Source organism: Paraburkholderia agricolaris (assembly GCF_009455635.1).
Taxonomy (GTDB): domain Bacteria; phylum Pseudomonadota; class Gammaproteobacteria; order Burkholderiales; family Burkholderiaceae; genus Paraburkholderia; species Paraburkholderia agricolaris.
Genome location: NZ_QPER01000001.1, coordinates 1,718,221 through 1,775,891 on the forward strand (window position 1 = coordinate 1,718,221; position 57,671 = coordinate 1,775,891).

Genomic DNA, 57,671 nt, shown 5'->3' on the forward strand with positions numbered 1-57,671 from the left:
CGAGGTGGGACGTACAAGCGCGTCTCACCTCTGAATGCTCGACGGTATGGCCGGCCAATGTGAATAAATTGCGTCGGTGATGACAAAACTGGCACAAAAAATGTCCGGTAGACATTGACCTTCGCGGTGCGGCCCGCTATTATCTTGGCTTCGTTGCGCTGACTCCCTGCGCAACCGAAAGTTTGGGAGACGTGGCCGAGAGGTCGAAGGCACTCCCCTGCTAAGGGAGCATCTGGGCCAAAACCTGGATCGAGGGTTCGAATCCCTCCGTCTCCGCCAGCAATGGCGGCAAACCCCGCAGAGTCTAGGCTCTGCGGGGTTTTGTTTTTTCCGCTCCAGAGTTTCCCTCACTCTGAAGCGGCACTCAAGCTGCCGTCGACATCAAAACGCGTGCCGCAACCCCACCATGCCGACGAATTGCGACGGGCCTGACGACGGCGTCGTATTCTGCGAGTCGCCGACAACAGCCACGGCGTCAGTAATGCCCGTCCCGGTACCCGCCGAAACCAGCGTCTTGCCGCGTGCGTGCTGATACGCCTCCAGTGCATATATCGTGGTACGGGTGGAGAGGTTGTACGTCTGCTCGAGCGAAATCTGGTGATAGCGGGCGGCATCGTCGATGCCATTCGCCTTGCTCGCCTGCGTGTAGCTATAACCCGCACCGACAGTCACGGCAGACGTGATCCTGTACGTGGAAATCACGCCGTACGTATTGAACACACCCTCGTCGGTGAATAGCGAACCGGAGCCCGGCGTGTATTGCACGTTCGAATAGTTCACACCGACCATCAGGTCCTGGTGGGTGTAGCGAGCCGCCGCGGCGAAAAGCTGCGCGCTGCGGGCCGTCGCATAGCCGCTGTTTACCGGCGAGTTGACGGCATAGGTGCCGAGCGCCTGGCTCGTTGCGATGTCTTTCAGTTTCACATAGCCCACCGCGATCGCAAACGGCTGGTAGTCGTAGCGAGCCGCGGCGCTGAACTGGCTGCCGCTCGCCACGCTGCCCGGCACGCCGCCCAGACCGTACTGCGCGCTGAATTGCAAACCGGCGAGGTTCGGTGACAGGTAGGTTACCGAGTTGTTGAGGCGCAACGTGGTGTCGAGTGCGTCGAGGTCGCCGGGGTGAGCGCCTGTGGCACCCGTTAGTACACCTGTTGGTCCAAGTGCACCGACCATCTGGAAGTAAGGTGTGTACTGGCGGCCTAGCGTCACCGTCCCATACTTGTCATTGCTCAGTCCGACATACGCCTGTCGATTGAAAATGTAGCCTGAGCTGCTTTGTGCGCCAGTCAGCGAGTTGAAGCCGCTTTCGAGCCGGAAAATCGCCTTCGTGCCGCCGCCAAGATCTTCCGCGCCGAGCAGGCCGAACTTGCTTGCCTGCAAGTTGCCTTGACTCATGTAGAAGTTGGAGTGTCCCTTCTGGTTGCTTGCGTAGCTGAAGGCGTTATCGACGATGCCGTACAGCGTCACGCTACTTTGCGCTGACGCGCCGTTCGACAGCACGGCGCCCGCCAACGGCAGGCACGAGAGGACGAGTGCGCGTGTACGCGCGCGCTTCAATGAGTTCATGGCTAGCAGGTCTCCGGATTAGATATAGAGCGTTGCACTTCAGGTCGGTGATGCATGCGTGATTAGTGGGCGATGGAAATTGACAGACATCGCCAGCCGTCAGCCATGTGGTCGGATACCAGCTTGCCGTCGGTGCAAACGACCGCACGCACGTCGCTTGCCGGCACGAACAGTCGAACTTCTTGCTGCGGCTGCTGAATCCAGCCTTCTCGCGCGACTGAAATGTGCAAGGTGCTCGCGTCGCTTGTAATCGCTACATTCCAGCGGCCTTGCGCGCCCGTGCGCCAGGCTTCGCTTTCACCGTCGTCTTCGATGCAACCGCCGCGAGCGATGCCCGTGCCGGTGTGCGGCACGGCGATGAATGCACGTTCGTCGGCGGGGCGGCCAAAGTGTTGTTCAGCGATGTTCAACGGAATCACGCTGCCCTCGCGCAGCAATGTCGCCGGCTGTTCGAATGGAGCCGGCAGGTTCACCGTCTGACCGCCTTCGAACACCTCGCCGCTCCAGTACGACACCCAATGCGTGGCCGCCGGCAGATAAACGTCGCGCGTCGATTGACCTGGCTCGACCACCGGTGCAACCAGCATCGACGAACCCAGCATCATGTCGTCGCCGTCGACGAGACAGCGCGGATCGTGCGGGAACTCGGCGAACATCGGACGCAATACCGGCTCATAGGCGCTGTGCGATTGCCACAGCAACTCATACAGGTAGGGGATCAGCCGGTAGCGCAGTTTGATCAGATCCGCCACCTGCCGCGTGATTTCGGGATGCATCCAGGGTTCGTTGACCGTACCGTCGTCGTTCCAGGAATGAATGCTGAAACGCGGCAGGAAGACGCCGAAGGCGACCCAGCGGGCGAGCAACTCCGGGCCCGGCGCCGGACCCGAGAATCCGCCGATATCGTGGCCGCTGTTCGACACGCCGGACATGGCGAGTCCGAGGCCCATCTTCAGATTGAAGCGCAGCGTTTCCCACGAGGTGTAGTTGTCGCCGGACCATGTCTGCACATAGCGTTGCATGCCGACCCCGCCTGAGCGGGACACGAGGAGCGGACGACGCTCGGGCGCATGTTCGCGCTGCGCTTCGTGCGAGGCGCGCATCATCAACTGCGTTTGCAGCACCTTTGCCTCGCGTGCCGGATACGGTTGGCCGAAGCCCTGAGCGATCGCGTCGGGAGACCAGATTTCGAATTCGTTGTTGTCGTTCCAGGTTGCCGCGATGCCGTGCTTCAACAGGCTGTCTTTCACGCGGGCTTTCCACCAGTCGATGGTGGCGGGGTTCGTAAAATCCAGATACGCGCCCACTTCGTCCCAGAACTGCACCCATGCCGGATCGCCGTTGCGCGACGCGATCAGCAGGCCGGCGCGCGCCACTTCGTCGAACGCCGGATGATCCTGCAACAGACAGGGTTTGATGTTCGCGCACAGACGCACGCCATGCCCGAGATAGCTTTGCACGAAGCCGTCGATATCGGGAAACTTCTCGTGGTTCCAGTTGAACACATAACGCTTCGCGCCGATCGACGTATAGCCCGACGACAAATGGAATGAATCGCACAGCACGTCGTGCTCGCGGCAGCGCTCGATGAATTCACCCATTCGCTGCTGGGCGTCGGGCGCGTCGGTATAGCTCATCGTCGAGCCCGAGTAGCCCAGGCCCCATTTCGGCATCCAGGCCGGGCGCCCGGTCAGCCACGTAAAGCGGCGCACCGCCTGCAAGGGCGTACCCGCCGACGCGATGAAGTAATAGTCGAGGTCGCCATGTTCGGCGACAAAGTGCCGGTAGTGACCGTGATAGTTGTCGAGCTCGCGGCCCATGTCGAAGCGGCAATCGGCGAGCGTGTCGTAGAACAGGCCGAATCCTGTCGACGTGTGCGGCTGCCACGTGACGTAGAACGGGATGTGCTTGTAGAGCGGGTCCGTGGTGCGTGCGCTATAGCCCATCGCGTCGATGTTGCGCATTTCGTAGGTTTGGTCCGCACGGTTGAGCGAACCGGCGCGCTCTCCGAGACCCACATACATTTCGTCTTTGCGACGCTCGATGTAGTGATACGCGCGCGCATCCCACCAGCCGAAGTTGTACGCCTGGGTCTTCCGATCGCTCATCACGCGATGCCACGCCGCGTCGTGCAGGATGTCCCATGCGCAGAATCCGCCGTCCAGCGTGACGGTCAAACGCACGCGCGCCGTTTCAATGACAACCTGCTCGGCGTCGGCCGATACGTCGAAGCTGGGTGGGGTGAAATCGCTCACGTCCCGGCGTTCGCGGCCTTCGAGCGGAACGTCGTCCGCGCCCGGCGCGATGGACCACGTCCGCGGACCGTGCGTTTCGCCGTCCGGCAACACGAGTACCCGGATGATGTCGTCGGCGAGAACGAACAGTTCAATCCGGCAGTTTTCCTGCGCGGCGAGAACGATGTGATTGCCGGCATGGGCGGCCAGCGAAAAGCGCGGTGGATGTTTCAGATTCGTCAATGAACGCATGATGGGTCTTCGAGTGAGGTCACGCAGCGGGGCTGGCATGGTTGTCGACTTGATGCGGACGCGCGTCGCGAGTGACGCCGCGCATCAGAATGATCAGCAAGGTGGCGCCGATCAGGTCGAACGCGCCGAGGGCGCCGAATAGCGGCGTGTAGCCGATCGAATCGGCGAGCGCGCCGACCAGCAGCGAAAATCCCAGGCCGCCGATCCACGCGGACATCCCGGCAAATCCGGCGACCGTGCCGACTTCGCTGGGGTCGAACACGTCGGCTGCCAGGGTGTTGACGAGCGCCGAGATCATCTGATGCGCGAAGCCGCCCACGCAGAACAGCGCGATTGCCTGGTACGGCGAGGCGACGAGACCGATACATGCGGGTCCGAGCATCATGAAAGCGCCGAGCACGACGCCTGCGATTCGCGAGCCGATCAGCGGCATGCGGAAATGCTTCATCAGGAACGGCGACAGGTAGCCGCCGAACAGTCCGCCGAGGTCGGCGGCCAGAAACGGCAGCCACGCGAACAGCGCGATCTGCTTCAGATCCATGTGGCGCTGCGTTGCGAGGTAAAGGGGGATCCAGAAACTGAAGGTTTGCCACGCGGGTTCGGCGAAGAAACGCGCCTGTGCGATCGCCCAGAAGCGGCGCGTACGCAGTACTTCGCGGATGCTGCGTCGCTGCGGCGCGCCCGGCGTTTGCCCGCTGACAATCGTCTCGCGCTCGGCCTCGCCAATGCGCGGGTGATCGCTCGGCGAGCGGTATAGCACGTACCAGGCGGCGGCCCAGACGAAGCCGAGCGCGCCGGTCACCGCAAATGCGCTTTGCCAGCCGTATCTCAGCGACAGGAAGACGACGAGCGGGGGAGCGAGCAGCGAACCGAGCGACGTGCCCGCATTGAAATAACCCACCGCCACAGATTTCTCGCGATTGGGAAACCACTCCGCGACCACTTTCATGCCTGCCGGAATGGCGACGGCCTCGCTCAACCCCATGAGTCCGCGCAAGGCCGCGAGCGAAAGCCAGCCACTTGCGAAGCCATGCAGGACGCCCGTCAACGACCAAAGGCAGGCAAACAGCGCAAAGCCAAGGCGCAAGCCGATCAGATCGATGACGAGGCCGCATACCGGCTGCATGATCGTATAGCCGACCTGGAACGCACCGACCACGTATGAGTACTGCTTGGTGCTCATGTGCAACAACTGCGTCAACTGAGGCGCCATCACACCGAGGGCGTTGCGCGACAAATAGTTGACGATCGTCCCGGCACACACGAGCGCGATGATCCACCAGCGCAAACCAATGATTGTTTTCAAAATCTGTCTCCGTACCCAATGTGTCCGCTGACTGGCCGCTAACGGCAGGTATGCGCGAATTCGAACATTTAGCGGCGTTTAGTGTCAGTCATCGTATCACTGCCTGAGCGTCGGTGCACCAGGGAAAACCATGGATTAAGTGGTTGAGTTTCTTGAGATATCTATTGAATTAAGCCTTTTGTGGCATGTCATGGTGGCGTTGAGGTCGGACGACCGATGGCCTTGGGAAATTGTGAAAATGTTCTTTCGAACATCAAATGTTCGTTTTGGTGGCTGTGCGGAAGAGCGTGGCAGGGCGTTGTAGCAATCGCGGCTGGGAGCGATTGGACGACCAGGCGCTTTGCAATCCCATCTGGTCTTACAAGGCGAAGGCGGACGCCCATGAATCGGGTTTGTGCGAACGTGCAGGAGGGGAACGGCGATCGGGTAGGGGGCGGACGGGTTCCGGCGTTCATCCGGGCTTGTCACGTACCGCCAAAATACTTCGATATCCTACCGATTGAGGTGATTCGGCAGGCCACAGTTGCGAAAGTGATCCAGATGTCGGCGACCGGATGGCCTAGCGTAGGAGGGAGCAGCGGCGAGGGTAGTGAGGGCAGTGAAACAGGGGCAATTTACCAACAGATGGGTGCCTAAGAGTGAGGCGACAGTGAGGTGGCTCGATTACGCCGCCACGACTTTTTCACCAAACCTTTGTCCAATGTAACGAGACGTAACGAGGCGGCCAGCGGTGCGATGTTATGCATCAGTTATTACAAAGTTGAAATACGCGGACGGCTGCCTTGCGCTATATTTCGGCCAACAACACACATTCTTCAAAAGGGTGATCAATGAAGTCCGCACGTATTGTTCCGCTTCTGATCGGGGTTCTCGGGTTGGCTGCGTCGGGTGCTGCAATGGCCGGCGGTCTCAGCGTCGGCGTCAACATCGGTATCCCCGCGCCGGTCTACGTCGCTCCGGCTCCGGTCTATGCCCCGCCGCCGCCGCCTCCGCCGCCTGTTGTCTACCAACCGGCTCCCGTGTATTACGGCGGCCCCGCGATTGTGATCGGCTGGCACGGCGACCGCTACTGGGATGGCCGCCGCTACTGGGCGCGTGACGACTGGTACCGTCGTCATCCGCCGGGCCGCTACGACTACGGCCGTGATCATTACGACAATCGTCGCGGCTGGCATTGAGCCATTAAGAAGCTGGAGCCGACGCGATTGCCGCGTCAAAAAAACCGCCCGTTCCGGGCGGTTTTTTTATTGCACTCGCGAAACCCGCAAACCGAGCCGAAAGTGCCCGGTGAACATTGCAGGCGCGGTGCATCGTGCCCGGTTAGTCGGCTATGGTCGCGATGCCGCCGACCACCGTATTAAAGCCGCTATCTACGTCGTCGTCGACAACGTCGCACGGGAACACAGGTCGTTGCCGGATTCGGTGGCGAACCTGGTGATGCGCTTCTGAAAGCGTTCGCCGGTATATGTGGATGCCAGTTCGGCGCCTTCTCGCCGGCAGGCTTGCGCGATGCCATACGCAATCGAACGGTTCGACAGCAGGCCGGCGGCAGGATCGGCTTACCAGCGGGGAAGCCAATGAATTCTCCCAATGAGGTCTGCTTACCACGCACCTCAACGCCGCGGCGATGAGATGTGCGGATTGCGCAGCTTTATTGGGTAGAATCCTCTCACATTGCAATTGCCTACTGACCAACAAGGCCCTTATGACAACTGGCTCGCGATGGGTTCAAACGCCTCGTGCACTTTGGTGCCGTGTGATTCACAGGCTATCGCGTGTCGGTCTACCGGTTGTGCCGCAGGTTGTGTCGCGGGTTGTGCCTCACACCTGGCGCGAGGCATGCGCCGCCGCGCTGTGCGGCGGGTTCGTCCTGGCCGGTCTGCTCGCGGCACCCGCGGCCCACGCGGTCTATGCGATCGCCCAATACGGCGAACCGAAATATCCCGCGGGTTTCAAGCACTTCGACTACGTCAACCCGGATGCCCCCAAAGGCGGCACGCTGGTGATGGCCAATCCGAGCCGGCTCACCAGCTTCGATAAATTCAACCCGTTCACGCTGCGCGGCAATCCGGCCCCGGGCCTGGAGATGCTGTTCGAGAGCCTGACCATCGGCAGCAGCGACGAAGTGGCCAGCGCCTACGGCTTGCTTGCCGACGATATCAATATCGCGCCCGACGGCCTCTCGACCACCTTCCATATCAATCCGCGCGCACGTTTTTCGAACGGCGATCCGGTTACCGCCGACGACGTCAAGTTTTCGCTCGACACATTGAAGAGCCCGCAGGCCGCGCCGCAGTTCGCATCGATCTTCGGCGAGATCACGCGCGCGGTAGTCGTGGATCCGCATACGATCCGCTTCGAGTTTCATCAACGCAATCGCGAGTTGCCGCTGCTGGTGGGCAGCATGCCGGTGTTCTCACGCAAGTGGGGAATGAAGCCGGACGGCAGCCGGATTGCGTTCGATCAATTGGCCTTCGAAAAACCGATTGCCAGCGGACCTTATCTGATCGATCAGTACGACAACGGTCGCACGATTACGTATCGGCGCGATCCGAATTATTGGGGGGCGACGTTGCCGGTGCGGGTTGGCACCAATAATTTCGATCGGATCGTCTATAAGCTGTATTCGGATAATGTCGCGCGGCTGGAAGCGTTCAAGGCGGGCGAATACGATGCAATGGTCGAATACATCGCACGCAATTGGGTGCGGCGCGACGTCGGCAAGAAATTCGATAGTGGCGAGTTGATCAAGCGCGAATTTCCGCAGCATAACGGCACCGGCATGCAGGGCTTCATACTCAATCTGCGCCGGCCATTGTTCCAGGACGTGCGGGTACGTAAGGCGCTCGATCTCGCGTTCGATTTTCAGTGGCTGAACCGCCAGTTGTTCTTCAATCAGTACACGCGTATCGACAGTTTCTTCGCCAATACGGATTTGCAGGCGAAGGGTCTGCCTTCGCCAGGCGAACTCGCGCTCCTCGATCCATGGCGTGCAAAACTCGATCCGGCGGTATTCGGTCCACCGCCGAAGCAGCCGGACACCGATCCGCCGGGTTCGCTGCGCGCCAACCTGCTGCAGGCACGCGCGCTGTTGCAGCAGGCCGGCTGGACCTATCGCGACAACGCGTTGCGTAACGCCCAGGGCCAGCCATTCGAATTCGAAATTCTCGATGACTCCAGCTCCGAAGCGGCGATGTCGCCGATCGTCGCAACGTACATTCGTAACCTGCAAAAACTGGGCATCAAGGCGACGTTTCGCGTATCCGACTTCGCGGTCTATCAGAAGCGTCTGGATTCATTCGACTTCGACACGACCACGATCCGCATGCCGGACGTACAGGTGCCCGGCTCGGAGCAGATCGAACGATACGGCAGCAAGGCTGCGGACACGCCCGGCTCGGACAACATAATCGGACTCAAGTCGCCGGCCGTCGACGCGATCCTGAAAGCGCTCGTGCGTGCACAGACGCTCGAGCAACTGGTCGACGCGACGCATGCGCTCGACCGCGTGCTGATGCATGGCTACTATGTGATTCCGCAGTGGTACAGCGCCACGCACCGGATCGCCTTCAAGCGAGGTCTCGCGTGGCCCAAAACCTTGCCTCTGTACTATGGCGCGGAAGGCTGGATCACGACGATGTGGTGGTATGCACAGCCACAATCGCCGCAACTGCCGCAGCCGCAATCTGAGGCGCATTAAAGCGTCATTCATTCACTGCCTTCGCACCGGAACCGACGCCATGTGGAGCTACATCCTCAAACGCCTGCTGTTGATGATTCCGACCTTGCTCGGCGTGCTGACGCTGACCTTCGTCGTGATCCAGTTCGTCCCGGGCGGCCCGGTCGAGCAGATGCAGCACGAACTGCGCAAAGGCGCGGAGAACGGCGCGCCGTTCGGTTTGCGCTCGCATAGCGGCGTAGACGCGCAGCAGATCGCGCAACTGAAAGTGCTGTATGGCTTCGACAAGCCGCCGCTCGAGCGCTATGTCCTGATGCTAAAACGCTTCGCGACATTCGACCTCGGTCAGAGCTATTTCCGCCACCAAAGCGTGTGGTCGCTGATCATTTCGAAGTTACCGGTATCGATCAGCATTGGCTTATGGACCTTCTTTCTGACCTACCTGATATCGGTGCCGCTGGGGATAGCCAAGGCTGTGCGCAACGGTTCGCGCTTCGATTTCGCGACGAGCCTCGTCGTGCTGGTCGGTTACGCGATTCCGGGCTTTGTGCTGGGCGTGCTGTTGCTGGTGCTGTTCGGCGGCGGCAGCTTCCTGCAACTCTTCCCGCTGCGCAATCTCACCTCGGACAACTGGGCGCAGTTGAGTTGGGGCGGCAAGATTCTGGATTACCTGTGGCACATCACGTTGCCGATCACGGCCTCGGTGGTGGGCAGCTTCGCTGTCGTCACGATGCTGACGAAAAACGCCTTCCTCGATGAAATCCGCAAGCAGTACGTGCTGACCGCGCGTGCCAAAGGATTGTCGGAAAAGCGCGTGCTGTGGAAGCACGTGTTTCGCAATGCAATGCTGCCCTTGATCGTCGGTTTTCCATCGGCGTTCATCGCAGCGTTCTTCACCGGCAGCCTGCTGATTGAGACGCTGTTTTCGCTCGACGGACTCGGCCTGCTGTCGTACGAATCCGTGGTGCGGCGCGACTATCCGGTGGTGCTCGGCACCTTGTATCTGTTCACACTGATCGGTCTTGCGACCAATCTGATTTCCGATCTTTGCTATGTGTGGGTCGATCCCCGCATCCAATTCGAACAACTGGAGCGCAGATGAATCGAGCCCGCCTTTCAACCGATGCGGCGGCGCGCACCGAACCGGCTCGCGCATTCGTCTCGCCAACGCCTTGGCGACGCATCTGGCGGCGTTTTCGCCAGCAGCGCCTGGGCTACTGGAGCCTGATCATATTCGTCGTCGCGTTCGCGGCGAGCCTCGCCGGGCCGCTGTGGTCGAACGACAAGCCGCTCGTGGTGCGCTACGAAGGGCAAATGTATTTCCCGATGTTCAAGACATACGCGGAGACCACATTCGGCGGCGACTTTCCGACGCCGGCCGATTATCTCGATCCGTATATCAGGCATCGTTTCGACGCGCCGGGTAATTTCGCGGTGTATCCGCCGAACCCGTACTACTACGACACGCTGAATTATTTCTCGAAAGCGCCAAACCCGGCGCCGCCGTCGCGCGACAACTGGCTCGGTACCGACGACCGTGGCCGCGATCTGTTCGCGCGTCTTCTGTATGGTTTCCGCGTGTCGGTCGAATTCGGCCTGGTGCTGACCTTGATTGGTACGATACTTGGCGTTGCCGCGGGCGCGGTGCAGGGATATTTCGGAGGACGTATCGACATTGTCGGGCAGCGCCTGATCGAAATCTGGACCGCGATGCCGCAGCTGTATCTTTTGATCATTTTCGCTTCGATCTTCGAGCCGGGCTTCGTTCTGTTGATCGTGCTGCTGTCGCTGTTTGGCTGGGTCGGCCTCGCGGCCTACGTGCGCGCGGAGTTTCTGCGCAATCGCCAGCAGGACTATGTGCGCGCGGCGCGGGCGATCGGCCTGTCGAACTGGCAGATCATGTGGCGGCACATACTGCCGAACAGTCTGACACCGGTGATCACATTCCTGCCATTCACCATGAGCGGCTCGATTCTTGCGCTCACCAGCCTCGATTTTCTCGGCCTCGGCGTGCCGTCGCCGACGCCTAGCCTGGGTGAACTGCTTGCACAGGGCAAAGCGAATCTCGACGCGTGGTGGATCTCGTTATCCACCTTCGGCGTGCTGGTCGTGTTGCTCCTGCTTCTGACCTTCATGGGCGATGCGCTGCGCAATGCGCTGGATACCCGTATTGCTGACGCCATGCGCGCCGGAGGCAGCCAGTGAGCACCAAGGTTCAGAACGACGCAAAACACGGCATCACGCCGCCGCTGCTGGAACTCGATCGTCTGCATGTGGCCTTCGGCGAGACCGTCGCGGTGAACGACGTAACGCTCGCGATTCAACGCGGCGAGCGGGTCGCGCTGGTCGGTGAGTCGGGCTCGGGCAAGAGCGTGACCGCGCTGTCGATCCTGCGTCTGTTAAGCGATGCGCAGGTGAGCGGGGCGATCCGCTTCGACGGTCAGGATCTGCTTGCCAAAAGCGAGCGTGAGATGCGTGGCATGCGCGGCTCGGATATCGCGATGATCTTCCAGGAGCCGATGACCGCCCTCAATCCGCTCTATACGGTGGGGGACCAGATCGCGGAGACGATCGTCGTGCACGACGGCGTCGCGGCGAACGAAGCGCGCAAGCGCGCCGTGGCGCTGTTGGGGCGCACGGGTATCTCGGAGCCCGGCAAGCGCGTGAATAGCTATCCGCATCAGCTTTCGGGCGGTCAGCGGCAGCGCGCGATGATCGCGATGGCGCTCGCGTGCCGTCCGCGTCTGTTGCTTGCCGATGAACCGACTACGGCGCTCGACGTGACGATCCGCGCGCAGATCGTCGAGTTGCTGCTGGAGTTGCAACGCGACGAAGCTGAAAAGCGCGGCATGGCGGTGCTGTTGATCACGCACGACCTCAATCTGGTACGTCATTTCGCGCAACGTATCGCGGTGATGGAGAAGGGCGTGCTGGTGGAGAGCGGGTCCGTCGAGCAGGTGTTCGAAGCGCCGCAGCATCCGTACACACAACGCCTGCTGGCGAGCCGTCCGGAGCGCACGGTGGTCCCCGTGCTGCCGATTTCACCCGTGCTGCTCGAAGCACGCGACGTCTCGGTCGACTTCAAAACGAAACTTCCGGGCGTGAGCGGCTGGTTTCGCTCGGGGCATTTCCGCGCGGTCGCCGATGCGAGTGTGTCGGTGCGCCAGGGCGAGACGCTGGGCATCGTCGGCGAATCGGGTTCGGGCAAATCGACGCTGGCGATGGCCCTGCTCGGTCTGCAACACACTACGCACGGCGAGATCGAGTTTCAGGGCAGGGCGCTTGGCAGCTATCGCGGCACAGAACAGACCACCTTACGCTCGAATATGCAAGTTGTCTTTCAGGACCCGTTCAGTTCACTTTCACCGCGCCAGACCATTGAACGGATCGTCGGAGAAGGGCTCGCGTTGCATCGGCCGCAAATGAGCCAGGAGGCGCGGCGCGACAAGGTGGTGTCGGTCCTGCGCGAAGTCGGTTTGGATCGGACCGTGTTGTACCGCTATCCGCATGAGTTCTCCGGCGGCCAGCGTCAGCGGATTGCGATCGCGCGCGCGTTGGTGCTGGAGCCGCGCATCCTGATCCTCGACGAACCGACCAGCGCGCTCGACGTGTCGATCCAGCAGCAGGTGCTGAAACTGCTCGCCGGATTGCAGCAGAAGTACAACCTCGGCTTCGTTTTCATCAGCCACGATCTGGCCGTGATCGGGGCGATGGCACATCGTGTTGCGGTCATGCAAAACGGTTCGATCGTCGAAAGCGGCGACGTTGAGCAGATTTTTGCGACACCGGCGCACCCTTACACTCGAAAGCTGCTGAAAGCGGCGCTGGATCACTGATTTTGCACTCTTTCACCAATTGGGTGCGTGTCTCGATTGTATTTTTCTATTTGTTTTGACACACGAATACTTACTGGCTAGTATCGACCAAACTTTTTTTCGTAGCCCACTGATTTTTAGGCAAAAAATACCGACCAATGCAGCACAGAAACCTAACCCAGGCTTGCACGCGCGTCGTCGCCGGGATGTTCATTGGCGTCTTGATGGCAGCAGCTCCCGGCGCGTTCGCCGACGAAGTAAGCAGTTTGAATCAGAATGCCTCATATTCGACCCCCACCGGGTCGAATTCTTTGTCCCCTCTCAGTTCGCAACCGGCCGCTGCCGACAACGACGGCGGCGCCAAATCGTTCCTGTCCGGCATGGCCGGCAAAGCGGGCGACGTGGTGGTCGGTGCGCTGAACATGATCGGCGTTCGCTACCGTTGGGGTGGTAATACGCCCGATTCGGGGCTCGATTGCAGCGGGTTCGTTCGCTACGTGTTCCAGGACACGCTCGGTATGGCGCTGCCGCGTCGCGCCGAGGAAATGAGCCGCGTGGGCGAAAAGGTTCGCGTGAGCGACCTGAAGCCGGGCGATCTGGTGTTCTTCAATACGATGCGCCGTACGTTCTCGCACGTGGGCATCTACATCGGCGACAACAAGTTCGTGCATTCGCCTTCCACGGGCAGCACGATCCGCGTCGACGATATGGATAGCGGTTACTGGGAAAAGCGCTTCACGGGCGCACGCCGGATCGAAACGTCCTATCAGGACGGTGAAGATCTGCGCAAGCGCGTGAATGCTTCGATCGGCGGTAATCAGTAACTGATTCGGCCCGCACGGGTAGTTCTGGTGTGAAAAAAGCCTGCTTCGTCTGAAGCAGGCTTTTTTCGTTTGGGTGCTTGCCGAGGTGCCGGCGAGTCTTTCGGGCTGTACTCCAGTCCGATTCGACGCGATGCGCGTGACGGGAGTTGGAGTACGCCGGTCGGTTTAACCGGCGTTACCTCCCCGGCGGGTCAGGCCGCGGCGCGGCTCGCGGCGAGCTTGCGCTGCAACTCCGGCATCATCTTCGCCACCGCTTCCTCTCCGGCCAGAATCGCGGCGTTGCGCTGCGAGAAATCGCTGCCGCTCATGGCGGCCAGATTCGGCCGGATCACGACGTCCGCGTACTTGTCGAGTTCGTAGGTCTTGATCGTCTGGCCCATGATCGTGAAGGTTTGCATCAGCACATCGAACGAACTGGCGGTGAGACCGCTTTCCGGGCGCTGCGAGATGTCGACGGCGATCACGAAATCCGCCCCCATCTTGCGTGCGAACGAGGCCGGCACCGGGCTCACCAGGCCACCGTCCACGTATTCATGCCCGCCTATTTTCACAGGCTCGAAAATCGACGGCACGCTGCACGATGCGCGCACGGCAATGCCGGTGTTGCCGCGTTGGAACAGGATCGGCTGACCGGTTCTCAGGTCCGTGGCGACCACGCCGAGGGGCTTGGCCATCTTCTCGATCGGACGATTGTTGAGGGTCGTATTGAGGTAGTTTTGCAGCGCGATGCCTTGCAGAAAACCGCGTGTGCGAAACGGCATGGCCCAGTCGCTGATCGACGCTTCGTCCATGGAAAGCGCGAGCTTGTTCAGCGCAAAGCCGTTCATCCCCGAGGCGTACAGCGCGCCGACTACCGAACCCGCGCTGGTGCCCGCCACCAGGTCGACCTGGATATTGCGGGCCTCCAGCGCCTTGATCACGCCGATGTGCGCGAAGCCGCGCGCGGCGCCGCCGCCTAGCGCGAGCCCGACGCGGATTGGCCGCTGCGGTTTGTCGAGCGGCGGCGTGTTGGCCGTGGGCGTGATGGCGACCGGTGTGCTATCGGTCTTGCTGCCGCCGGTCGTGGTGCAGGCGGCCAGCACCGCGGAGGCGGCCGCCAATGAGAAGTTGCGACGGGCGAGGCGAGGGGATGACGGTTTCAACGGGTTCTCCAGCAACGGCATGGGCGGCGCGCGATCGGAACAACCGGCGCACGCTGTGCCGCAATCAGACGGATAGTCAAACGGACGGGAGCGCCGGCGGCGATCTCATGCGCTGTGGTTCTATCCCGACCCGCAGCGCGCGCACATCATAAATCAAAGCTCCCGGCACGCGTCGGCCTGGTAATGAAACGTTGCAGAGGAAGCGCCCGGACGCGCCGGAGCATGCGCCCCGTGCGTCTCGTGTGCTGCCGCTGGCCGTTCGGACGAGGGCAGGCAAGCCGGGTTCGGAAGGTATAATTCCGCTCTCACATTTATTTCCTGCGTGCCCATGCATGGCGTTTTCTGTTGCATGGGCGCGGTCCGCTGCCGCGCTTTACGGGCAATGTCTGTCACGGCGCCGGCGCCTGTCTTCCGAGTAACCGCTAATGACCACCTCTGTTCGCACCCGTTTCGCACCGAGTCCCACCGGCTTCATCCACCTCGGCAACATTCGCTCCGCGCTTTATCCGTGGGCGTTCGCGCGCAAGATGAAAGGGACCTTCGTGCTGCGGATCGAGGACACCGACGTTGAGCGCTCGAGTACCGAAGCCGTCGACGCCATTCTCGAAGGTATGGAGTGGCTGGGCCTCGATTTCGACGAAGGCCCGTTCTACCAGATGCAGAACATGGACCGTTATCGCGAAGTGCTCAAGCAGATGCTGGATGCCGGTCTTGTGTACCCGTGCTACATGTCGACCGAAGAACTCGACGCATTGCGTGAGCGTCAGCGTGAAGCGGGCGAAAAGCCGCGTTACGACGGTACGTGGCGTCCGGAGCCCGGCAAGGTCTTGCCGGAGCCGCCGGCAGGCGTGCAACCGGTGCTGCGCTTCCGTAATCCGCTGACGGGTGTCGTGGCATGGGACGACGCAGTGAAAGGCCGCATCGAGATCTCGAATGAAGAACTCGACGACCTCGTGGTCGCGCGCCCGGACGGCACGCCGATGTACAACTTCTGTGTGGTGGTAGACGACCTGGACATGCGCATCACGCACGTGATTCGCGGCGACGATCACGTCAACAACACGCCGCGCCAGATCAACATTCTGCGTGCGCTTGGTGCCGAGCCGCCGGTGTATGCGCACTTGCCGACCGTGCTGAACGAGCAGGGCGAGAAGATGAGCAAGCGTCATGGCGCGATGAGCGTAATGGGTTACCGCGATGCCGGTTTTCTGCCGGAAGCGGTGGTCAACTATCTGGCGCGTCTGGGCTGGTCGCATGGTGACGCGGAAATCTTCACGCGCGAGCAGTTCGTCGAATGGTTCGATCTGGAACATCTGGGCAAGTCACCGGCTCAGTACGACCACGACAAGCTGAACTGGCTCAACGCGCACTACATCAAGGAGGCGGACAATGCGCGCCTCGCGGAGCTCGCCAAGCCTTTCTTCGCCGAGTTGGGTATCGACGGAACCGCGATTGCGCAAGGCGCCGATCTGACTTCGGTAGTGGGTTTGCTGAAGGACCGCGCTTCCACGGTAAAGGAAATCGCCGAGAACGCCGCGATGTTCTATCGCGCGCCGGCGCCGGATGCCGAGGCGCTTGCGCAGCACGTCACGGATGTCGTGCGTCCGGCACTCGCCGAGCTGGCTGCATCGCTCAAGACGGTGGAGTGGACCAAGGAGGCGATCGCCGCAGCGTTGAAGGCAACGCTTGGCGCGCACAAGCTGAAGATGCCGCAACTGGCTATGCCGGTTCGTCTGCTGGTGGCGGGCACCACGCATACGCCGTCGATCGACAGTGTACTGATGCTGTTTGGTCGCGATGTTGTCGTGAGCCGTATCGAAAAAGCGTTGGCTTGAGCGCATTCGCGCCTGCCTTGAGAGGGTTTGCATGCGACTTGCGAAAAAAGTCGCATGCAATTGCTCAAAGGGTATTTACAAAGCGCAAATTGGCCTCTAAAATCTCGTTTCTGTTCTGCAAGGGGGGTATAGCTCAGCTGGGAGAGCGCTTGCATGGCATGCAAGAGGTCAGCGGTTCGATCCCGCTTACCTCCACCATCAGAGCAGAGCAGAGTGAAGTCGTTCCGAAGTCTGGAACTTGTAGCAAAAAAGACTTCACAAGCAGCTGTAACGTAGTTAGAATATCGGTCTTTGCTGCATACGAAACGAAATTAGCGTCAGTTAGCAGCAAGATAAAGACAGATCTGAAAAGATTATGTCCCCTTCGTCTAGAGGCCTAGGACATCACCCTTTCACGGTGAGTACAGGGGTTCGAATCCCCTAGGGGACGCCAAACATCAGCGTCGCTTGGTAGCAGTAAAGCAGCGCAGCTTGCAGAGAAAAAACCAACGCTCGCAAGTCATGATAGGCAAACTGGAGTGGTAGTTCAGTTGGTTAGAATACCGGCCTGTCACGCCGGGGGTCGCGGGTTCGAGTCCCGTCCACTCCGCCAGACAAAGCCCGTTCATACGAATCTGAACGGGCTTTTTCATTAAAGGTGTAAGCAGTACGTTGTCCCCTTCGTCTAGAGGCCTAGGACATCACCCTTTCACGGTGAGTACAGGGGTTCGAATCCCCTAGGGGACGCCAGAACATCGGCGTCGTTCGGTTGGCAGTATGAACGGTGCAGTGGTTGAATGAGCACGGCTTACAAACCACGTTGTAAAAATCTGGAGCGGTAGTTCAGTTGGTTAGAATACCGGCCTGTCACGCCGGGGGTCGCGGGTTCGAGTCCCGTCCGCTCCGCCAGATTTTAGAAAGCCCACTTCGAAAGAAGTGGGCTTTTTTTATTTCCGCAGCCGGTCCGCCTGGGTATCGTCCGGGTATGCTCGGGACAAACAGCCATTGCCAGCGCGCGCGGGCTGTTTTACCGTTGAACTGACCCATCTTCGTCGTCCCGCCATGTTCGACCCAACCGAAGCTCCGTCACCGTTTTATCTGCGCCAGGCCAGCATGGACGATTTCGAGTTCGCTGAGGCGCTGACCCGCAACAACATGGGTGGCTACTATCGCCGGCACCATCTGGTCTGGCGTGGCGATCTCTTTCTCGGCAGTTGGCGCGAGTCGGAAAATTTCATTCTCGAAGTGGATGGCGAGCCGATCGGCGTGCTGCGCATCACGCAAGAAGGAGATTCGCTGCACATCCGCGACGTGCAGATTGCCGAAGGGCATCGGCGGCTTGGCGCCGGCACGTATCTGCTCGACATGTCGCATCAGTGGGCGCGCGAGCGCGGGCTACGCGAGTTGCAGTTGCGCGTGTTCGTCGACAATCCTGCCGCGCGGCTGTATCAGCGCAAGGGGTATAAGCTAACCGGGCCGCGTCTCGCGCAACTCGGCGCGATCCGTCATCTGGCGCGGCGCGTCTGACGCATTGCCGCGAGCGGTTATTCCGTACACCGTCACTTCTGCGCGGTCTCTTCGTCCGCTTCCGAAGCAGCACTGCTAGCTGCGCTTTCCACGCGGTGCTCGGCGCCACGCTCGATGAACGCGCGTGGACTTGCGCCGAATGCTCGCCGGAACATTGCCGAGAACGCGCTCTGACTCTGGTAGCCCAGTTCTTGCGCGACGTGTGAAAGCGGCCGCCCTTGACTCAATAGCGGAATCGCACGCGCGAGAATGGCCTGCTGCCGCCATTGCGAAAAACTCACGCCTAACTCCTGACGAAACAACCGGGCGATCGTGCGCGTACTCGCACCGACGCTCGATGCCCATTGTTCGAGCGAGTCGCCGTTCGTCGGGTCGGCGATCACGGCCTCGCACAGTGCGCGCAAGCGCTTCTCGTTGGGCATCGGCACCGATAGCGGCAGCGGCTCGGAGCGCGTCAGCTCGTCGAGCGCGAGCGCGCCTAGCAGCTGCTCGCGTGTCGCTGAAATGCCGGGTGTGTCGAGCGCGGCGATGACTTCGCGCAGCAGATTCGATACTTCAACCACGCGCGGGCTATCCAGTCCGGCCGGGACCGTGCTTTCGGTAATGTAGAGCGTGCGCAGAAACGCGTCTTCGATCGCGACCACTTCGTGCGTCACATGCGGTGGCACCCAGATTGCCCGGGATGGCGGCACCATCCATGTTGTGCCGGTTGTCGCAACCCGCAGCACCCCACGCGACGCATAGGCCACCTGCGCCCACGCATGCGTGTGTCGCGCGATACGCCAGCCCGACGGCATCAGCCGTGAGCGTACGCGAATCGGATGCGATTGCGTCGGCTGGAATTCGGGCGGAATGTCGGCGAAGGGGGTGTTGCTCAACGGGTCCGGGTCAGTGGACGAATTCATATTGAAGATCGATCCAAGGGATGGAACTCAAATAAAGCAGCGCCTGCGAACACGTGGAACCCATGAGCATGGGGCGCCCAGGCACCGCACCTTCGTGCGCGGACCCTGGCGTGCGGCCCCGGCGGTACGGGCTCAAAATTACCGCGGGCTTCTCATTGTAGGTGTTGCGTCGGAATTGACGTTGCATAATGTCCCGATTGCACGGATTCCGAGGAGAACCCCATGAGCTTCGCTACCGCCGACTTGTGCGACGCGCACGAGGACCTACTGGCGCTGGGCACGTTGCGTGTGCTCGAGCCGGTCTTTCATCTCTTCAGCCGTGCCGAGAGTTTCAGCGGCGAGGCGGTGACGCTCAAGGTGTTCGAAGACAACGCGCTCGTGCGCGCCACGCTCGAGGAGAAGGGCGCCGGCCGGGTGCTGGTGGTCGACGGCGGCGGCAGTCTGCGTTGCGCGCTGGTAGGCGGCAACCTCGCGCAAATTGCCGAGCAGAACGGCTGGGCGGGCATCGTGCTGAACGGCTGCGTGCGCGATACGCTGGAGCTCAACGAAATCAACGTCGGGGTGGCGGCGCTGGCGACCTGCCCGCGGCGTGGTCAGAAACTCGGCACCGGTGAACGCGACGTGCCGGTGCAATTGCCGGGCGCGTTGGTGCGTCCGGGCGAGTGGATCTATGCGGATATCGACGGCGTGCTGGTGGCGAGCGCGCCGCTGAACTGAAGCGCCGGCGTCAGCCGGGGCGAGCCGAATTCATCATCAAGGAGAGCAAACGACGATGCAGACCGTTTTTGTATATGGCACGTTGCGTGCCGGCGAAGTGAATGACCTCAGAGAGGCTGCCGCGCGCAACGAAATCGCCGAGCCGAATCTGCTCGGCACGGCCACGGTGCGCGGCCATCTGTTCGACTTCGGCCTGTATCCAGGTCTGGTGGTCGACGAAGCGGGCGTAGACGTCACGGGCGATGTCTACGAAATCGACGATGAACTGGTCGCGGTGCTCGATGAGATCGAAGCGGTGTATCCTGGCGTCGAAGATCGTTTCCTCGCCCGGGAAGTGATGGTGAAAGTAGACGGCAACGTCGTGAACTGCCGTTTCTATCCGGTCTCGCCCAATGCGGTGAAGGGCCTGCCGGAAATCAGATCGGGCGATTGGGTCGAGTATCGCAGCACGCGCTGAGAGACGGCATCGCCGGCCTTCGGCGAGTGCACCACGAGTACGTAGCCAACGCATGGCGAGCACTTCGCGTGCGCATAAAAAAACGGCCCGGCAGGCATGCGCCTGTCGGGCCGTCCGGTCGGTCAGCCTTGCGACCCGGGCCGCTCTTTCATCTTGCGTGGCTGGTGAAAGCGGGCCTGGTACGACGTCGTTATTGCTGATGCCTGAGGCGGCCTGGATGCCTCAGATTTCTTCGTACAGCGGCAGCGTCAGAAAGTCGGTGAATTGTTCCGACGTCGACATTTCGTCGAAGATTTGCGCTGCGCGATCGTACGGCTTCGTATCGCCGCCGACGGCCTGCTTCACCTTGTCGAGCTCTTCTGCCGACAAGGCACGCACCAGTTCCGCCGTGACCTTGCGGCCGTCTTCGAGCTTGCCCTTCGGCGAGCGAATCCATTGCCACACTTGCGAGCGCGAGATTTCCGCGGTGGCGGCGTCTTCCATCAGGTTGTGAATCGGCACGCAGCCATTGCCCGCGAGCCACGAACCCAGGTAGTGAATGCCGACGTTGATGTTGTTGCGCAGACCACCTTCGGTGATCGGCGTTTCCGGGCGGAAGTCCGTCAGGTCGGACGCTGTGACGAGCACGTCGTCGCGTTGCTTGCCGATCTGGTTCGGCTTGTCGCCGAGCACCTTGACGAATTCTTCCATCGCGATCGGCACGAGACCCGGGTGCGCCACCCAGCCGCCGTCGTAACCGTCGCCGGCATCGCGTGCCTTGTCCGAGCGCACACCGCCCATGGCCTTGTCGTTTGCTGCCGGATCGTTCTTGATCGGAATCAGCGCGCTCATACCGCCGATTGCCGGGGCGTTGCGACGATGGCAGGTCTTCAGCAGCAGCAGCGCGTAGGCACGCATGAACGGTGAAGTCATGGTGATCTGCGAGCGGTCGGCGAGGCAGAAATCGCGGTCGCTCTTGAACTTCTTGATTGCCGAGAAGATGTAGTCCCAACGGCCGGCGTTCAGACCCGAGCTATGCTCGCGCAACTCGTACAGGATTTCGTCCATTTCGAACGCGGCAACAATCGTTTCGATCAGCACGGTCGCGCGAATCGTGCCGCGCGGCACGCCCACGGCTTCCTGTGCGGCGAGGAAGATGTCGTTCCACAGGCGCGCTTCGAGGTGGCTTTCCATCTTCGGCAGATAGAAGTAGGGCGCCGTGCCGCGCGCGACCTGTTCCTTCGCGTTGTGAACCATGAAGAGCGCGAAATCGAAGATGCCGCCGCAGACGCGCTTGCCGTCCACCGTCACATGCTTTTCGTCCAGGTGCCAGCCGCGCGGACGCACGATCAGCGTGGCGATCTTGTCGTTCAGCGTGTACGACTTGCCATTCTGTTCAAGCGAAATCGTGCGGCGCACCGCGTCCTTCAGATTGATATGGCCGGTAATCTGGTTATCCCAGCTCGGCGCATTCGAATCTTCGAAGTCGGTCATGTACGAATCCGCGCCCGAATTCAGCGCGTTGATGATCATCTTGCGTTCGACCGGACCGGTAATTTCCACGCGGCGGCATTGCAGATCTTGCGGCAGCGGTGCGATCTTCCAGTCGCCTTCACGCACGTTCTTCGTTTCGGCGAGGAAGTCCGGACGCTCACCGGCGTCGAGCCGTTTGGTGCGCTCGACGCGCGCCTGCAGGAGTTGCTGCCGGCGTGGTTCAAACGTGCGATGCAGCGCGGCGACAAGCTCAAGCGCTTCGCGGGTGAGGATTGCTTCATAGCCCGGCTTGATCTCAGCCGTGATTTCCATGCCCTGCGGCAACTGCAGTGAGGACTGCGATGACAGCGGATTCGCCATGGTTTCTCCTTGGTCGGTCAGATTGCAAAGGTGCAAATGTTGAGATGCGCTTGAATTGCGTCGTGGAATCCAGGCAGTAGCCGTCATGCGCCAGGGCTGTGGCGCGTACGGCTGCCGCCGGGATTGCCGGTGCCGCTATTGCGGTTGGGCGACGCGAGAGACTGCAAAAAAGCGAGCAGATCGTTCATGCCTCCGCCCGCGCCGTGCGGCGTAACGCCCAGTTCTTCGGCTGGTGCGTTTTGCCGGTTAAGCCAGAAAGTGGTGAAGCCGAACCAGCTCGCGCCAGCCACGTCCCAGCCGTTCGACGACACAAAGACGATCTCGCGCGGCTCGGCGCCGAAGGCTTGTGTGCCGAGCGAGTAGGCCGCGGGCGAGGGTTTGTACGCGCGTACGGTATCGACGGACAGAACATGGTCGAACAGGCGTGTCATGCCGGCGCTCTTCACGGCAATGTCGAGCATTTGCGGATTGCCGTTCGAGAGGATCGCGAGACCGGGCGTTGCCGTTGCCCCCAGCCCGGTTTTGCCGCCCGCAGGCGCAGGCGTGGAGGCGGACAATGACGACGGTGCGTCGCGCAACTGGCGCAGCGCGGGGACGGCATCGGGAAAAGCGGACAGGCACGCGTATTCGTCCATCAGACGCTTTTCCGCCGCGCGGCCCAGCGTGAGGTGCAGTTTCTTGGCGGCGAAGCGCAAGGCGTCGAGCGTGATGTCCCAGAACGGCCGGTAGTGCAGGCCCGGTGCACCGGCCGGATCGGCGAGCGTGCGCAACTGCGTGTATTCGATCTGTTTCTGGCGCCACAACTGCGAAAGCGCGTCGCCCTGGCCCGGGAACATCTGCTCCGCGGCAGCGATCACCGAGTGCACGTCGAAAAGCGTGCCGTAGGCGTCGAAAATCACTGCTTTGGGGAAAGGTGTCGTTGTGGCCGACATTGCCGTGCACTCCATTAGAGGTCAGGACGGATTGTATTAGTGATGCTATGCGCTAAAAAAGAGGCTAAATATCACTTGATCTTTTACTTTCATGCACCTAATCTGACGCGCACCGACCACTTTCCCGCGCAGCTCCAGACGACTTCCTTTGGGGCGTTGCGGCTTCGCTGCCCATGGACCGTTTCAAGCAGATCGAAACTTTCGTTACCGTCGCGGCCAAGGGCAGCCTGTCTGCTGCGGCGCTCGCCGAAGGCGTCGCGCCCGCCATCATTGGCCGCCGTATCGATGCGCTGGAAGAACGCCTCGGCGTCAAACTGCTGGTACGCACTACCCGAAAGATCACGCTGACCTTCGAAGGCTCGGCGTTTCTCGAGGATTGCCAGCGCGTCATTCACGACATGCAGAACGCCGAAGCCAGCGTGTCGGCGGGGGGCGTGAAGGCGAGCGGCCATTTGCGGTTGTCGGCGCCAGCCGGGTTTGGACGCAGACATGTTGCGCCGTTGGTCCCTGCCTTCACCGTCGCCCATCCGGATGTGTCGATTACGCTCGACCTGTCCGACCGGCTGGTTGATCTCGTCAACGAGGGGTTCGACTGCGCCGTGCGTTTGGGGGAGTTGCCGGATTCGTCTCTGGTGTCGCTCAAGCTTGGCGAGAACCGCCGCGTGTGTGTGGCTTCGCCGTCGTATCTGAGCCGGCGCGGCTCGCCGCACACATTGGCCGATCTCGCGCACCACAACTGCCTGGCGCTTGGTGCGAGTGCCAATCAGCAACGTGGCTGGATGTTTCAGCAGGGCGACAAGGTCGTGTCGATCAAGGTGTCCGGCACGATGGAATGCTCGGATGGCGCCGTGCTGCACGAGTGGTGCCTTGAGGGTTACGGGCTCGCATGGCGTTCCTGGTGGGAGGTCGGCACGGATATCGCGGCCGGGCGCCTCGTCAGCGTGCTCGACGAGTTCGCCGCGCCGCCGATCGGTATCCATGCGGTGTTTCCGCAACGCCGGCATTTGCCGCTGCGGGTGCGTCTGTTTCTGGACTTTCTCAAGCATACGTACGGCCATCCTGATTACTGGAACTGACGCCGACCGGGATGCCGCATAGGTGCAACGTTGCGCTATTGCCCCCGCACTATCCGTGCAGCGGGTTTCCGATATGCGGACAGACCCGCACGACGGCCTTGAGCTCATTTCTGCGACCTACAATCGATTGGAGCGGCTTCTATACCGAGCCTCGTGGGACGCTGACGCCGCGCTGCGCGAAGCCGGCGACGGAGGGCATCATGTTCAGGCACATCCTGGTTCCGACCGATGGTTCAGACCTGTCGCGCAAAGCGATAGACGGCGCCATCGATCTCGCGCAGGCGGTGGGCGCTCGCGTTACCGCCTACGCCTGTCTGCCGCAATATCCGTACTCGCCGTTCTCCGACGTGGTGATCGAGCCGCCGGTCGAGTTTTTGCAGCGCAGCGAACGTGAAGCACGGGTGCATCTGCGGGAAGTGGAACTGGCCGCGTGCCGTGTCGGTGTCGCGTTCGACAGCCACACCAGCGTGCATCCGGCGCCGTATCTCGGCATCATCGAAGCCGCGGAGCAGGGTGGCTGCGATGTGATTTTCATGGCTTCGCATGGGCGGCGCGGTCTCGGCAGTCTGCTGATTGGCAGCGAGACGCAACGGGTCCTGACGCATACGAAGATTCCAGTGATCGTGTACCGCTAAGCGGCCTGCGCACGATTCGCATCGCTGACAGGCACGGCGTAAAAAAACGCGCCGGCGATGAGGCCGGCGCGTCCTGTGTTCGCCGCACAATGCATTGCGCTGGCTTTGTCTCCACTGCCGCCATCACTTCCAGATTTCAACCATCAGGACAGACGGCGTACTCCAGCCCTGATGGCGCCTTCAGTCCTCCCTGAGGGCGGCCCTCTAGCGGGGCCGCTTTGTCGTCTGCCTTGCCGTTTCCGCGATCAGACCGCTGGATGCCTTAAGCAACCTTCTTGTCGAAGAACTGTTCGTCTTCCGTCGAACCGTGCAGCGCGGTCGTCGATGCATCGCGCTCGACCGTTTGCGTCACGGCGTCGAAGTAGCCGGTACCGACTTCGCGCTGATGCTTGACCGCGGTGAAACCCTTTTCAGCCGCAGCGAATTCAGCCTGCTGCATTTCGACGAAGGCGGTCATCTGGTTGCGGGCATAGCCGTGCGCCAGGTTGAACATCGAGTAGTTCAGCGCGTGGAAGCCGGCCAGCGTGATGAACTGGAACTTGTAGCCCATCGCGCCGAGTTCGCGCTGGAACTTGGCGATGGTTGCGTCGTCCAGGTTCTTCTTCCAGTTGAACGACGGCGAGCAGTTGTACGACAGCAGTTGATCCGGGAATTCCTTGTGGATCGCGTCGGCGAATTTCTTCGCGAACTCGAGGTCCGGCTTGCCGGTTTCGCACCAGATCATGTCGGCGTACGGCGCGTAGGCGAGGCCACGTGAGATTGCCTGTTCCAGACCCGGCTTCGTGCGATAGAAACCTTCTACCGTGCGTTCGCCCGTCAGGAACGGCTTGTCGTTGTCATCCACGTCCGACGTGATCAGGTCGGCGGCTTCCGCGTCGGTGCGAGCCAGCAGCACGGTCGGCGTGCCGGAGACGTCGGCGGCCAGACGCGCGGCGGTCAGCTTGGCGATGTTTTCGCGGGTCGGCACCAGCACCTTGCCGCCCATGTGGCCGCACTTCTTCACCGAAGCCAACTGGTCTTCGAAGTGCACGCCTGCAGCGCCTGCTTCGATCATCGCCTTCATCAGTTCGAACGCGTTCAGCACGCCGCCGAAGCCGGCTTCCGCGTCGGCCACGATCGGGGCGAAGTAGTCGATATAGCCTTCGTCGCCCGGATTCTTGCCTTCCGACCACTGGATCTGGTCAGCGCGCGTCAGCGTGTTGTTGATGCGCTTCACGACGAGCGGCACCGAGTTCGCCGGATACAGCGACTGGTCCGGGTACATTTCACCGGCCACGTTCGCATCGCCCGCCACTTGCCAGCCCGACAGGTAGATGGCCTTGAGGCCGGCCTTGACCTGTTGCATCGCCTGGTTGCCGGTCAGCGCGCCGAGCGAGTTCACGAACGGCTCGTTATTGACGCTTTCCCACAGCTTTTCCGCGCCGCGCTTGGCGAGCGTGTGTTCCACTTGCACCGAGCCGCGCAGACGGATCACGTCTTCGGCCGTGTACGTACGCTTCACGCCTTTCCAGCGCGGATCGGTTTCCCATTGCTGTTGAAGTTGTTTGGCTTGTTGTTCGCGCGACATGGTGTGCTCCTTGGTTGCCTGTAATGGATGGGGTGACTCTCTGTCTTCGTCGAAGCGCTTGGCCGCTTGAGGCGTTTCGTTTCGTGAAGTCTTATATAAGAGTCTAGGCAAATCGATTGTCGCGCAATAGCAGGCAGGGAGCGTTTTTTGAATATTTATTTTTATTTAAAATCAATCGCTTGAGAACGACATTCCGCATTAAGAAACGTCTTTTTCCATCTTGCAATAGGGCGTCTTGTGCCGTGCAGCACGATTTTTTACGACGCAAAAAAATTTTCCACATCGTGAAATATTGGCGGTCGCCGAAGTACGGACGAAAAAAAACCGGTGCCTGAGCACCGGTTTCTTCTGACCGACGGACGGCATGGAGGCCATCCGGGTCATTTCAGGCCGCCTTACGCACTGAATGAGCTGCGTGAATGCGCTTGCCTGATGATTACTGGGTCGCTTGTTTAGCTACCGCGACGCGCCGTACGCGGACCGTCGCTGCGGCGTGCGCCGTAGCCGCCGTCACGCGAACCGCCGCCGAAGCCGCCTTCACGTGAACCGCCGCCAGCCGACTTGCCGGCCCAGCCACCACCATTGCCGCTACCGCTGCGCGAACCGCCGCCGTTACCAGCCGGCTTGCCGGCGCCGCTGCCGCTACCGAAGCGACGGCCACCGCCATTGCCACCGCCCGGACGGCCACGGCCGCCAAAGCCAGGACGGCCACCGCCCGACGGAGCCGACTTGCGCGGCTCGAAGCCTGCGACGACGTTGACCGGCAGCGGGGTGCGCACGAAACGCTCGATGCGCTTGAGCGCGCCTTGTTCCGCGTGGTGCACGAGGCTCACTGCGATACCCGAGCGGCCAGCACGGCCGGTACGGCCGATACGGTGCACGTAGTCTTCAGCGAACTTCGGCAGGTCGTAGTTGAACACGTGCGTGATGCCCGGGATGTCGATACCACGAGCCGCGACGTCCGTTGCCACCAGCACGCGCACACGACGCTCGCGCAATGCCTTGATGGTGCGGTTACGCGCGCCTTGCGGCAGATCGCCGTGCAAAGCAGCCGATTCGAAACCGGCGTCGGCCAGACGGCCAGCCAGTTGGTCAGCGTCCATCTTGGTTGCCGTGAAGACGATAGCCTGGTCGAGGCCTTCGTCACGCAGCAGATGGTCGAGCAGACGATCCTTGTGATCGCGGTCGTCAACATAGTGGACGGTTTGCGCGATGTTGGTGCGTTGTTCGAGGCGTTGAACGATCTCGATACGTTCCGGATCCTTCAGCAGGCGGCCGGTCAGCGAACCGATCTTGCCGTCGAGCGTGGCCGAGAACAACATGGTTTGACGCGAAGCCGGCGTAGCCGCCACGATCGTTTCGATGTCTTCGATGAAGCCCATGTCGAGCATGCGGTCAGCTTCGTCGAGCACGAGGATCTGCAGTTGCGACAGATCGATGCGGCCGCGTTCCAGGTGGTCGATCAGACGGCCCGGCGTGGCAACCAGAATTTCCGGGTTCTTTGCCAGCAGCATCAGCTGTTGGCCGTAAGCGACGCCGCCCAGAATGCTGACGGTGCGCAGACGCTTGAGGTGCTTGCCGTACGTGGCAGCGGCGGTGGTGACCTGCATCGCGAGTTCGCGGGTCGGCGTCAGAACCAGCATGGTCGGACGGGCAACCGGTTGCGGGCGGCGCGTGCGGGCGCCGTCAGCCGGACGCGGTTCACGCGGTTGGCTGGCTTGCGCCTTTTGCAGTTGCGAGAAACGTTCGATCGCGGGCAGCATGAATGCGGCGGTCTTGCCCGAACCGGTCGGGCTCGAGACCAGCAGATCGCGGCCGGCGATGCCAGCGGGGATCGCGCGTTGCTGAACCGGAGTCGGGGTTTGATAGCCAGCGGCGGTCAGCGCGGAGACGACGTCCGGGGACAGACCGAGCGACGCGAACGACGGGCCGGCGGGCGCGGCGGCTTCTGCGGCGACAGCTTCCGGAGCGGCAGCGACGGCTGCGGCTTCTGCGGGTGCAACATTGCTGTCAACGAGACCGAGGGCTTGATCGGCGATGGCGTTCAACGGGCTGCTGGGGGTATTGCTCGAAGTCATGAGAATCCTTGGTAAATCCTTGGTACACACGGAATTAAAACGTCGGCGCCAATCGGCATACCCAAGTCGTCGGATTCAGCGAGCAAAGAAGCAGCGAGCAAATCGAAAAACGGGGGCAGCTCGCGACAATAAAGGCGAGCTTTTCGTTAGAAGCTGTATCGGATGCGACATGCCAACACGGCGAGCCGCCAGCCTGGGACATGATCGCCCGTAGGGGGCTAGGCAGGAGGGGACAGGTTCTAAACTGGATTGGAGCTAAACGCTACGAGGCGCTGCGCCGCAAGGGCCGCTAGAGGAAAGCCGGGCAAAGCAGTGAAGCGCAGGCAGTATTGTATAGAGTTTTGTTGCACTGCGCCACCGTTAAGATATTTCCTGGCGGAAAACTTTGCCTTCGCGGTTTAGCCGGCTGCGCTGGGACAGGCTTTGGGCTTTCCTCACCGCCGAGCCTGCCGGCCGCTGTTTTCCGCCGCAGGGCCGGCTCAGGCCGACGCGCCGCTTTTCAGCGATTCGACGAGGTCGACGTATTGCTGCTTCGCGGCGTCTTGAGCGGTGCCTTTGAGCGCGGCCCACGCATCGTACTTGTATTTGCCGACGATATCGGTGAAACCAGGTTTGTCGCCGTGGACGTCGCCGTCGGTAGCCTGTTTGAAGAGGGCGTAGAGGCGCAAAAGGGTGAGGTTGCCGGGACGCTCGGGCAGCTGCTTTGCGTCTTCCTGGGCCTGGACGAATTGCGCGTTGATGTCTGTCATGGTGATTTTGCCCGGCTGGCGGGGTTGGTTTTGGCTGGGCCGATGATCATAACAACTGCATGCTGCCGCGGGGCCGAGGGCTTATTCCAAACATTCGGCGCCGCCTCGCGCGGCAAATCCAAAACCGCATCCGCATGCGCCGTGCCGATTACAATACGGTCCATGACTCAAACTGTGCTTCTTGCCCTCGATACCTCGACCGAATTCTGCTCGGTAGCGCTCCTGTCCGCCGTTGGCGACGCCGCAAGCCAGGCGGCCGACCCAGGCCGCGCCGAACCGCGAATCTGGGTGCGCCACGAGCAAACCGGCGCAGTTTCCAGCACGCGCCTGCTGCCCGCTATCCGCGAACTTTTCGACGAAGCCGGTCTGAAACTGGCAGAGTGCAACGCCATTGCCTTCGGCTCCGGCCCGGGATCGTTCACCGGTCTTCGTACCGCGACGGGCGTCGCTCAAGGCCTCGCATTCGGCCTGAATCTGCCGGTCGTGCCGATCAGCACGCTGCTGGCCTGCGCGGAGAGCGCCCGGCGGCGCGACCCGTCGGCGACCCGCGTGCTCTCTGCGCTCGATGCCCGGATGGACGAGATCTACTGGGCCGACTACGCATGGGATACCGAGCTCGGCGAATGGCGCACTTTGCAGCCGGCATCGCTGGACGCGCCGGAACGGCTCGTTTTGCCCGACGTCCCCTTCACACTGGCAGGCAATGCGGCGGCTTTCGGTGCGCGGCTGCCCGCGGTTGCCGCGGCGCGAACTGTCGATAGCGAAGCGCTGCCGCACGCGGTGCCGCTTGCGCACGCGGCATTGCGCGCACTTCGCGCCGGCCGCACCGTGCCCGCCGATCAGGCCGCACCGGAATACATTCGCGACAAGGTTGCCCAGACCACGGCGGAGCGCGTGGCCGAGAAAGCCGCCAAGGCTGAGCAGGCCGCCAGCCTGGCGCACGACGCGCATCAAGGCGAGGGCCGGCAATGAGTGGCGTGTTGCTGGCGGACCGTTATATGTCGCCGATGACCGAAGCCGATCTGGACGAGGTCGCGGCCATCGAAAAGATTGCCTACGAATTCCCCTGGAGCCGCGGTAATTTCGGCGATTCGCTGCGCAACGGTTATTTCGGCATCTGTCTGCGTCACGTAACTGGCACGCTGATCGGTTATTGCGTGCTGATGCCGGTGGTCGACGAAATGCACCTGCTCAATTTGTGTGTGGCGCCTGCCGCGCAAGGCGCCGGTGCCGGGCTTGCGCTGCTGCGCGAAGCGGTGCGCATCACCCGCGCGGAAAAACTGGAAGGCCTGCTGCTCGAAGTTCGGCCGTCGAATCATCGGGCGATCCGGCTTTACGAGCGCTTCGGCTTTGCGTCGATTGGCCGGCGCAAAAATTATTATCCGGCGCGGCATCGCAGCCGGGAGGACGCCATCGTGATGCGTTTCTCGTTTGCCACGGAGGGCGCAGATGGCGCTGCATGAATCGGTACTGGAAGAGTTCGGACTCGCGCCGCTGTGGGTGCGTCGCGGTATGTCGGCGGCGCACGAGCCCGTGGCTGAAGTCAGCCTCGAGCAGGGCGCCGGCGCGTTAGCGAATCAGGCGGCACGGCTCGACGAGCCGCGTGTGGCGGCGCGTGAAGCGTCGCCGGCTGCACCTGAGCCGGAGCGCCGGCAAGCAGTGCCCGTGGCTGGCGCATCGCGGCCTGCGACGCTTGTGAGCGAAGCGCCCCAAAGCGATGCCGGGCCGGCGCAGGAACAGATTCAGGAACAGGTGCAACGGCGGATGCAGGCGCCCGCCGAAGCACGTCAGCCGACAAAACAACCGCCGCAACCATCGCAGCCGTCGCGAGCACCGGAGCCGCCGGCGTTCGACGCTCCACCCGACGACGATTTCGCATGGTTCGACGATCAGCCGGCCCACGCGTCCGTTAAAGCGCGTCACGAGACCCCGGAGCCCGCCGCGGTTCAGACGCTCGACTGGGACGCGCTGAGCGAGCGGGTCGCCAACTGCGAGCTCTGCCGGTTGTGCGAGAAACGCACGAATACGGTATTCGGCGTCGGCGATCGCAATGCCGACTGGATGCTGATCGGCGAAGCGCCCGGCGAGAACGAAGACCGTCTGGGCGAGCCGTTCGTCGGCCAGGCCGGCAAGCTGCTCGACAATATGTTGCGTTCGCTGCTGCTCGCGCGCGACAGCAATGTCTACATCGCCAACGTGATCAAGTGCCGCCCGCCGGGCAACCGCAATCCCGAACAGGATGAAGTCGCGCGTTGCGAGCCTTATCTGCAACGCCAGGTCGCGCTGGTCAAGCCGAAGCTGATCGTCGCGCTTGGCCGCTTCGCCGCGCAAAGTCTGCTCAGGACCGAGGCGAGCATTTCGTCGCTACGCGGCCGCGTGCACGAATATGAAGGGGTGCCGGTAATTGTCACCTACCACCCGGCATATCTTCTGCGCAGCCTGCCCGACAAGGCGAAGGCCTGGGCGGACCTGTGCCTCGCGCGCGACACGTGGCTCGCGGCGGGCGGCGTGCCGTCCAGCGCGGCAAAGTGACGGACGCGAGCGGGCCGGCTGCGCGTGTTGCTAACGCGCCGAGCCCATCCGCGGCGATTCTCGGGACCTTGCTCGACACCTTGCGCGAACCGGCCGTGCGCGATCTCGCCTGGCTGCTGCTAAGCGCCGATTTGTTGCGCGCGCAACCACCGGTCGGCGCACTCGCCAATCCTTTCGGCTCGTCGCAGGAAGCGGCGGCGACCGTCGACTGGTTACGCGCGCTGGATGCCGAGCCGTCCGATTTGCAGCATGAGCTCGCCGCCACGCGTATCACCCGTCTTGGCCGCTACGCCGAGCGACTACTTGGATGGTTTCTGCAACATGGGCCGGCGGCGCGTCTGGTCGCTGCCGGCGTGCCGTTGCGGCGCTTGGGCGTGACGCTGGGTGAATGCGATTTTCTTGTGCAGACGCGGCACGGTGCGCGCCTGCATTGGGAGTTGGCGGTGAAGTGCTATCTGCATGCCGGCGAGCGTGGCTCGCAGTCGCCAGCGCGATTAGCCGATTACGTCGGTCCAAATCTGAAGGACCGCTTCGATCTAAAGCTCGCGCATGTGCTGAATCATCAACTGCCGTTGAGCGCGCGTGAAGAGTTTGCCTCGGTCGGCTATGCAGGGCCGTGGACGCCGCAGATGTTTATCAAGGGCTGGCTGTTCTATCGGGCGGGCGAAACACCAGCCGATCCTGCCGAACTCGATCCGTCGCACGGACGAGGCTGGTGGGTCACACGCAGCGACTGGCTGGACTTTGCCGCGGCGCATGCGCAGGTATGGCGCGTGTTGCCCAGGTTGGAATGGCTTGCGCCGCGGCGTCATGAGCAGGGTGAGGCGCAGGCCCTCACATTCGCCTTCGTCGATCGGCAGACGCTTACAGAGCAAACTTCATCTCAGCATGGGCCGACGATGGTCGCGGCGTTCGCTGCCGATAGCACCGGCAAGCTGACCGAACTTTCGCGTGGTTTTATCGTGCCGGACACGTGGCCCGAGTTGGCGCAGGCCTATGCGCGGCAGCCGCAAGAGTTACGAGGGTCTCAAGAGTCACCAGCGCCGCGGGAGCAATAGGGCGGATACAAGCGGACAGCCACAAGCAATAGCGGCATGGAGCCGGCTATACATCGCAACGGCCAGTACCGCCGCGAGGCCGAAGCGCTTTCGCCTCTCACCACCACCGATAAAAATGATGCACCGGCCCGACGCCGCTGCCCACGTCGAGCTGATCGCTCGCTTGCAATGCGCCGGTCAGGTACAGCTTGGCATCGGCGACCGCGCTCGCCAGATCGGCGCGCTGCGGGATCAGCGCCGCAATCGCCGACGATAGCGTGCAGCCGGTCCCGTGCGTATTCTTCACCGGCACGCGCGGGCCACCCAGGCGTAGCGCGCCGCTATCCTGAACGAGCCAGTCGGGACTGTCCGCCGCGCTCAGATGGCCGCCTTTCATCAGCACCGCCCGCGCGCCAAGCGCGCGCAGCGCTTCACCCTGTTCGACCATGCCGGCTTCATCGGTGGCCGCCGGCACACCTAGCAAGGCTGCGGCTTCCGGCAGATTGGGCGTCAGCAGGTCGGCCAGCGGCAACAACTCGTCGCGCACGGCCGCGACCGCATCCGGCAGCAGCAGCGCGTGATTGCTCTTCGAAATCATCACCGTGTCGAGTACGACGTGCTTCGGCTTGTGCCGCCGCAGCGCGTCGGCGACCGCGCGCGCGATCTGCGCATTCGCCAGCATGCCGATTTTCACGGCGTCGATACGGATGTCGTCGAACACCGCGTCGAGTTGCGCGGTCACGAAGGCGGCGTCCGGCGCATGAATTGCCGTGACGCCACGCGTGTTCTGTGCGGTGAGCGCGGTGATCACGCTCGCGCCGTACGCGCCGAGCGCCGAGAAAGCCTTCAGATCGGCCTGAATGCCGGCGCCGCCGCCGGAATCGGAGCCGGCGATCGTCAGCACATTGGGAATAGATTGAGTCATGGTAAAGCGCGGAAAGGAGAGAGGCGCGGGCAGTCAGCGGGCTGCCCGGCGCGGGTCAATGCTTGGCTTCGCCGATCAGCGCGACCGAGTCGAACGCGCGCTGATTCGCCTGGTGGCGCCGCATTACCAGCCACATCATCAGGCAGACGAAGGTGCCGAATAGCACGATGACCGCCGTGACCGGCACGTCGAGCCAGACCAGTACGGCGTACAGGCACAGCATCACGAGCACCGAGAGATTTTCGTTGAAGTTTTGCACGGCGATCGAGTGACCCGCCGACAGCAGCACGTGGCCGCGATGCTGCAGCAGCGCATTCATCGGTACGACGAAAAAGCCCGACAGGCCGCCGACGATCATCAGGAAAATATACGCCACGATCAGATAGCCCGGCACGTGCACGCGGCCAAAATACAGACCCCAATGTGCGGGGAACAGATGGCGCGTGTAGAAGGCCATCAGCATCACGGCGATGCCCATCATGATGCCGACCGGCAAGACCGTTAGCGATTTCTTCAGCGGGACGCGCGAGGCCGCGAAAATTGCGCCGGCCGCCACGCCCACCGCCACGACCGCCTGCAGAATCGCGGCTTCTGAAAGCGACATGTTCAACTGCACCTCGGCCCACTTCAGCACGATGAATTGCAGCGTCGCGCCGGCGCCCCAGAAAAGCGTGGTGACGGCAAGCGAGATCTGGCCGAGCTTGTCGCGCCACAGCACCAGAAAGCAGTCGGCGAAATCGGTGACCAGCTTGATCGGCCCGCGTTCCTGTTTCGGATAGCGCGCGCCGGTGTCGGGAATGCGCAGATTGAACAGCGCCGCGATCACGTAGATTGCCATGATCACCAGCATCGCCGCTTCGGCGGGCGTGTTCACGGTGGGAATGTGGTGCCGGAGGATCGGCGCGGCAATGTGCGGACTGATGAGCGCGCCGCCGAGCACGGTGCCGAGAATAATCGAGCCGACCGTGGTGCCTTCGATCCAGCCGTTCGCCGCGACCAGCCGATCAGGCGGCAGCAGCTCGGTAAGAATGCCGTATTTGGCGGGCGAGTAGGCCGCCGCGCCGAAACCCACGATGCCATAGGCGAGCAACGGGTGTGCGCCGACCAGCATCGTGATGCAACCGACTACTTTGATGGTATTGGTAATGAACATCACGTGCCCTTTCGGGCGGGAGTCCGCAAAGGCGCCCACGAAGGCGGCCAGAACGACGTACGACAGCACAAAGAACAACTTGAGCAGCGGCGTCATCCAGTTTGGGGCGTGAAGATCTTTCAGCAGTGCGATAGCGGCGATCAGAAGCGCATTGTCGGCCAGCGACGAAAAAAATTGCGCGGCCATGATGGTGTAAAAACCTTTTTTCATCTGATGCGATGCTGTCCTCGCTGCGGTCTGTCCGCCCCGGCCGCATGCTAGGCGTCCGGGCTTATACCGTTCGAAATGGGTTGTGCGCACGGCTTTATATCACGAAAATAGCTGGATTCGGACTAGCAAAATCCTTGATCGCACCGCCCAGCGGGCTGCCGAGCGTTGAAAACGCCCTGTAAGCTCCTGATTCGCAAGCGTCTTTACGAAAATTACCTATGCCGCGCCCGCTCTCAGCCACGATTCATACCTCCGCACTAGCCAATAATCTCGCCGTCGCCCGGCGCTATGCGCCGAAATCCAAAATCTGGGCCGTGGTCAAGGCGAATGCCTATGGACATGGCCTTGCGCGCGCTTTTCCGGGTCTGCGTGCAACCGACGGCTTTGGATTGCTGGACCTCGAAGAAGCCGTGAAGTTGCGTGAATTGGGGTGGGCCGGGCCAATTCTGCTGCTCGAAGGTTTCTTTCGTCCGACCGATATCGATGTAATCGACCGCTACAGCCTCACCACGGCGCTGCATTCGGACGAACAGCTGCGCATGCTCGAAATGGCGCGCCTGTCCAAGCCCGTCAATATCCAGTTGAAGATGAACACCGGCATGAACCGGCTCGGTTACACGGTGGAAAAATTCCGCTCGGCGTGGGAGCGGGCGCGGGCCTGCCAGGGCGTCGGCCAGATCACGTTGATGACCCATTTCTCGGATGCCGACGGCGATCGCGGCATTGCCCATCAGATGGAAGCGTTCGAGCGCGGTGCGCAAGGCATTGCGGGTGCGCGCAGTCTGTCGAATTCGGCGGCGACGCTGTGGCATCCGGACGCGCACTTCGACTGGGTGCGACCGGGCATCATGCTGTACGGCGCATCGCCCTCGGGCGTCACGTCCGCGATCGCCGGCACCGGTTTGCAACCCGCCATGACGCTCGCCTCCGAACTGATCGCCGTGCAGACGCTCGCCGAAGGCAATACGGTCGGCTACGGGTCGGCGTTCAAGGCACGCGCGCCGATGCGCATTGGCGTGGTGGCCTGCGGCTACGCGGACGGTTATCCGCGGGTTGCGCCGGAAGGCACGCCGGTGATCGTCGACGGTGTGCGTACGCGGATCGTCGGACGGGTGTCGATGGACATGCTGACCGTCGACCTCACACCGATCCCGACGGCCAACATCGGCTCGCGTGTCGAGTTGTGGGGCAACGCACTGCCGATCGACGACGTCGCGCAGGTATGCGGCACGATCGGCTACGAGCTGATGTGCGCGGTCGCGCCGCGCGTCCCGGTGCGTGCGGAGTAAGGCACGGCAAGCGTATCAATCCAAAGAACAGCAACACAGGCAAGGGCGCGTGGCTAAACAGAAGACGTTGTACATATGCAGTGAATGTGGCGGTCAATCGCCGAAGTGGGCCGGGCAGTGCCCGTCATGCAATGCGTGGAACACGCTGGTGGAATCGGTCGCGGAAGCGCCGTCTACTCATCGTTTCCAGTCGCTCGCGAAGAGCGCGCCGGTGCGGCGTCTCGCCGATATCGAAGCGTCCGACGTGCCGCGCTTTTCGACCGGCGTCAGCGAGTTCGATCGTGTGCTCGGCGGCGGTCTCGTGCCGGGCGGCGTGGTGCTGATTGGCGGTGACCCGGGTATTGGCAAATCGACGCTGCTGCTGCAGTCGCTCGCGGAAATTGCCGCGGATAAACGCGCGCTTTATATCAGCGGCGAAGAATCGGCCGCGCAGATTGCGTTGCGCGCGCAACGGCTTTCGTTGCTCGAACCCGGCTCGAAGGCCAGCGAGCTGCAACTGCTGGCGGAAATCCAGCTCGAGAAAATCCAGGCGACCATCGCCGAGCAGCGGCCTGACGTCGCGGTGATCGACTCGATTCAAACCGTTTATTCCGACGCACTGACCTCCGCCCCCGGTTCGGTTGCGCAGGTGCGCGAGTGCGCGGCGCAATTGACGCGCATCGCCAAACAGTCGGGCACCACCATCATCATGGTCGGCCACGTCACCAAGGAAGGGGCGCTCGCCGGGCCGCGCGTGCTCGAGCACATCGTCGATACGGTGTTGTATTTCGAGGGCGACACGCATTCGTCGTACCGGCTGGTGCGGGCGATCAAGAACCGTTTCGGCGCGGTCAACGAACTCGGCGTGTTCGCGATGACCGAGCGTGGTTTGCGTGGCGTTGCCAATCCGTCGGCGTTGTTTCTCTCACAGCACGAGCAATCCGTGCCGGGGTCCTGCGTGCTGGTGACGCAGGAAGGCACGCGGCCGCTGCTGGTCGAAGTGCAGGCGCTGGTCGATGCGGCCAACGCGCCGAACCCGCGGCGCCTGGCGGTGGGGCTGGAACAGAATCGCCTCGCGATGCTGCTGGCGGTGCTGCATCGGCATGCCGGCATCGCCTGTTTCGACCAGGACGTGTTCCTGAACGCGGTGGGCGGCGTGAAGATCACCGAGCCCGCAGCGGACCTGGCCGTATTGCTCGCAATCCATTCTTCCATGCGCAACAAACCGCTGCCCAAGGGGCTGGTGGTGTTCGGCGAAGTGGGCCTCGCCGGCGAAATCCGCCCGTCGCCGCGCGGTCAGGATCGTCTTAAGGAAGCGGCCAAGCTGGGCTTTTCAGTCGCGGTCATTCCGAAGGCCAACGCGCCCAAGCAGCCCATTGAAGGCTTACAGGTTGTTGCTGTCGAACGGATCGAACAGGCTATCGACCGGGTCCGCACACTTGAATAGACGGGGGTTTCAGCGCCTGCGGGCGCTGTTGCAAACGTAATGGGCGGTAAATATCTCCATATTGTCTGTAACCTGCCCGACATTCCTTTTTTCTAAGCTGCGAAGGTGTTGCATCCGTTCTGATGCCGAAAAAAGGGATTGCGCCTTGAAACAGTCATATGAAACCGTGGCCGAGCGGCCGATGCAGGTGCGCGGCTGCCGCGTCTCCGAGCCCATTCGCCAGCCTTGGGGCGGCGCTTGCCGGATTGTCGAGTGGATCGACACGACCGGGCAGATTTCGCGCCGGGTCGTGGCCGAAGATGTCACCGCTGCCGAAGTGCGCGCCACGATCAACCGTCACGTGGAAGGCCGCAAGCATTTCCTGTACGACGACGAAAAATCGCCGCGCCAGGTTTTGCCACGGCAACCGGTGGTGCGGCGCTGAGGCGCTGAGATTTTGGGGGCGATTTGGCCTACGATCGTGCGCGGGTCGCCCCAGTGTCGTTGCCGTCTTTATCGTCGCTGTCTTTGCCATCGCTCATAGCCGCATACGCCTGAGGATTGAATAGCGGGTGCTGCGCAGCTTCCGCCGGCGTTAGCACTGGCGAGACGCAGCAGTCCAGCGACTCCAGCAGCAGTACCCATTCCTCCAGCGGGCGCTTGCCGATCAGGTCGGCCAACTCCTGCGTCAACGCGCTGGCGTCCGGGCCGCCGATTGCCTGGCCGAGGCTCCAGTGACGCGTTGCCCATTCGGGCCGGTCCAGCGCCATGCACAGCGTTTCCCAGAACTTCAATTCGAGCGCGCCGACCGCGAGCCAGCGATTGTCGAGCGTCCGATACAGGTTGTAGCAGGGCACGCCGCCGTTCAGCAGACTGGCGCCGGCAACCGGGGCGGCGCCCTCGTTGGCGAGCACTACCTGCGCGACGACGTTGTGGGCGTACGTGACGTGCGTCATCGATACATCGACGAAGCGGCCAGGCCCGCCGCGCGATACATGCCATAACGCGGCGAGAATCTGCGTTACCGCGCTTAATGCGCCGCCGAGCAGGTCGGCAATCTGGAAGTTCGGCAGAATCGGCACGCCGTCGCGGCTTGCCAGTTGATCGAGCACGCCCGCGTAGCCGATATAGTTCAGATCGTGACCGGGATGGTCGACAAACGGACCGCTCGCGCCATAACCGGTGATCGCGCAGTAGACCAGCCGTGGATTGAGCGCGCGCAGCGTTTCGTAGCCGATGCCGAGACGCTCCATTACGCCGGGCCGGAAGCTCTCGATCAGCACATCGGCTTCGGCTGCGAGCGCGCGCAGCACGTTGCGTCCGGCTTCCGATTTGAGGTCGAGGCGCGTTTCGCGCTTGCCGCGATTCACCAGCCGGTAAAACGCGCCAGGGCGGCCTGCCACCCGGTCGCTCGACGACTGCATCATCGTGCGGGTGGGGTCGCCTGCGCCGGGCGCTTCGATCTTCAGCACGTCGGCGCCGAGTTCCGCAAGCCGCAAGGCGGCGACAGGGCCGGGCAGCAGGCGCGTCAGGTCGAGCACGCGCAGGCCTTGCAGCGGCGCAGGTGCTGCCGCTGTTACTGAGGCCGCAGCCGACGGCCCGGCTGAAGATCCCGGCAAAGACCCAGATGAAGACGCAGACGGGCTCACGGGTGACAAGGGCTACCTCCGATCGATGCCGGCGCGGTCCAGCAACAGCCTGCCGCTAGCCGATTTGTTCGAGTTCCTCGTGAGTCTCGAGCCATTCGGCTTCGAGCGCTTCGAGGCGCGCGTTCACATCTGCCTGACGGCGGATCGCTTCCGTCAGTTTGTTCTTCTGCTCCGGCTCGTAACTGGCCGGATCGACGACGAACGCATCAAGCGTCGCCTTTTCCGCGTTGAGCGCGTCCATTTCCTTTTCGATCTTCGTGATGCGGCTTTGCAGCGGCTTTTTCAGGTGCGCGAGCTTCTGGCGCGTTTCCGCTTCGAGGCGGCGTTGTTCCTTGCGATTGACGCCGCTGTCCGCACCTTCCGCGGCGTTCGACGCCGTGCCTGCTTTCAGCGCCGCGCGTTGTTCCGCGGCGTGCTGGAGCAGCCAGTCGCGGTAGTCGTCGAGGTCGCCGTCGAATTCCTGCAGGCGGTGCCTGGCGACCAGCATGAACACGTCGGTGGTGGCGCGCAGCAGATGCCGGTCGTGCGACACCAGAATCAGCGTGCCCTCGAATTGCGCGAGCGCCATGGTCAGCGCGTGACGCGTTTCGAGATCCAGGTGGTTGGTCGGCTCGTCGAGCAACAGCAGATTCGGCTTCTGCCAGATGATCAGCGCAAGCGCCAGACGGGCCTTTTCGCCGCCCGAGAAGGGCGCGATTTTCGCGGTCGCCATCTCACCGGAAAAGTTGAAACTGCCGAGGAAATCGCGCAATTCCTGTTCGCGCGTATCCGGGGCGAGGCGCGCCAGATGCTGCAGCGGTGTGTCGTCCGGACGCAGGGTTTCGAGCTGATGCTGCGCGAAGTAGCCGATACGCAATCCCTTGCCTTCGCGCACATGGCCGCCGAGCGCTTCGAGCGTGCCGGCGAGCGTTTTGATCAGCGTGGATTTGCCCTGACCGTTTGCGCCCAGCAGGCCGATGCGCTGCCCGTTCTGGATCGACAGCATCACATGGTCGACGATCGGGATTTCACCGTCTTCACCCCGATAGCCGCAGCGCACGTCTTCCATCACCATCATCGGATTCGGTGCGGAATCGGGCGTGCGGAATTCGAACGTGAACGGCGAGGACGCATGCGCCGGCGCGATCAGTTCCATTTTTTCGAGCGCTTTCACGCGGCTCTGCGCCTGACGTGCCTTGGTGGCCTGCGCCTTGAAACGGTTGATGTAGCTCTGCAAATGCTCGACCGTGCGCTGCTGCTTCTCATACGCGCTTTGCTGCAACGCGATTTGTTGCGCGCGCAGGATTTCGAACTGCGAATAGTTGCCGCCGTAGCGCTTGATCTGCTGATGCTCCAGATGCAGCGTCACATTGCAGACCGAATCGAGAAATTCGCGGTCGTGCGAGATGACGATCAGCGTGCCCGGATAGCGGTGCAGCCAGTCCTCGAGCCAGACGATCGCGTCGAGATCCAGGTGGTTGGTCGGTTCGTCGAGCAGCAGCAGGTCGGAGCGGCACATCAACGCCTGCGCCAGATTCAGCCGCATGCGCCAGCCGCCCGAGAAACTGCTGACCGGCTCGCGCGTCTGTTCAAGCGTAAAGCCGAGCCCGAGCAGCAAGGCTTCGGCGCGGGCGGGCGCGGTATAGCCGTCGGCGTCGGCGAACGCGGCGTGTGCTTCGCCTTCGGCTGCGCCGTCATGCGCGGCCGAGGCTTCGGCGATGCGCGCTTCGATGGTGCGCAAAACGGCGTCGCCGTCGAGCGTGTAGGCGAGGGCGGTCTTGTCCGCGGCGGGTGTTTCCTGCGCGACGTGGGCGATCTGCCAGGTCGGCGGGATCGAAAAGTCGCCGCCGTCCGCATGCAGTTCACCAAGCAGCACGGCAAACAGCGTCGACTTGCCCGCGCCATTCGCACCCACCAGGCCGGCCTTCTCGCCGGGGTTGAGGGTGAACGTGGTGTTTTCAAAGAGCGGCTTGGTGCCGCGCGCGAGGTTGAACTGGTTAAAGCGGATCACGAAGAGGCCGGCTGAAGAAAACCGCTATTTTAGACTGCCGGGGCTGACACCGGGCGCCCGGCCGGGATCGGCCATTCGGCCGACTGTACCGGCGCGGCTTTTGGCATAGACTGACGGCTTTCACGGGGGAGCACATGACATCGATTTATTCGTTTTCTGCACAATCGCTCGGCGGCGAGGAAGTGAGTCTTGAACGCTTTCAAGGCAAGGTTCTGCTGATCGTCAACACGGCGAGCGAATGTGGCTTCACGCCGCAGTACGCGGGTCTGCAAAAGCTTTACGACACCTATGCGGCGCGCGGCCTTGCGGTGCTGGGTTTTCCGTGCAATCAGTTCGGCAAGCAGGAACCGGGTGACGCTACGCAGATCGGCAGTTTCTGCGAAAAGAATTATGGCGTGACCTTCCCGATGTTCGACAAGATCGACGTGAACGGCGCCAATGCACATCCGCTGTTCCGCTATCTGACGGGCGAGGCGCCGGGTCTGCTGGGGCTCGAAGCGATCAAATGGAATTTCACCAAGTTCCTGATCGGCCGCGACGGCAATGTGGTGAAGCGCTATGCGCCGCTGACCAAGCCTGAGGCGATTGTCGAGGACATCGAAAAGCTGCTGTAACGCGTGGTGGAGCAGGCATTTCGGCACGGGTTGAACACGGACTAAGCTGGAGCTGGAGACCGGGTACGAGCCGGCGCCTGGTGCCAGCGCCGGTCCCGCTGGCGCGGCAGCAGGGATGCTACAGAATCGGCGAGAACAACCGTGCCACGTGCATCAGCACGCGCCGCAGCGCGCTCGCATTGCGGTACTCGTTGCGGTCGATTTCGAGCGATTCTGCGAAGTCCTTGAGCAGCATCGCTTCGACTTCTTTGGCGAAGCCGCGGTCCACGGTCAGCACCATGATTTCGAAGTTCAGCCGGAACGAGCGGTTGTCGAGATTGGCGCTGCCGATTGCCGCCGCCACGCTGTCGATCAGCACGACCTTCTGATGCAGGAAGCCCGGCTGGTAGCGGAAGATGCGGATGCCCGCGCGCAGCGAATCGTAGGCATACAGTTTCGAAGCGGCGAACACCACGCGGTGATCGCGCCGGCACGGAATCAGAATGCGCACGTCCACACCGCGTAGCACGGCCAGTCGCAGCGCGGCGAATACGGCTTCGTCGGGCACGAGATAAGGGGTGGTAATCCAGATCCGCTCGCGCGCCGCATTGATCGCCTCGACGAAAAAGAGCGAACAGGTCTCCTGCTTGTCGGCCGGGCCGCTCGGCATGACGAGGCAGTGCATGCCCTCGTCGGCGGGCTGGGAGGCCGGCATGGCGAAATCGGGTAGCTGTTGGGTCGCCCAGTGCCAGTCTTCGGTGAACACAAACTGGATGCTGGCGACCGCCGGACCGCGCACTTCGATATGCGTATCGCGCCATGGCGACAATGGCGGCTTGCTGCCGAGATATTCGACGCCCACGTTGTGTCCGCCGACAAACGCGCGCTCGCCGTCCACCGAGACGATCTTGCGGTGATTGCGGAAGTTCAGCTGCAGGCGGTTGACGAAGCGGCGATTGGTGGCGAACGGGTGCGTTTCCACGCCGGCCGCGCGCAACGCCGCCACGTAGCGGTGGGGCAGATCGAAACTGCCGATGCTGTCGTACAGGAAGTAGACGCGCACGCCTTGCTGAGCTTTTGCGATCAGTGCGTCTTTGAGCATTTCGCCGAGCGCGTCGTCGCGCACGATGAAGAACTGCACGATCACGTAATGGCGAGCCCCTTCGATCGCTTCGAAGATGGCCTCGAAGGTTGCCGCGCCGTTCACGAGCGTGCGTACGGAATTGCCCGGCAGGAACGGCATGCCGCCCAGGCGCGTCAGCGAATGCACGAGCCGCGCGCCAAGTTCCTGGGTAGGCAACCCTGCGGAGGAAGCCTGCGTATCCCATACCTGAGGATGGGCGCGCGTGCGCAGCAATTCGTTTTCGATGCGACGAGCGTCCGCGTAGCCCTGAAACTTGCTGCGGCCGAGAAACAGATACGGCACCAGTGTCAGATACGGCATGGCGACCAGCGACACCGCCCATGCGATCGCGCCTTGCGAGGTCCGGGTGTACAGAATCGCGTGGCACGCGGCGACCAGCCCGAGAATGTGGGCGAGGGCGACCAGCGGGCCAATATGAAGCAGGTCGAATTGCATAGGCAGGTGAAGGGTTGGCAAAGCGCTGCCGCGGCTGCTCGATGGCGCCGCGCACAGCTGACCGGGCCCATCTTACCGAACGTGGGTGCGTTGGGGGGAGTGACTGACGTGCAACCCACGGGTAACCCACAAACGAAACGCGCGGCAGGCACCGATTGCCTGCCGCGCGTGTCGAGGATGCTGCAATAAAACGTCAGACTGGCAGATCCGCGGCCTGAATCAGGAATACGTTGTCGTCGCCGGCACTTGTCGACAGCCAGACCAGATCGAGGCCGCCGAATGCCGCTTCGACGTTCGCGCGCTCGTTACCGATCTCGACCACCAGCACGCCGTCGTCGGTCAGCCAGTTACGCGCTTCGGCGATGATCCGGCGCACGATATCCATGCCGTCCGCCCCGCCTGCCAAAGCCATGTCCGGCTCGTGCTTGTACTCGGCGGGCAGTTCCTGCATGGAAGCGGCGTTCACATACGGCGGATTGCTGATGATCACGTCGTAGCGGCGCTCGGCAAGCGGCGCGTACAGATCGCCTTCGAACAGGGCGACGCGGTCGTCGAGATGGTAGTCCGCGACGTTGCGTGTGGCGACTTCGAGAGCGGGGGCGGAGAGGTCGACCGCGTCGATATCCGCGTTCGGGAACGCATGCGCCGCAAGAATCGCAAGGCAGCCGGAGCCGGTGCACAGCTCCAGCACCGCGCCCACCTGCTCAGGATCTTCCACGTACGGTTGCAGGCCGTCCTGCAGCAATTCGCCGATGAACGAGCGCGGCACGATCACGCGTTCGTCCACGTAGAAGCGGAAGCCGTGCATCCACGCTTCCTGCGTGATGTAGGCCGCCGGCACGCGCTGGCCGGCGCGGCGCTCGATCACGTTCAGCACGGCGTCGATTTCGGCCGCGGAAAGACGTGCGTCGAGAAACGGCTCAAGCAGGTCGAGCGGCAGATGCAGTGTGTGCAGGATCAGATAAGCGGCTTCGTCGTAGGCGTTGGCCGAGCCGTGGCCGAACGACAACTCGGCCTGGTTGAAGCGCGAAACCGCGAAACGCAGCAGGTCGCGAACGGTGGAAAACGGGAGCGTCATCGCGGAAATTCCTTGGTCAGGCGATCAGTTGTTCGAGCACGCGGCGATACACGTTCTTCAGCGGCTCGATGTGTGCGACTTCGATATGTTCGTCGATCTTGTGGATGCTGGCGTTCAGCGGGCCGAATTCGATTACCTGCTCGCAGATGCGGGCAATGAAGCGGCCATCCGAGGTGCCGCCGGTGGTCGACAGTTCGGTCGTGACGCCGGTCTCGTCCTTGATCGCTTTGGCCAGCGCGTTTGACAGATCGCCGCGCGGCGTGAGGAATGGCAGGCCGCTCACGGTCCATTTCAAGTCGTATGCGAGACCGTGCCTGTCGAGGATCGCATGGACGCGAGCCTGCAGGCCTTCCACCGTGCTGGCCGTCGAGAAGCGGAAATTGAACATCACGTCTGCGTGGCCGGGAATCACGTTGGTCGCGCCGGTGCCGCTATGAATGTTCGAAACCTGCCAGGTGGTGGGCGGGAAATATTCGTTGCCGTCGTCCCAGCGTTCGGCAACCAGTTCGGCCAACGCGGGCGCGAGCAGGTGCACCGGGTTTTTCGCCAGATGCGGGTAGGCGATATGCCCTTGCACGCCCTTGACGATCAGCGTGCCCGACATCGAACCGCGCCGGCCATTCTTTACCATGTCGCCGAACTGCGCGCTCGAGGTCGGTTCGCCGACGATGCAGTAGTCCATGCGCTCGCCGCGTGCCTGCAGCGCCTCGACGACCTTGATGGTGCCGTCGGTGGCGGGGCCTTCTTCGTCGCTCGTAATCAGGAAGGCGATCGAGCCGCGATGCGCGGGGTGCGCCGCGACGAACTCCTCGCTTGCCACCACGAAGCCGGCAATCGACGTCTTCATGTCCGCCGCGCCGCGACCGTAGAGCTTGCCGTCACGATGGGTCGGCTCGAACGGCGCCGAGTGCCATTGTTCGAGCGGGCCGGTCGGCACGACGTCCGTGTGGCCGGCGAACGCGAGCAGCTTGCCACGCGTGCCGTCGACGCCACGTTTGACGGCCCACAGGTTGGTCACGCCGTTCGATTCGATCGTCTCGTGCTCGAAGCCGAGCGCGGACAGGCGTTCGATCAGCAGACGCTGGCAGTGCTGGTCATCAGGCGTCACAGAGGCGCGTGCGATCAGTTGTTCGGTAAGGGCGAGGGTGCCGGACATGGATTCAGTGCTAGCCACGTTGAAATGAAAAAATGCCGGCTGGCGGTTGGACACCGCAGCCGGCAACAGCTTTTAAGCGACGCGGCGAGGCCGCGTTTTACTGCCTGGTGCTGCCTGTTGCGTTTTCGATCTTCGCAAATCAGGCAAACAGCGCCGCGTATTCGTCCGCGGAGAAACCGAGCGACTTGACCTTGCCGTTGACCACCAGCACCGGCCGCTTGATCACCGACGGCTTGTGGATCATCAACGCGATCGCACCCGATTGCGTGTCCGCCGCCGCCTTCATATCGTCGGACAGGCCGCGCCAGGTCGTGCCGCGACGGTTCAGCAGCGCGTCGAGTTTCACGTCCTTCAGCCAGTCCTGAACCAGCGGCTCGGTCACGCCGTGTTTCTTGAAGTCGTGGAATTCGAACTCGACGTTATGCTCTTCGAGCCACACACGGGCCTTCTTCACGGTGTCGCAGTTCGGGATGCCATAGACGACAGTTTTGGTGCCGCGTGCCATCAATCGCCTCGCAGCAGCTCGTTCAGGCCGACCTTCGCACGGGTCTTGGCGTCGACCTTCTTGACGATCACCGCGCAGTAGAGGCTGTGCGAACCGTCCTTCGACGGCAGGTTGCCCGCCACCACCACGGAGCCCGCCGGGATGCGGCCGTACGTAACTTCGCCGGTTTCGCGGTCGTAAATCTTGGTGCTTTGGCCCAGATAGACGCCCATCGAGATCACCGAGTTTTCTTCGACGATCACGCCTTCCACCACTTCCGAACGCGCGCCGATGAAGCAGTTGTCTTCGATGATGACCGGGTTGGCCTGCAGCGGCTCCAGCACGCCGCCAATGCCCACGCCACCCGACAGGTGGACGTTCTTGCCGATCTGCGCGCACGAGCCGACGGTCGCCCACGTGTCGACCATCGTGCCTTCGTCCACGTAGGCGCCGATGTTGGTGTACGACGGCATCAGCACGACGTTCTTCGCGATGAACGAACCGCGGCGCGCGATGGCGGGCGGCACCACGCGGAAGCCGCCGGCGGCGAAGTCTTCAGCGGTGTAGTTGGCGAACTTCGACGGCACCTTGTCGTAGAACTGGGAGTAGCCGCCGGCCGGCATCGGCGCGTTATCTTCCAGACGGAACGACAGCAGAACGGCTTTCTTCAGCCATTGATTGACGACCCAGTCGCCATCCTTCTTTTCGGCCACGCGCAGCGCGCCCTTGTCCAATTGCTCGATGGCGTGGGCGACGGCTTCGCGCACGTCGGCCGGAGCGGCCTTCGGCGACAGTTCGGCGCGGTTTTCCCAGGCGGTATCAATGATCTGCTGAAGTTGTTGCGACATATGCGTGCTTTTCTGAAGAGTTGAAGTCTGAAGAAGGGAGTGCGGTGCGCGGGGTTGCCGAATATGAAAATTCGCGAAAAACTCAACCCGCGAGCGCGCGGCAAAAATCGACGATCCGTTGTGCGCCTTGCGTGCATTCGTCGACATCGGCGACGAGCGCGAGGCGCACGAAATTGCGGCCGGGGTTCACACCGTGCGCGGTGCGCGCGAGGAATGAGCCCGGCAGAACCGTCACATTATAGTCGGCGTAGAGGCGCTGGGCGAACACGGTGTCCGACAGGCCCGTGCGCGAGACGTCCGTCCACAGGTAGAACGCGGCGTCCGGCAGACGTACGTCGAGCACCTCGGCGAGCATCGGCGTCACAGTGGAAAACTTCTGCACGTACTTCACGCGGTTCTCGCGCACGTGCGTTTCGTCATTCCAGGCCGCGATGCTGGCATTCTGGAACACGGTGGACAAGGCCGCGCCGTGGTATGTCCGGTATAGCAGGAAGTCTTTCAGGAGCGCCGCGTCGCCAGCCACGAAGCCCGAGCGCATGCCCGGTACGTTCGAGCGCTTGGACAGGCTCGAGAGCATCACGAGGCGCTCGAAGCCGCGGCCGAGCTGGTGGGCCGCCTGCAGGCCGCCGAGCGGCGGATTGGCTTCGTCGAAGTAGATTTCCGAGTAGCACTCGTCGGACGCGATCACAAAGCCGTAGCGGTCCGACAGCGCGAACAGTTCGCGCCAGTCGTCCAGCGTGAGCACCGCACCCGTGGGATTGCCCGGCGAGCAGACGTACAGCAGCTGCGTGCGCGCCCAGATGTCGGCCGGCACCGCCGAATAGTCGCAGGCGAAGTTGCGCGCCGGGTCGCTATTCACGAAGTACGGCTGCGCGCCGGCGAGAATCGCCGCGCCTTCATAGATTTGGTAGAACGGGTTCGGACAGAGTACGATCGCAGGCTCACCGTCGGCGCCGCGCTTCGGGTCGATGACCGTTTGTGCGAGCGCAAATAGCGCCTCGCGCGAACCGGACACCGGCAGCACCTGAGTGGCCGGATCGACCGGCGGCAGGTTGTAGCGCTGCGTCACCCATTTGGCGATCGACTCGCGCAGTGCCGGCGAACCGATGGTGGCCGGATACGCCGACAAACCGCCGAGCGAGGCAATCACCGCGTCGCGAATCAGCGCGGGCGTGGGATGTTTCGGTTCGCCGATGCCGAAGCTGATGTGCGCGAGGCCGGCCGGCGGCGTGACTTCACTAAAAAGCGCGCGCAGCTTTTCGAACGGGTAGGGCTGAAGGGAGTCGAGTAGCGGGTTCACTGGGCGGATCGAGCCTGATCGAGGATGGTCGCAGACGGATGCTGGGAGAGGCTGGGCACGCGCGCTGACCGCAAATGCGTGAATGACGCAAAAAGGATGGCAGCGGCGGCGAGTGGATGATTATAGCGTGGCGCGCCGCCCTTCGCGGGCTGCAGGGCGCCGCGGCGCAGGCAGGTCGCGCAATCGGTGTACAGGATGTTGAAAAGCGGTAGAACCCGCCAGGCAGCGCAGGCATGCGACGCAGCGGGAACGACGCGAACCGCGGACGGTTCGCGAAAAAAGAAAGCAGGAGCAGCAATGGTCGTAGCAGCAACGGGGACACTCGGACGAAGCGGGCGCAACGCCGCCGCCGTCAGCAGACTCGGCAACGCCGGCAACACCGGCAAAATGGCCCGTAACGCCTTACGCAGCAAGCCCTACGGCCCCCACAGCCATGAGGGGCTCGCACCATGAGCAACTGGCTTCGCAATGGCTGGCCGACGCTCGCGATCATGCTGGGCGCCTCGGTGTGGGGGATGATCTGGTACCCGCTGCGCATGCTCAATGCGCTTGGCGTGACCGGCACGGCCGCAAGCGCGCTCACGAGTGCAGCCGGTTGCCTGTTCGTTCTGCTGGTCCGTTACCGCGCGCTCAGGACCGTGCGCTGGCACTGGCTGCTGCCGGCTCTCGCGCTGGCCGCGGGCGTGACCAATCTCGGCTTCGTGTGGGGCTCGATCCACGGCGAGGTCATGCGCGTCCTGCTGCTGTTCTATCTCACCCCGGCCTGGACCGCGCTCTTTGCGCACTTCATCCTGCATGAACGCCTGACCTGGGCGGGCGCCGGCCTCGCCGCGCTGTCGCTGGCCGGGGCGATGACCATGCTGTGGTCGCCGCAACTGGGCATTCCGGTGCCCGGCAACCTCGCCGAATGGGCAGGCCTGGCGGGCGGTATGGGCTTCGCGATGAGCAACGTGCTGATCCTCAAGACGAGCCGTGTGCTGCCTGAGATGAAGCCGGAAATGCGCACCGCGACGATCTTCGGCGGCGCGGCGATTTTCAGCGCCTGCGCCTCGTTGTTCGAGGCGATGCCCGCGCCACCCACCGGCGCGCATCTCGGCACGGCCGCGCTGTTAGTGCTCGGCCTCGGTTTTCTGCTCGCATCGAACAATATGCTCGTGCAGTATGGACTCTCGCGGGTGCCGGCCAACCGGGCCTCGATCATCATGCTGTTCGAGATCGTGGTGACGGCCTTGTCGGCGTGGCTGTTCGCCGGCGAGACGCCGGGTCCGCGCGAATGGGCCGGTGGCGTGTGCATCGTGCTGGCCTCGGCGCTCTCAAGCTGGGTGCACCGGACCAAGGCATTGCCAGCCGAGCCGGCCAATCAGGACGCGGGTCTCGACACCAACGGCAGCGCCGACCGTAAGGACGGTAAGAACCGCTCGCGCGCGATGGTATGATTGCCCCTCATTAGCCGGCGCACGCTTCATCGCGTGCGCCTGGCGCCCGTATCGCGGAGTTTCGCGGGCCGTTTCGCAGCATCGGCGAACGGCTGACGCGGCCTTCACGAGCCACCTTTTATTTTCCCTTTTCAAACAGCGAAATCGCCGTGCGTCTGACCTCGATCAAACTCGCTGGCTTCAAGTCATTCGTCGATCCCACGCATTTCCAGGTTCCGGGCCAGCTTGTTGGCGTGGTCGGGCCGAATGGGTGCGGCAAGTCCAATATCATCGACGCCGTGCGCTGGGTGCTCGGCGAATCGCGCGCTTCCGAGCTGCGCGGCGAGTCGATGCAGGACGTGATCTTCAATGGCTCGACCGCGCGCAAGCCCGGTAGCCGCGCCAGCGTCGAACTCGTGTTCGACAACGCCGACGGCCGTGCCGCCGGGCAGTGGGGCCAGTATGCCGAAATCGCCGTGAAGCGCGTGCTCACGCGCGACGGCACTTCGAGCTACTACATCAACAATCTGCCGGCGCGCCGCCGCGACATTCAGGACATCTTCCTCGGTACGGGTCTCGGGCCGCGGGCATACGCGATCATCGGGCAGGGCATGATCGCTCGCCTGATCGAGGCGAAGCCGGAAGAACTGCGCGTGTTCCTCGAAGAAGCCGCGGGCGTCTCGAAGTACAAGGAACGCCGCCGCGAAACCGAGAACCGCCTGCACGACACGCGCGAGAATCTGACGCGGGTCGAAGACATCGTCCGCGAACTGGGGGCAAACCTCGAGAAGCTGGAAGCGCAGGCGATTGTCGCGACCAAATACAAGGACTTGCAGGCCGACGGCGAAGAGAAGCAGCGTCTGTTGTGGCTGTTGCGCAAGAACGAAGCCGGCGGTGAGCAGGAACGCCAGCAACGCGCGATCGAACAGGCGCAGATCGACCTCGAGGCGCAAACCGCGAAGTTGCGCGAAGTCGAAGCGCAACTCGAAACGCTGCGTGTCGCGCATTACTCCGCCAGCGACGCGATGCAGGGCGCGCAAGGGGCGTTATACGAGGCGAATGCCGAAGTCAGCCGCCTTGAAGCCGAGATCAAGTTCATCGTCGAATCGCGCAACCGCGTGCAGGCGCAGATCGCGGCGTTGACCGCGCAGCGTGAGCAGTGGCAGTCGCAAGCCCAGAAGGCCCAGGACGATCTCGAAGACGCCGAAGAACAACTGGCCGTTGCCGAAGAAAAGGCCGTGCTGGCCGAAGACGAGGCCGCCGCCAAGCACGATGCGATGCCGGCGCTCGAAGCGCGCTGGCGTGATGCGCAGACCGAACTGAACGCCGAGCGCGGCGGTATCGCGCAGACGGAACAGGCGCTGAAGCTCGAAGCCGCGCATCAGCGCAATGCGGATCAGCAATTGCAGCAGTTGCAGCAGCGTCACGAGCGGCTGAAATCGGAAGCGGGCGGCCTCGACGCGCCCGACGAAGCGCAGCTCGAAGAACTGCGCATGCAGCTCGCCGAGCACGAAGAAATCCTGCATGACGCGCAAACCCGTCTCACCGACGCGCAGGAAACGCTGCCGCGTCTCGACGGCGAACGGCGCGCCGCCCAGGAGCGCGTGCAGTCGGAAAGCGCCCAGATTCATCAGCTCGACGCACGCCTTGCCGCGCTCAAGCAACTGCAGGAAAACGTCCAGACCGAAGGCAAGATCCAGCCGTGGCTTGAAAAGCACGAGCTGAGCGGCCTGCCGCGTCTGTGGAAGAAGCTGCACGTCGAGGCGGGCTGGGAAGCCGCGCTTGAAGCCGTACTGCGCGAGCGGCTCGCCGCGCTGGAAGTGTCGAACCTGGACTGGGTCAAGGCGTTCGCCACCGACGCGCCACCGGCCAAGCTCGCGTTCTATGCGCCGCCCGCAGCCGGTCAGCCGGTTGCTGCGCCGCCGGCCTTGCGTCCGCTGCTGTCGCTGGTTCGTATCGACGATGCAGGCATTCGCGCCGTCCTGAACGACTGGCTCGGCCTCGCTTTCGTCGCCGACGATCTGCAGCAGGCGCTCGCCATGCGCGCGCAATTGCCGGAAGGCGGTTCGTTCGTCGTGAAGGCCGGCCACGTGGTGACGCGGGTCGGCGTCCAGTTGTATGCCGCCGATTCCGAACAGGCCGGCATGCTGGCCCGTCAGCAGGAAATCGAAAACCTGGCGCGTCAGGTGCGTGCGCAAGCCCTGCTCGCCGATGAGGCGAAGGCCGCCGCGATTCGCGCTGAAGCGGCGCACACGCAAGCTGCACAAGCGTTGACCGACGTGCGTCAGCAGTCGGAGCGCGCGACGCAGCGGGTGCACGCCTTGCAGATGGACGTGCTCAAGCTCGCGCAAGCGCATGAGCGCTACACGCAGCGCAGCACGCAAATCCGTGAAGAACTCGAAGAAATCACCGGGCAGATCGAAGAGCAGCGCGCCTTGCGTGGCGAATCGGAAGCGAATTTCGAGCGTCACGACTCCGAACTGGCCGAATTGCAGGCACGTTTCGAAGACCACCAACTGGCTTTCGAAGCACTCGACGAAACGCTTACCGCGGCGCGCGCTCAGGCGCGCGATCTCGATCGGGGCGCCACCGACGCGCGCTTCGCCGCGCGCAATATGGCGAACCGCATCGACGAATTGAAGCGCAGCATCCAGGTCTCGCACGAGCAGAGCGAACGCGTCGCCGCGTCGCTGGAAGATGCGCGCGCCGAGCTGGAAACGATCAACGAGCAAACCGCGCATACCGGCTTGCAAGACGCGCTCGACATCCGCGCGGTCAAGGAAGAAGCGCTGCATGCCGCGCGTCTCGAACTGGACGATCTGACGGCCAAGCTGCGTGCCGCCGACGAAACGCGTCTCACCGCCGAGCGCGCGCTGCAACCGCTGCGCGACCGCATCAACGAATTGCAGTTGAAGGAACAGGCCGCGCGCCTGAACGGCGAGCAGTTCATCGAGCAACTGGCCGCGGCCGGCGTCGACGAAGCCGAGTTGCAGGCCAAGCTCACGCCGGACATGAAGCCGTCCTACCTGCAAGGCGAAGTGACGCGGATCAACAACGCGATTACCGCGCTTGGGCCGGTCAACATGGCCGCGCTTGATGAGCTGAAGACGGCGACCGAGCGCAAGACGTTCCTCGATTCGCAATCGGCTGACCTGAACAACGCGATCGAAACGCTGGAAGACGCGATCCGCAAGATCGACGGCGAAACGCGCACGCTGCTGCAAGGCACTTTCGACGAAGTGAACCGTCATTTCGGCGAACTGTTCCCGCGTCTCTTTGGCGGTGGCCAGGCGAGGCTGATCATGACCGGCGACGAAATTCTCGACGCCGGCGTGCAGGTGATGGCGCAACCGCCGGGCAAGAAGAATTCGACGATTCACCTGCTGTCGGGCGGCGAGAAGGCCTTGACCGCCACCGCGCTGGTGTTCGCGATGTTCCAGCTGAATCCTGCGCCGTTCTGTCTGCTCGACGAAGTGGACGCGCCGCTCGACGACGCCAACACGGAACGTTTCGCGAACCTCGTGCGCGCGATGTCGGACAAGACGCAGTTTCTGTTCATTTCGCACAACAAGATCGCGATGGAAATGGCGCAGCAACTGATCGGCGTGACCATGCAGGAGCAGGGTGTGTCGCGCATCGTCGCGGTGGACATGGAAACGGCGGCTGGTTTCGCCCAGAATATCGTTTAAGTTTTCGGTTAGGTTGATCATCGCGGGTGCCCGCGTTCAGCGCAGCGGCCGGTGGCCGCGCGACACGTGGAGCGGGCGCATAGCCGCGCAGACAGAAGAATTGCTGATGGAGCATGCATGGACGAGTTGACACTCGGTTTGATCGGCGCGGGTGCCGTGGTGGTCGGGGGCGTGGTCGTGTACAACGCATGGCAAAGCGCGAAGGTGCGTCGCAAGATGCCGCGTCCGATGCCGGCCGATACCGCCGAAAGTTTCGCGCGAGACGATCAGGAAGAGCAGAGCCCGTTTATCGAACCGGCCCGGCCGACCACGCGGCGCGAACCGGTAGTGGGCTCGGAACCGGCGGCGGACACCGCGGCGGCGCGCGTCGAGCCGACGTTTGGCGCTACTGCCGCGCCGCTCGATACGCCGGCCGATATTCAGGCGGAGACAACGACGCCGAACGGCTTTCCGGAAGCGGAAGGCATTGCGCAAGCCGAAAGTGGCCACGCGGCGAATGCCGACGAGCCGGTCGAGCCGATCCTGCCCGCTGCCACGACCATTTCGTCGGCGCCGCCGGCTATCGTCGATCGGCGCATCGACTGTATCGTGCCAATTCGTCTGAACGGCCCGGTGGCCGGCGACAAGGTGATTCCGCTCGCGCAGCGTCTACGCCGTGCCGGCAGCAAGCCCGTGCATATCGAAGGCAAGCTCGAAGGCGGCACATGGGAATTGCTGCAAAACGGTGCACGCTACGAAGAGTTGCGCGCGGCCGCGCAACTGGCCAATCGGAGTGGCGCGCTCAACGAACTGGAATTCTCGGAGTTCGTGACCGGCGTGCAGCAGTTTGCCGACGCGCTCGATGCGTCGCCGGAATTTCCCGACATGCTCGAAACAGTTGCCATGGCGCGTGAGCTCGACGGTTTCGCCGCGCAGTGCGATGCACAACTGTCGATCAACGTACTATCCGACGGCGCGCCCTGGTCGGCCAACTATGTGCAAGCGGTCGCGTCGCAGGACGGTTTGCTGCTCTCGCGCGACGGCACGCGCTTTGTCAAGCTTGACGCGAAGCAGAGCCCGGTGTTCATGCTGCAATTCGGCGATACCAATTTCCTGCGCGACGACCTGACCTATAAGGGCGGCCAGATGATCACGCTGGTGCTCGACGTGCCGGTCGCGGACGAAGACATTCTGCCGTTCCGCCTGATGTGCGACTACGCGAAATCGCTGGCTGAGCGGATCGGTGGCCGGGTGGTCGACGACGGGCGCCGTCCGCTGCCGGAAACCGCGTTGCTGGCGATCGAAAAGCAGTTGATGACGCTCTACGCGAAGCTTGAACAGGCGGGTATCCCGGCAGGTTCGCCGGCCACCCGGCGTTTGTTCAGCCAGTAAGGCGTCTCGCAGCAACCCTGCAGTATTCAACGGCCGCACGATGTGCGGCCGTTGGCGTTTTGGGCTAATCCAAAACTGGCCATTCGGCCGATGTAAAGGGGCACGCTTCCTGCGATAATCCAATGTCTGAATTCCTTTGAAGAAGCTTCCGACAGCATGGCCCGAACCCCCGCCTCAAACCCTGCAACCAGCGCTCCCGCAGAGCGGGCCGCGTGGCTGCGCGCGGAACTTGAACGCGCCAATTACGCGTACTACGTGCTCGACCAGCCGGACCTGCCGGACGCGGAATACGACAAGCTTTTCAAGGAACTGGAGCAAATCGAGGCCCAGCATCCGGACCTGATCGTGCCGGATTCACCCACCCAGCGCGTGGGTGGCGAGGCGTCAAGCGGCTTCGAGCCGGTTGTGCACGATCAACCCATGCTTTCGCTCAACAACGGTTTCGCGGACGAAGACATCGTCGCGTTCGACAAGCGCGTCGGCGACGCGCTCGGCAAGAATGCGAGCGAACCGCCGGTGCCGGTGGATTACGCGGCTGAGTTGAAGTTCGACGGCCTGGCCATTTCGCTGCGTTACGTCGACGGCGTGTTCGTCCAGGCGTCCACGCGCGGCGACGGCACCACCGGCGAGAATGTTACCCAGAACATCCGCACGATCCGTTCCATTCCGCTCAAGCTCAAAGGTAAGCGCATCCCGCACGTGCTCGACGTGCGTGGCGAAGTACTCATGTTCAAGCGCGATTTTGAGCGTCTGAACGAGCGCCAGCGGGCTGCGGAGCAGAAGGAGTTCGCCAATCCGCGTAACGCTGCCGCCGGCAGCTTGCGGCAGCTCGATTCCAAGATCACGGCGCAGCGGCCGCTGTCGTTTTTCGCTTATGGAATCGGCGTACTCGAGGGGTTCGAGATGCCGGCCACCCATAGCGAACTGCTCGATTGGTACAAGGAACTCGGCTTGCCGGTGAATGGCGAGCGGGCGGTGGTGCAAGGCGCCGAAGGTTTGCTGAAGTTTTTCCACTCGGTGGGCGAGAAGCGCGACGCGCTGCCTTACGATATCGACGGCGTCGTGTACAAGGTCAACCGGCGCGATGAACAGGACGTGCTCGGCTTCGTGTCGCGGGCGCCCCGTTTCGCCTTGGCTCATAAATTTCCTGCCCAGGAAGCGCTGACCACACTCCTCGCGATCGACGTGCAGGTCGGCCGTACCGGCGCGATTACGCCGGTTGCGCGGCTGGAACCGGTGTTCGTCGGCGGCGCGACGGTAACGAACGCCACGTTGCACAATGAAGATGAAGTGCGCCGCAAGGATATTCGCATTGGCGACACGGTCATCGTGCGGCGGGCCGGCGACGTGATTCCCGAGGTGGTGGGTGCGCTGCTCGACCGCCGCCCGGACGATGCCCGCGAGTTTGTCATGCCCACCCATTGCCCGGTGTGCGGTTCGAGCATCGAACGGCTGCCGGACGAGACGATTGCGCGCTGTACGGGCGGCTTGTTCTGTCCGGCGCAGCGCAAGCAGGCTTTGTGGCATTTTGCGCAGCGGCGCGCGCTGGATATCGACGGGCTCGGTGAAAAGATCATCGATCAACTTGTCGAGCAGAATCTGGTGCGGACGCCGGCCGATCTGTTCAACGTTGGCTTCGCGACACTTGCCGAACTCGACCGCTTCGCCGAAAAGTCCGCGCAGAATCTGCTCGACTCGCTCGAGAAAGCCAAGCACACCACGTTGGCGCGCTTTATTTACGCACTCGGTATCCGCCATGTGGGTGAATCGACGGCGAAAGATCTGGCCAAACATTTCGGTTCGCTGACTCCGATCATGGATGCCTCGGTCGAAGAATTGCTTGAGGTGAACGACGTGGGCCCTGTGGTGGCCGAGTCGATTCATCGGTTCTTTGCCGAAGAACACAACCGCACGGTAATCGAGCAACTCCGTGCGCCGGGCAAGGTCACATGGCCGGAGGGACCGCCTGCACCCAGGGCGCCGCAAGGCGTACTGGCCGGCAAGACGGTCGTATTGACCGGTACCTTGCCCACGCTCGCCCGCGAAGAGGCGAAAGAAATGCTCGAAGCGGCCGGCGCGAAGGTGGCCGGCTCGGTGTCGAAGAAAACGGACTACGTGGTAGCGGGGGCCGAAGCGGGCAGCAAATTGGCGAAAGCCGAGGAACTCGGTATCCCGGTACTCGACGAAGATGGTATGCGTAAGCTCCTGGAGGGGCAGTTATGATCCGCGAAATTCTTAAGATGGGCGATCCGCGCCTTTTGCAAATTGCCGATCCGGTCGATCACTTCGACACCCCCGAGTTGCATGAGCTCATCAAGGACATGTTCGAGACCATGCACGACGCGAACGGCGCGGGGCTCGCCGCGCCGCAGATCGGCGTGAATCTGCAGGTCGTGATCTTCGGCTTCGGGCACAATGAACGCTATCCGGATGCGCCGCCGGTGCCTGAGACGGTGCTGATCAACCCGACCATTACGCCGGTGTCGCTGGACATGGAAGAGGGCTGGGAGGGCTGTCTGTCCGTACCGGGTTTGCGGGGCGCGGTGAGCCGGTTTTCGATGATCAAGTACCACGGCTTCGATCAGTACGGCAAACCGATCGATCGCGTCGCCGAAGGTTTTCATGCGCGCGTCGTGCAACATGAATGCGACCACCTGATCGGCAAGCTGTACCCGATGCGGATCAACGATTTCGCGAAGTTCGGCTTCACTGAAGTCCTGTTTCCGGATATGGACCCGAATAGCGACGACTGACGCTGTTTCATGACTCGCAACCCGTCCGCAATGACCGCTTTGCTGCGGGTCTTGCGGGAAACAAAAAACCCACGCCGCGGCGTGGGTTTTTTGTTGGGCAAACGTCA

45 protein-coding genes, 6 tRNA genes and 1 pseudogene are annotated in these 57,671 nt (G+C 62.6%); 31 read left to right on the plus strand and 21 right to left on the minus strand.

Features of this window, described 5'->3' with window-relative positions; translation table 11 throughout:
* Positions 1-185: 185 nt before the first annotated feature.
* Positions 186-279, plus strand: a tRNA-Ser gene (locus tag GH665_RS07805).
* 102 nt (positions 280-381) lie between these two features.
* On the opposite strand, the gene GH665_RS07810 is transcribed toward GH665_RS07805, so the two are convergent.
* From GH665_RS07810 to GH665_RS07820, 3 genes are all read right to left on the minus strand, one after another.
* A complete protein-coding gene (locus GH665_RS07810) occupies positions 382-1,566 on the minus strand; it encodes a porin (RefSeq protein WP_153135374.1) in 1,185 nt (394 codons plus the stop codon).
* A gap of 62 nt (positions 1,567-1,628) precedes the next feature.
* Positions 1,629-4,052 (minus strand): glycoside hydrolase family 31 protein, encoded by a 2,424-nt coding sequence (locus GH665_RS07815; protein ID WP_153135375.1) that lies wholly within the window; start codon positions 4,050-4,052, stop codon positions 1,629-1,631.
* Positions 4,053-4,071: 19 nt separating this feature from the next.
* On the minus strand, positions 4,072-5,358 hold the full coding sequence (locus GH665_RS07820) for an MFS transporter (protein WP_153135376.1): 1,287 nt from the start codon (positions 5,356-5,358) through the stop codon (positions 4,072-4,074).
* Positions 5,359-6,188: 830 nt separating this feature from the next.
* On the opposite strand from GH665_RS07820, the gene GH665_RS07825 reads away from it, so the two are divergent.
* Positions 6,189-6,536 carry a hypothetical protein gene (locus GH665_RS07825; protein WP_153135377.1) on the plus strand — a complete coding sequence of 116 codons (348 nt, stop codon included), beginning with the start codon at positions 6,189-6,191 and terminating at the stop codon, positions 6,534-6,536.
* Between the two features lie 199 nt (positions 6,537-6,735).
* On the opposite strand, the pseudogene GH665_RS07830 reads toward GH665_RS07825, so the two are convergent.
* Positions 6,736-6,937, minus strand: a pseudogene (locus GH665_RS07830) (SDR family oxidoreductase); the annotation flags it as partial.
* Positions 6,938-7,063: 126 nt separating this feature from the next.
* Here GH665_RS07830 and GH665_RS07835 point away from each other — a divergent pair.
* The 5 genes from GH665_RS07835 to GH665_RS07855 all read left to right on the plus strand — a co-directional run bounded on the left by GH665_RS07835 (position 7,064) and on the right by GH665_RS07855 (position 13,676).
* Positions 7,064-9,058: an extracellular solute-binding protein gene (locus GH665_RS07835; RefSeq protein ID WP_153135378.1), complete on the plus strand. Its 1,995-nt coding sequence runs from the start codon at positions 7,064-7,066 to the stop codon at positions 9,056-9,058.
* A 40-nt stretch (positions 9,059-9,098) separates the two neighbouring features.
* Entirely contained in the window at positions 9,099-10,139 is a 1,041-nt protein-coding gene (locus tag GH665_RS07840; protein ID WP_153135379.1) for a microcin C ABC transporter permease YejB, read from the plus strand.
* Positions 10,136-11,242 (plus strand): ABC transporter permease, encoded by a 1,107-nt coding sequence (locus GH665_RS07845; RefSeq protein WP_153135380.1) that lies wholly within the window; start codon positions 10,136-10,138, stop codon positions 11,240-11,242. Before GH665_RS07840 ends, GH665_RS07845 begins: the two co-directional genes overlap by 4 nt.
* The gene (locus GH665_RS07850; RefSeq protein WP_246216163.1) at positions 11,239-12,873 is read left to right on the plus strand and encodes an ABC transporter ATP-binding protein; all 1,635 of its coding nucleotides are present in this window, start codon (positions 11,239-11,241) and stop codon (positions 12,871-12,873) included. Before GH665_RS07845 ends, GH665_RS07850 begins: the two co-directional genes overlap by 4 nt.
* A gap of 137 nt (positions 12,874-13,010) precedes the next feature.
* Complete coding sequence (locus GH665_RS07855) at positions 13,011-13,676, plus strand: C40 family peptidase (protein ID WP_153135381.1); 666 nt, start codon at positions 13,011-13,013, stop codon at positions 13,674-13,676.
* 191 nt (positions 13,677-13,867) lie between these two features.
* On the opposite strand, the gene GH665_RS07860 is transcribed toward GH665_RS07855, so the two are convergent.
* Positions 13,868-14,818, minus strand: coding sequence for a patatin-like phospholipase family protein (locus GH665_RS07860; RefSeq protein WP_153135382.1), 951 nt, complete (start codon positions 14,816-14,818; stop codon positions 13,868-13,870).
* A gap of 425 nt (positions 14,819-15,243) precedes the next feature.
* Here GH665_RS07860 and gltX point away from each other — a divergent pair, with 425 nt between their 5' ends.
* The 7 genes from gltX (at position 15,244) to GH665_RS07895 (ending at position 18,159) form a co-directional block, all read left to right on the plus strand.
* Positions 15,244-16,653 (plus strand): glutamate--tRNA ligase, encoded by a 1,410-nt coding sequence (gene gltX, locus GH665_RS07865; RefSeq protein ID WP_153135383.1) that lies wholly within the window; start codon positions 15,244-15,246, stop codon positions 16,651-16,653.
* A gap of 122 nt (positions 16,654-16,775) precedes the next feature.
* A tRNA-Ala gene (locus tag GH665_RS07870) sits at positions 16,776-16,851 on the plus strand.
* A gap of 159 nt (positions 16,852-17,010) precedes the next feature.
* Positions 17,011-17,086: transfer RNA gene (locus GH665_RS07875), tRNA-Glu, on the plus strand.
* Positions 17,087-17,168: 82 nt separating this feature from the next.
* A tRNA-Asp gene (locus tag GH665_RS07880) sits at positions 17,169-17,245 on the plus strand.
* A 61-nt stretch (positions 17,246-17,306) separates the two neighbouring features.
* Positions 17,307-17,382, plus strand: a tRNA-Glu gene (locus tag GH665_RS07885).
* An 82-nt stretch (positions 17,383-17,464) separates the two neighbouring features.
* Positions 17,465-17,541, plus strand: a tRNA-Asp gene (locus GH665_RS07890).
* 153 nt (positions 17,542-17,694) lie between these two features.
* Positions 17,695-18,159, plus strand: a complete 465-nt coding sequence (locus GH665_RS07895; RefSeq protein ID WP_074283062.1) for a GNAT family N-acetyltransferase — start codon at positions 17,695-17,697, stop codon at positions 18,157-18,159.
* Between the two features lie 32 nt (positions 18,160-18,191).
* Here the strand turns inward: GH665_RS07895 and GH665_RS07900 are convergent, their stop codons facing one another.
* Positions 18,192-19,064, minus strand: coding sequence for an AraC family transcriptional regulator (locus tag GH665_RS07900; protein ID WP_153135384.1), 873 nt, complete (start codon positions 19,062-19,064; stop codon positions 18,192-18,194).
* A gap of 222 nt (positions 19,065-19,286) precedes the next feature.
* On the opposite strand from GH665_RS07900, the gene rraA reads away from it, so the two are divergent.
* A complete protein-coding gene (gene rraA, locus GH665_RS07905; RefSeq protein WP_028199407.1) occupies positions 19,287-19,781 on the plus strand; it encodes a ribonuclease E activity regulator RraA in 495 nt (164 codons plus the stop codon).
* Positions 19,782-19,836: 55 nt separating this feature from the next.
* On the plus strand, positions 19,837-20,238 hold the full coding sequence (locus tag GH665_RS07910) for a gamma-glutamylcyclotransferase family protein (protein WP_153135385.1): 402 nt from the start codon (positions 19,837-19,839) through the stop codon (positions 20,236-20,238).
* Between the two features lie 222 nt (positions 20,239-20,460).
* On the opposite strand, the gene aceB is transcribed toward GH665_RS07910, so the two are convergent.
* Positions 20,461-22,071 carry a malate synthase A gene (aceB, locus tag GH665_RS07915; protein ID WP_153135386.1) on the minus strand — a complete coding sequence of 537 codons (1,611 nt, stop codon included), beginning with the start codon at positions 22,069-22,071 and terminating at the stop codon, positions 20,461-20,463.
* Positions 22,072-22,154: 83 nt separating this feature from the next.
* The gene (locus tag GH665_RS07920) at positions 22,155-23,003 is read right to left on the minus strand and encodes a (S)-2-haloacid dehalogenase (RefSeq protein WP_153135387.1); all 849 of its coding nucleotides are present in this window, start codon (positions 23,001-23,003) and stop codon (positions 22,155-22,157) included.
* Between the two features lie 173 nt (positions 23,004-23,176).
* Between GH665_RS07920 and GH665_RS07925 the strand changes: the two genes are divergently transcribed.
* Both GH665_RS07925 and GH665_RS07930 read left to right on the plus strand, forming a co-directional pair.
* Positions 23,177-24,079, plus strand: a complete 903-nt coding sequence (locus GH665_RS07925; RefSeq protein ID WP_153135388.1) for a LysR family transcriptional regulator — start codon at positions 23,177-23,179, stop codon at positions 24,077-24,079.
* A gap of 200 nt (positions 24,080-24,279) precedes the next feature.
* Positions 24,280-24,714: a universal stress protein gene (locus GH665_RS07930; RefSeq protein WP_153135389.1), complete on the plus strand. Its 435-nt coding sequence runs from the start codon at positions 24,280-24,282 to the stop codon at positions 24,712-24,714.
* Between the two features lie 262 nt (positions 24,715-24,976).
* Here the strand turns inward: GH665_RS07930 and aceA are convergent, their stop codons facing one another.
* The 3 genes from aceA to GH665_RS07945 all read right to left on the minus strand — a co-directional run bounded on the left by aceA (position 24,977) and on the right by GH665_RS07945 (position 29,108).
* Positions 24,977-26,281 (minus strand): isocitrate lyase, encoded by a 1,305-nt coding sequence (aceA, locus tag GH665_RS07935; RefSeq protein WP_153135390.1) that lies wholly within the window; start codon positions 26,279-26,281, stop codon positions 24,977-24,979.
* Positions 26,282-26,733: 452 nt separating this feature from the next.
* Positions 26,734-28,359, minus strand: coding sequence for a DEAD/DEAH box helicase (locus GH665_RS07940; RefSeq protein ID WP_153135391.1), 1,626 nt, complete (start codon positions 28,357-28,359; stop codon positions 26,734-26,736).
* A gap of 479 nt (positions 28,360-28,838) precedes the next feature.
* Positions 28,839-29,108, minus strand: a complete 270-nt coding sequence (locus tag GH665_RS07945; RefSeq protein WP_030102951.1) for an acyl-CoA-binding protein — start codon at positions 29,106-29,108, stop codon at positions 28,839-28,841.
* Positions 29,109-29,270: 162 nt separating this feature from the next.
* Here GH665_RS07945 and tsaB point away from each other — a divergent pair, with 162 nt between their 5' ends.
* The 4 genes from tsaB to GH665_RS07965 are packed head-to-tail and all read left to right on the plus strand — an operon-like array spanning position 29,271 to position 32,698.
* Positions 29,271-30,080: a tRNA (adenosine(37)-N6)-threonylcarbamoyltransferase complex dimerization subunit type 1 TsaB gene (tsaB, locus tag GH665_RS07950; RefSeq protein ID WP_153135392.1), complete on the plus strand. Its 810-nt coding sequence runs from the start codon at positions 29,271-29,273 to the stop codon at positions 30,078-30,080.
* Positions 30,077-30,571 carry a ribosomal protein S18-alanine N-acetyltransferase gene (rimI, locus tag GH665_RS07955; RefSeq protein ID WP_153135393.1) on the plus strand — a complete coding sequence of 165 codons (495 nt, stop codon included), beginning with the start codon at positions 30,077-30,079 and terminating at the stop codon, positions 30,569-30,571. Before tsaB ends, rimI begins: the two co-directional genes overlap by 4 nt.
* Positions 30,558-31,640 carry a uracil-DNA glycosylase gene (locus tag GH665_RS07960; RefSeq protein ID WP_153135394.1) on the plus strand — a complete coding sequence of 361 codons (1,083 nt, stop codon included), beginning with the start codon at positions 30,558-30,560 and terminating at the stop codon, positions 31,638-31,640. Before rimI ends, GH665_RS07960 begins: the two co-directional genes overlap by 14 nt.
* Positions 31,637-32,698 (plus strand): DUF1853 family protein, encoded by a 1,062-nt coding sequence (locus GH665_RS07965; RefSeq protein ID WP_153135395.1) that lies wholly within the window; start codon positions 31,637-31,639, stop codon positions 32,696-32,698. Before GH665_RS07960 ends, GH665_RS07965 begins: the two co-directional genes overlap by 4 nt.
* A 97-nt stretch (positions 32,699-32,795) precedes the next feature.
* Here the strand turns inward: GH665_RS07965 and thiD are convergent, their stop codons facing one another.
* Both thiD and lplT read right to left on the minus strand, forming a co-directional pair.
* Positions 32,796-33,602: a bifunctional hydroxymethylpyrimidine kinase/phosphomethylpyrimidine kinase gene (gene thiD / locus GH665_RS07970; RefSeq protein WP_153135396.1), complete on the minus strand. Its 807-nt coding sequence runs from the start codon at positions 33,600-33,602 to the stop codon at positions 32,796-32,798.
* Between the two features lie 55 nt (positions 33,603-33,657).
* Positions 33,658-34,965, minus strand: coding sequence for a lysophospholipid transporter LplT (gene lplT / locus GH665_RS07975; protein ID WP_153135397.1), 1,308 nt, complete (start codon positions 34,963-34,965; stop codon positions 33,658-33,660).
* Positions 34,966-35,183: 218 nt separating this feature from the next.
* Here lplT and alr point away from each other — a divergent pair, with 218 nt between their 5' ends.
* From alr to GH665_RS07990, 3 genes are all read left to right on the plus strand, one after another.
* A complete protein-coding gene (alr, locus tag GH665_RS07980; RefSeq protein WP_153135398.1) occupies positions 35,184-36,254 on the plus strand; it encodes an alanine racemase in 1,071 nt (356 codons plus the stop codon).
* Between the two features lie 49 nt (positions 36,255-36,303).
* Positions 36,304-37,680 carry a DNA repair protein RadA gene (gene radA, locus GH665_RS07985; protein ID WP_153135399.1) on the plus strand — a complete coding sequence of 459 codons (1,377 nt, stop codon included), beginning with the start codon at positions 36,304-36,306 and terminating at the stop codon, positions 37,678-37,680.
* A gap of 145 nt (positions 37,681-37,825) precedes the next feature.
* Positions 37,826-38,104, plus strand: coding sequence for a DUF2866 domain-containing protein (locus GH665_RS07990; RefSeq protein WP_153135400.1), 279 nt, complete (start codon positions 37,826-37,828; stop codon positions 38,102-38,104).
* Between the two features lie 28 nt (positions 38,105-38,132).
* Here the strand turns inward: GH665_RS07990 and GH665_RS07995 are convergent, their stop codons facing one another.
* Both GH665_RS07995 and GH665_RS08000 read right to left on the minus strand, forming a co-directional pair.
* A complete protein-coding gene (locus GH665_RS07995) occupies positions 38,133-39,215 on the minus strand; it encodes a CaiB/BaiF CoA transferase family protein (protein WP_153138301.1) in 1,083 nt (360 codons plus the stop codon).
* A gap of 148 nt (positions 39,216-39,363) precedes the next feature.
* Complete coding sequence (locus GH665_RS08000; RefSeq protein WP_153135401.1) at positions 39,364-41,298, minus strand: ATP-binding cassette domain-containing protein; 1,935 nt, start codon at positions 41,296-41,298, stop codon at positions 39,364-39,366.
* Positions 41,299-41,432: 134 nt separating this feature from the next.
* Here GH665_RS08000 and GH665_RS08005 point away from each other — a divergent pair, with 134 nt between their 5' ends.
* On the plus strand, positions 41,433-41,912 hold the full coding sequence (locus tag GH665_RS08005) for a glutathione peroxidase (protein ID WP_153135402.1): 480 nt from the start codon (positions 41,433-41,435) through the stop codon (positions 41,910-41,912).
* Between the two features lie 118 nt (positions 41,913-42,030).
* On the opposite strand, the gene cls is transcribed toward GH665_RS08005, so the two are convergent.
* From cls to dapC, 6 genes are all read right to left on the minus strand, one after another.
* A complete protein-coding gene (gene cls, locus GH665_RS08010; RefSeq protein ID WP_153135403.1) occupies positions 42,031-43,470 on the minus strand; it encodes a cardiolipin synthase in 1,440 nt (479 codons plus the stop codon).
* A gap of 193 nt (positions 43,471-43,663) precedes the next feature.
* Positions 43,664-44,548: a 50S ribosomal protein L3 N(5)-glutamine methyltransferase gene (prmB, locus tag GH665_RS08015; protein WP_153135404.1), complete on the minus strand. Its 885-nt coding sequence runs from the start codon at positions 44,546-44,548 to the stop codon at positions 43,664-43,666.
* 16 nt (positions 44,549-44,564) lie between these two features.
* The gene (gene dapE / locus GH665_RS08020) at positions 44,565-45,704 is read right to left on the minus strand and encodes a succinyl-diaminopimelate desuccinylase (protein WP_153135405.1); all 1,140 of its coding nucleotides are present in this window, start codon (positions 45,702-45,704) and stop codon (positions 44,565-44,567) included.
* Positions 45,705-45,843: 139 nt separating this feature from the next.
* A complete protein-coding gene (locus GH665_RS08025) occupies positions 45,844-46,209 on the minus strand; it encodes an ArsC family reductase (protein ID WP_153135406.1) in 366 nt (121 codons plus the stop codon).
* Positions 46,209-47,036, minus strand: coding sequence for a 2,3,4,5-tetrahydropyridine-2,6-dicarboxylate N-succinyltransferase (dapD, locus tag GH665_RS08030; RefSeq protein ID WP_027213332.1), 828 nt, complete (start codon positions 47,034-47,036; stop codon positions 46,209-46,211). The genes GH665_RS08025 and dapD overlap by 1 nt, the downstream gene beginning before the upstream one ends.
* A gap of 82 nt (positions 47,037-47,118) precedes the next feature.
* On the minus strand, positions 47,119-48,336 hold the full coding sequence (dapC, locus tag GH665_RS08035) for a succinyldiaminopimelate transaminase (RefSeq protein ID WP_153135407.1): 1,218 nt from the start codon (positions 48,334-48,336) through the stop codon (positions 47,119-47,121).
* A 449-nt stretch (positions 48,337-48,785) separates the two neighbouring features.
* On the opposite strand from dapC, the gene GH665_RS08040 reads away from it, so the two are divergent.
* From GH665_RS08040 to def, 5 genes are all read left to right on the plus strand, one after another.
* A complete protein-coding gene (locus GH665_RS08040; RefSeq protein WP_153135408.1) occupies positions 48,786-49,772 on the plus strand; it encodes a DMT family transporter in 987 nt (328 codons plus the stop codon).
* Positions 49,773-49,921: 149 nt separating this feature from the next.
* Positions 49,922-53,440, plus strand: coding sequence for a chromosome segregation protein SMC (smc, locus tag GH665_RS08045; protein WP_153135409.1), 3,519 nt, complete (start codon positions 49,922-49,924; stop codon positions 53,438-53,440).
* A 117-nt stretch (positions 53,441-53,557) separates the two neighbouring features.
* On the plus strand, positions 53,558-54,811 hold the full coding sequence (locus tag GH665_RS08050) for a cell division protein ZipA C-terminal FtsZ-binding domain-containing protein (protein ID WP_153135410.1): 1,254 nt from the start codon (positions 53,558-53,560) through the stop codon (positions 54,809-54,811).
* A 156-nt stretch (positions 54,812-54,967) separates the two neighbouring features.
* Positions 54,968-57,034: an NAD-dependent DNA ligase LigA gene (gene ligA, locus GH665_RS08055; protein ID WP_153135411.1), complete on the plus strand. Its 2,067-nt coding sequence runs from the start codon at positions 54,968-54,970 to the stop codon at positions 57,032-57,034.
* Positions 57,031-57,564, plus strand: coding sequence for a peptide deformylase (gene def, locus GH665_RS08060; protein WP_028199377.1), 534 nt, complete (start codon positions 57,031-57,033; stop codon positions 57,562-57,564). The genes ligA and def overlap by 4 nt, the downstream gene beginning before the upstream one ends.
* Positions 57,565-57,671 lie beyond the last annotated feature (107 nt).

Coding starts and splice junctions, on each gene's coding strand:
- alr (WP_153135398.1), top strand. CDS start 35,184: ATGCCGCGCCCGCTCTCAGCCACGATTCATACCTCCGCACTAGCCAAT.
- GH665_RS07945 (WP_030102951.1), bottom strand. CDS start 29,108: ATGACAGACATCAACGCGCAATTCGTCCAGGCCCAGGAAGACGCAAAG.
- aceB (WP_153135386.1), bottom strand. CDS start 22,071: ATGGCGAATCCGCTGTCATCGCAGTCCTCACTGCAGTTGCCGCAGGGC.
- GH665_RS08025 (WP_153135406.1), bottom strand. CDS start 46,209: ATGGCACGCGGCACCAAAACTGTCGTCTATGGCATCCCGAACTGCGAC.
- GH665_RS07910 (WP_153135385.1), top strand. CDS start 19,837: ATGCAGACCGTTTTTGTATATGGCACGTTGCGTGCCGGCGAAGTGAAT.
- GH665_RS07810 (WP_153135374.1), bottom strand. CDS start 1,566: ATGAACTCATTGAAGCGCGCGCGTACACGCGCACTCGTCCTCTCGTGC.
- GH665_RS07895 (WP_074283062.1), top strand. CDS start 17,695: ATGTTCGACCCAACCGAAGCTCCGTCACCGTTTTATCTGCGCCAGGCC.
- GH665_RS07855 (WP_153135381.1), top strand. CDS start 13,011: ATGCAGCACAGAAACCTAACCCAGGCTTGCACGCGCGTCGTCGCCGGG.
- GH665_RS07940 (WP_153135391.1), bottom strand. CDS start 28,359: ATGACTTCGAGCAATACCCCCAGCAGCCCGTTGAACGCCATCGCCGAT.
- GH665_RS07960 (WP_153135394.1), top strand. CDS start 30,558: ATGGCGCTGCATGAATCGGTACTGGAAGAGTTCGGACTCGCGCCGCTG.
- GH665_RS08050 (WP_153135410.1), top strand. CDS start 53,558: ATGGACGAGTTGACACTCGGTTTGATCGGCGCGGGTGCCGTGGTGGTC.
- aceA (WP_153135390.1), bottom strand. CDS start 26,281: ATGTCGCGCGAACAACAAGCCAAACAACTTCAACAGCAATGGGAAACC.
- dapD (WP_027213332.1), bottom strand. CDS start 47,036: ATGTCGCAACAACTTCAGCAGATCATTGATACCGCCTGGGAAAACCGC.
- GH665_RS07845 (WP_153135380.1), top strand. CDS start 10,136: ATGAATCGAGCCCGCCTTTCAACCGATGCGGCGGCGCGCACCGAACCG.
- prmB (WP_153135404.1), bottom strand. CDS start 44,548: ATGACGCTCCCGTTTTCCACCGTTCGCGACCTGCTGCGTTTCGCGGTT.
- GH665_RS07835 (WP_153135378.1), top strand. CDS start 7,064: ATGACAACTGGCTCGCGATGGGTTCAAACGCCTCGTGCACTTTGGTGC.
- lplT (WP_153135397.1), bottom strand. CDS start 34,965: ATGAAAAAAGGTTTTTACACCATCATGGCCGCGCAATTTTTTTCGTCG.
- GH665_RS08040 (WP_153135408.1), top strand. CDS start 48,786: ATGAGCAACTGGCTTCGCAATGGCTGGCCGACGCTCGCGATCATGCTG.
- GH665_RS07925 (WP_153135388.1), top strand. CDS start 23,177: ATGGACCGTTTCAAGCAGATCGAAACTTTCGTTACCGTCGCGGCCAAG.
- gltX (WP_153135383.1), top strand. CDS start 15,244: ATGACCACCTCTGTTCGCACCCGTTTCGCACCGAGTCCCACCGGCTTC.
- GH665_RS07900 (WP_153135384.1), bottom strand. CDS start 19,064: ATGAATTCGTCCACTGACCCGGACCCGTTGAGCAACACCCCCTTCGCC.
- cls (WP_153135403.1), bottom strand. CDS start 43,470: ATGCAATTCGACCTGCTTCATATTGGCCCGCTGGTCGCCCTCGCCCAC.
- ligA (WP_153135411.1), top strand. CDS start 54,968: ATGGCCCGAACCCCCGCCTCAAACCCTGCAACCAGCGCTCCCGCAGAG.
- GH665_RS07930 (WP_153135389.1), top strand. CDS start 24,280: ATGTTCAGGCACATCCTGGTTCCGACCGATGGTTCAGACCTGTCGCGC.
- GH665_RS07840 (WP_153135379.1), top strand. CDS start 9,099: ATGTGGAGCTACATCCTCAAACGCCTGCTGTTGATGATTCCGACCTTG.
- GH665_RS07825 (WP_153135377.1), top strand. CDS start 6,189: ATGAAGTCCGCACGTATTGTTCCGCTTCTGATCGGGGTTCTCGGGTTG.
- def (WP_028199377.1), top strand. CDS start 57,031: ATGATCCGCGAAATTCTTAAGATGGGCGATCCGCGCCTTTTGCAAATT.
- dapE (WP_153135405.1), bottom strand. CDS start 45,704: ATGTCCGGCACCCTCGCCCTTACCGAACAACTGATCGCACGCGCCTCT.
- rraA (WP_028199407.1), top strand. CDS start 19,287: ATGAGCTTCGCTACCGCCGACTTGTGCGACGCGCACGAGGACCTACTG.
- GH665_RS08005 (WP_153135402.1), top strand. CDS start 41,433: ATGACATCGATTTATTCGTTTTCTGCACAATCGCTCGGCGGCGAGGAA.
- GH665_RS07920 (WP_153135387.1), bottom strand. CDS start 23,003: ATGTCGGCCACAACGACACCTTTCCCCAAAGCAGTGATTTTCGACGCC.
- thiD (WP_153135396.1), bottom strand. CDS start 33,602: ATGACTCAATCTATTCCCAATGTGCTGACGATCGCCGGCTCCGATTCC.
- rimI (WP_153135393.1), top strand. CDS start 30,077: ATGAGTGGCGTGTTGCTGGCGGACCGTTATATGTCGCCGATGACCGAA.
- tsaB (WP_153135392.1), top strand. CDS start 29,271: ATGACTCAAACTGTGCTTCTTGCCCTCGATACCTCGACCGAATTCTGC.
- GH665_RS07815 (WP_153135375.1), bottom strand. CDS start 4,052: ATGCGTTCATTGACGAATCTGAAACATCCACCGCGCTTTTCGCTGGCC.